We start from the raw sequence: 56,717 nt of genomic DNA on the forward strand, positions 1-56,717 counted from the left end.
CTGCTGCACGAAGAAGGCGGGTTCGGCGTCCGCGCGGGTGGGATGTTCGAGATCCGGCCGGAACGACCGGTACATCGGCTCGCTGTGCAGCATGGGGGTGTCGCAGTTGGTCGGGTGCACGACATTGGCCCGAATACTGCTCGGGGCCAAGTGTGTGGCGATCTCGTGGATATATTGCGACAGAAGGCGTTTGGCGACCATATAGGCGACACCGCCCGGATCCTTGCCCGGCTGGTCGACTTTCGAGAAGTCCATCAGCGCCGCGGTCGAGCCGGTGGCGATGATCGATGCGCCCGCGCCGAGATGCGGCAGCGCCGCCTGTACGGCATTGATGACGCCGAGCAGGTTGGTATCGATGACATCGGTCCAGGCCTGCCACTGCGGCTCGCCCTTCATACCGGCGATGCCTGCCTGTGCCACCACGATGTCGAGATGGCCGAATTCGGCGATACCGCGTTCGATCGCCGCGGTGAGCTGCGCTCGGTCGCGCACGTCGGCCTGTTCGGCGATGATGCGCCGTCCGGTTTTCTCGACGAGACGGGTGGTCTCCTCGAGATCCTCCGGTCGCGACAGCGAGTACTGGATGCTGTCGATATCGCGGCAGATATCCACCGCGATGATGTCGGCACCCTCCTCCGCAAGCTTGACCGCATGACTGCGGCCCTGGCCTCGCGCGGCTCCGGTGACGAAGGCGACCTTGCCCTCCACACGTCCCACGGCTCTTCCTTTCGGTCCTACTTCTGCTGGGCTGCACCGTCCATGCCTGGCACGGACGGGTTCAGGTATTGCGGCCGCCGTTGACGCCGAGGATCTGTCCGGTGATGTAGCCGGCGTCCTCGGAGATCAGGAACGAGCAGGCGGCGGCGATATCGGCGGGGCGGCCGACCCGGCGCACCGGGGTGCGCTGGATGTGCTCCTCGATGGTTCCGCCGAGCAACTGCTTGTCCTCGGACCGGCGCAGCATGGGGGTATCGATGAAGCCCGGCGGCACCGCGTTGACGGTGATCCCGTACGGCCCCAGTTCCAGCGCAAGCGATTTGGTGAGGCCGTTGAGTCCGGACTTGGCCGCCACGTACGCCGCCATGAACGGCTGGCCGGAGTGGGTACTGGAGGAGGAGATATTGACGATGCGTCCCCAGTTCGCGGCTGTCATATCCGGCAGGACCGCTTGGACGGTGTGGAATACGCCGTGCAGGTTGACATCGATGATGCGCTGCCACTCCTCGAAGGTGAGGTTGTGGAAGCGGCGGTACTTCTCGATTCCGGCGGCATTGACCAGCACGGTGATCGGGCCCAGTTTGGTGCGCACGTCGGTCAACGCCTCGGCGATCTCGTCCGGCTTCGTCACGTCGACCTGATAGGCGAAATCGTCCTCGGCGGACGGGTTCAGGTCGAGGGTGGCGACGTGCAGGCCGTCAGCGCGCAGGCGCTCGACGATGCCGAGGCCGATGCCCGAGGCGCCTCCGGTGACCACAGCGGTTTTCACGCAAGAATCTCCCTTCCGAATGATGAGAACCGTACTCTCGCGTCGAGCTTAAACGCAAGACTTCCCGGGTGATGCGGGATATCGACATGCGAACGCCAACTACATCCATGCGCTGACAGGTGTTGCCTATTTCGGAATGTTGCTACAGTCTCGCGATCGGCGAATGTAAGATTCTCCAACAGCGAGAATGAAGTTTCCATGCGCAGTCGAGGAGACCGGATGTCAGTGCAAGAAGAAGTGGCCGCCAGGACGGAGCAGATTCCGACCCGGCGGCTGCTCGTCGACGGACAGTTGATCGAGACCGGGCACACGCTCGCTTCGCTCAATCCCGCGACGGGCGAGGTGTACGGGTACGCACCGGAGGCGGGCCTCACCGAGACCGACGCGGCCATCGCCGCGGCCCGGCGGGCCTTCGACACCACGACCTGGGCCACCGACGCCGCATTCCGCGCGCACTGCCTCGAACAGCTCTACCAGGCCTTTCGCGATAACGTCGAAGAATTGCGGGAGCTGACGATCGCGGAGGTCGGCGCGACCAGGCAGCTCACGCACGGTAACCAGCTCGAGATCCCCTTCGAGATCGTCCGCTTCTACGCCGGACTGCTGTCGAAGTTCTCCTTCACCGAGGACCTCGGCGATATCGAAATCCGCGGTCAGCGCCATCGGCGCTGGGTCGAGAAGGAAGCCGCGGGCGTGGTGTCGGCCATCGCCGCATACAACTATCCGCATCAGCTCGCATTGGCCAAGCTCGCGCCCGCGCTCGCGGGCGGTTGCACGGTGGTGCTCAAGGGCGCACCGGATACGCCGCTGGCCACCCTGGCGCTCGGCGAGATCATCGCGCGCCACACCGACATCCCCGCCGGTGTGGTCAATGTGCTCACCTCCTCGGATGTGGCTGTGGGCGAACGGATGACGACGCATCCCGACGTAGACGTGGTCACCTTCACCGGTTCGACGCCGGTGGGACGCAAGATCATGGCGGCCGCGAGTGAGACGCTCAAGCGGGTATTCCTCGAGCTCGGCGGCAAGTCGGCCGCGATCATGCTCGACGACGCCGACTACCCGACGGCGGCGCAATTCGCGGCGTTCAGCATTGTCAACCACGCCGGCCAGGGTTGTGCACTGACGTCCAGGCTGCTGGTGCCGCGCAAGGATCACGATGCGATCGTCGAGATGGTCGCGCAGAACTTCGCGCATGTCCGCTACGGCGACCCCGGCGATCCGAAAACCTATATGGGCCCATTGATCAGCGAGCGCCAGCGCGACAAGGTCGACGGGTTGGTGCAGCGCGCCGTAGCAGCAGGTGCCCAACTGGTGACCGGTGGCAAGAAGGTCGATCCGGGCTTCTTCTACCTGCCGACACTGCTGGCAGGTGTCGATCCGGACAGCGAAATCGCCCAGGAGGAGGTCTTCGGGCCGGTGCTCGCGGTGATCCCGTACGAGGACGACGACGATGCCGTACGTATCGCGAACAACTCGATCTACGGTCTGTCCGGCGGTGTTTTCAGCGCCGACGAGGAGCGGGCGCTCGCGGTGGCGCGGCGCATCCGCACCGGCACCATGAGCATCAACGGTGGCAACTACTTCGCCGCCGACGCGCCCTTCGGCGGTTATAAACAGTCCGGCATCGGCCGGGAGATGGGAGTCGACGGGTTGACGGAATTCCTGGAGATCAAGACCTTCGCGGCGGCGGTCCGATGAGCGAGCGCAGCGAGCGAACAATCAACACAGCCGGGGGACCACTCGACGGGATCCGCGTCCTCGAGGTCGCGATGTACGGGTTCGTGCCGTCGGCGGGCGCCGTGCTCTCCGACTGGGGTGCGGACGTGATCAAGGTCGAGCACGCGGTCACCGGTGACCCGCAGCGCGGGCTGCGTCAGATCGCCACCTTCAAGGTGGAGGGCGACCCCAATCCCAATGTGGAGCATGCCAATCGGGGCAAGCGCAGCATCGGGGTCGATATGTCGGTGCCGGAGGGCCGGGCGGTGATCCACGACCTGGCCGAGACCGCGGACGTATTCCTGACCAGTTTCCTGCCGCAGCACCGAAGCAAGTTCGGCATCGACGTCGATGACATTCGCGCGGTGAACCCGAAGATCATCTATGCCCGCGGCAGCGGGCTCGGCCCGCGCGGTGCGGAGGCCGATAAGGGCGGCTACGACATGACCGCCTACTGGTGCCGCGGCAGCGTCGCCGCCACTATCACCCCGCCCGATATCGACGGGCTGATCCCTCCACCCGGTCCGGCATTCGGCGACACCATCTCCGGAACCAATTTGGCGGGCGGCATCGCGGCCGCGCTGCTGAAGCGGGAACGCACGGGCGAGCCGTCGATCGTGGATGTGTCGTTGCTGAGCAGCGGGCTGTGGTCGATGGGGCACACCATCGCGCTCTCGGCGTATATGGGGGAGCCGCTGCGGGCGTTCCCGACCGGGTCACACGGTTCGCCGTCGAATCCGCTGTCGGGGTTGTACGCAACCAAGGACGGTCGGTACCTGTCGCTGGTCATGTTGCAGCCCGGCAAATTCTGGGGCGACGTATGCAAACATATCGACCGGCCGGACCTCGCGGAGGATCCGCGATTCGCCGATGCCGCCGCAATCGCGACCAATACCGCTGTGGCCGTGGAGATCCTGCGCGAGGTGTTCGCCACCCGGACGCTCGCCGAGTGGACCGAGCGTTTCGCGACCCTGTCCGGGCCGTGGGCGCCGGTGCAGGACGCGCTCCAGGCGATCGACGATCCGCAGGTGCAGGCGAACGAATATGTCAGCAAAGCCGGTGAGCTGCAACTGGTTTCGAGTCCGGTGCAGTTCGATCTCACCGCGCCCGACCTGCGTCCCGGCCCGGAATTCGCCGCGCAGACCGACGAGGTCCTGCTCGAACTCGGCCTGGACTGGGACCGCATCATCGCGCTCAAAACCGCCGGTGCGATCACGTAATTCGCTGGAGTACCCATGACCTACATCGCTTCGATAGGGACCTACCTGCCGTGCTGGGGCGCCCAGCGCCATCGGGTGCTCGGCGACGACGAGGACGCGATCACCCTGGCCGTGGCGGCCGGTCGCGCCGCGCTGCACGACGCCGGTCCGGTGGAACGGGTGATTGTGGTCAGTCGTGATCTGCCGCTGGTGGGAAGCAGTAATGCCGCGGTCCTGCTGGCGGGGCTGGGGCTGGATCCGGAACTGGAGGTGATCGAGCGGCTCGGCGGCGCGCCCGCCACCCTCGACTCGCTCAGTTCCGCCCGGCCGCGCACCCTGATCATCGGGGTCGATACCGATCCTGCGGGTGCGGCCGCGGCAATGGTGTCCGATCACGGCCTGCAGGTGCGCACCGCCGCCCGGGTGGCGCGCAGCCTGCCGGTGCGCACCCGCAATGCCGTTGGGGCCGTGCACGATTACGGCGATCCGAGACTATTGCACACGCGCGGCTTGTTGGCCTCGCTGGCTGCGGCCTGGCTGGACACGCCGGTAGCGGTGGCCGGCGTCGACGACAAGCAGGCGGCCGCGCTGTGTCTGGGCGGTCCGCCGTCGCTGCCGACGGTGGGCGCCAGCGCCGGGCTGTTCGCCTTGGCGGCCATGGCCGAATGGGGCAGCACGGGTCTGCTGGTGGGGGTGGAGCAGGCCAGCCTGTCCGGCATCACGGTCGCCACCGGTACGGCCGTGCTGCACCGTCGCGAGTCGACGGCCAGAGAGCTGCCCGAAGGCGACCTGTGGCCCGGATCCGAGATTCCGATCTCGCTGGCCGCCTACGAGCGCGCATTCGAGGCGAAAGTGCGCTGGGAGGCCGGAAAACACTCCGGCAGTGCTGAACTGGACTTCCCGCCGCGCTATCGGGTCGCCGCGGACGGCGGTCTGAGCACCGACTACACCCTGGTGCCGCTGCCGCGCACCGGCACCGTGTACACCGAGGCCACCGTCGCGATACCGGTGCCGGGGCTGAGAAGTCCGTACACCCTGGTGATCATCGAACTCGACGGTGTCGGGGTGCGGGCGCTGGCGAAGGTGACCGGCACCGATCCGGGCACCGTGGCGATCGGGGACCGCGGCCGCATGGTGCTGCGCCGGGTCGCGGTGCGCTCGGGGGTGCCCGATTACGGATACGCATTCGAACCGGAGGTCGCGCGGTGCGGGAAGTAGCCATTGTCGGTGCGGGTATGACGCCCTTCGCCGAGCATTTCGCCCTCGGCGTCAAGGATCTGGTGCCGATGGCATTCGCCGAATGCGCCGCCAGCATCGACAAGGGGCTGGCCACCTCCGATCTGCAGGCGGCCTGGTTCGGTGCGATGGGCAATACCGACGGATTCCCGGCCGGGATTGTCGCCGATGCGCTCGGGCTGCCGGATCTGCCGGTGACCCGGGTCGAAAACTCCTGTGCGACAGGCAATGACGCGGTGCGCAATGCCCTGTTCGGCATCGCCTCCGGTGCTTTCGACGTTGCCCTCGTCGTCGGCGCGGACAAGTTGCGCGAGACCGCGCAGAAGGACATGCTGTGGGAATGGGAGGCGATGGCGCGCGATATGGCCTGGGACTACCCACTCGGCCTGATCGCGCCCGTCGGATTCGCGCTGCACGTGGCCCGATATCTGCACGAATCGCCCGCGACCAGAGAGCATTTGGCCATGGTCGCGGTGAAGAACCACCGGCACGGTGTACGTAATCCCAAGGCCCGCTTGCGTTTCGAGATCAGCCTGGAACAGGCGCTGGCAGCGCCGATCGTGGCCGGACCGTTCGGGCTCTACGACTGCGCACCGCAGAGCGACGGTGCGGCGGCGCTGGTGCTCGCCGCGGCGGATGTGGTCGACCGCTACACCGATCGTCCGGTGTGGATCCGCGGCGTCGGCCTCGGGCTGGATTCGGTGATGCATCAGCACAAGCGGGATATGACGACCTTCCCGGCCACCGTGCGAGCCGCGAAGGCGGCTTTCGGGATGGCGGGTCTGACTCCCGCGGATATCGATGTCGCCGAGGTGCACGACTTCTTCACCGGTATCGAACTGATCAGCTACGAGGACCTCGGCTTCGCCGAGCGATTCGGGGCCGCGAAACTGATCGAGAGCGGGGTCACCGAGGTCGGCGGCGCCCTTCCGGTGAATCCGAGTGGCGGCCTGAAGGCCAAGGGACATCCGCCGGGGGCGACCGGAGTGGCCCAGTGCGTCGAGTTGTTCGAGCAGTTGCGCGGTACGGCGGTCAATCAGGTCGACGGTGCGCGGATCGGCTTGGCGCACAACCTCGGTGGGCCGACCGCGGTGTCGGCGGTGACGATCCTGGAAGGACCCGGCGCTTGACCGCAGTGGCCGTCGCGCTGGTTTCGGGCAGCCCGAAGAGTCGCCGTGCCGTATTGGAGCGGGCCGCGCGGTGGGTCGGCGCCACCGGCACCGTGCACGTCGTCTGCGACGGGATCTCGCCGTCGATGCTCTTCGGATCCATCGCACTGAGCGGACTGTTCGTCGACGCCTCCGGGCTCGAGGACGCGGACTTCACCAGCACCGCCCGTATTCTCTCGCGACACGGCTGTGGCTGGAATTGGTGGTGGGGGCCGGTCGGCGCGCACGCCGTCGCGGTGCGGCGGGCCGCGGCGCTCGGCGCGGTCATGGTGCTGCCGACCCGATCGCTGATGTTCCAGGTGCGGGTCGCGGTGCGGCTGCCCGATGCGCACCACGACCTCGCCAAAGGTAAAAGGTCGGGCTAGCTAATCCGGTGCGACTCCGTCTTCGTGCGCCATCCAGTGCACGAAACGGTGCAGCGGGTACATCGCGTCGTGCGGGTTGCCGATCGTGCTCGGTCCGGCTTCGCCGAGGCGGACGATGCGCTGGGCGCCGCCGCTGGCCAGCCGGTCGCGGTAGTCGGCCATCCGGTCGAACGGAAAGAAGCCGACCGTCTGCGTCGCCACATTGACGTACTTCATCGCCGTGTCGAGGCTGTCCACGCGAACGACGTTGGCGGTCTTGTTGATCGGGTGGAAGTCCACCGGTTCGTCGGAACGAATCACCAGGCCCTTGCCGTCGGTCTGTCCCCAGACCTGGAACTCGTCGTCGAGCATCATCAGGGCGTCGATCTGCTCGCGCAAATCGATATCGAGCGGTCGGGTGTCGCCCGATCCCGCGGCCTTGTCGACGATGCGGGCGTGCAGCCGGGCGCAGAAGCGGTCGGCATCGGCCTGATCGGCCTCGACATAGACGAAACGGCTTGCGACGCAGGCCTCCTGGTTGAGCACCATCACATCGGTGGCCGCGAGTTCGGCCGCCCGGTCGAGCGACTCGTCCGAGGCGAAGGCCTCCCGGCCGACCATCGAGATCGACGTCTTGGGGTCGAAGGACACCAGTTGGAAGCCCGGCCCGAGGTATTTGATCACGTTGTCGATCGCATCACCGCCACCCCAGGCGACGATCTTGTCGAAATACTGCGGCCGGTACAGCACCCGTTCCACCGCATCGTCGCCACCGCGCCAGTAGAGCGCGGACATCGACCGCACAATGGCGTGGTCGGGATCGATATCGGCCATGGTCCGCAGGATCGCGACCGTGGTGAACGGATCACTCGACGACATCTTGAACAGATTGACCGCCTTGACCAGCGCGCCGTGGGCAATGGACTTGACCGCGACGCCGGGGGAGTTGCCGGGCAGCACATGGATCAGCCTGGGTGCGAAGGCCCGCACGAAACTCTGGCGACCGGTGAAGTCCCGCTTGGGAATCCACTCGTCCAGCGCCCGCGGGTCCGGAAAATTCTGTTCGACCACGGTCTCGAGCAACCGCTTGTCGAGATAGCCCGCCGCACCGATGACCTGTGCCTGCAGCACGGCGCGCGGCAGCACATGGGTGGACGACATCCGGTCGATGCAGTCGCGCACGAACGGGTTTTCGGGGGCGCGCAGTTGTCTCCCGGTCTCGACCAGGAAATCGATGATCTCCGCGAGCGGAACGTTCAGCAGCGGCGGCACCTGGGTGCGCGGATGCACTGCGCGGTCCATCGGGACGCGCGGTGTCGCGAAGGTTACCCCCAGATCGCGCGAGCGATGCGTGACGTCGTCACCCTCGAGCAATTCGCCGCGCAGGAAGAACGGCGCGGCCGCCACGGTGTCGGCGATGGTCATGACAGGCCCCTGACGTACGCGTCGACCGTGCCGGCGCAGCCGATCTTGTCGTCGCCCTTGGTATCGGCGTATCGCACGATGTCATTGCGGATCGACGGGCCCTTGTTGCCACAGGCGCAGGGGTCGACGTCGAGTGCGATCTTGTCGCCGGTGATGATCCCGCCCCAGCGTCCGTCCAGTGAGAGATCGAAAAATGCGGCGCGGCCTTCGATTTCACCGGATTCGTGCGGCAGCAGGGTCGCACCGTCCTGGTCGAGGATGAACGGCACAATCCATGGTGGTATGTGATAGCGATCGCCCTTGCGGCACTTGGGCATTCCGGAATTGAGTTCTTGCATCGAGTAGTTCTGGAAGTCTCGGTCGGCCGGGATATTGAAGGTCTGGTGGACGAATTGCTGGTAGTCCGGCGGCAATTGGGCGCGCTTGAGCCCGCCGCCGACGTAGAGGCAGTTGTCGGGGTGGAAGTCGGTGGCGGAGTAGCCCATATCCCGGACGATCGCGGCCACCTGGTACAGCGCATTCCACATGCCCGAGATATAGAGCTTGTCGGCGCGGTATCGCACCAGCGCCTCGGCACCAGCGATCATCGCTTTGTCGAGCGCCTCCTGCCGATTCCGAGAGGTGCGGTCGAAATCGGCCAGTTCCTCCGGCCGGGCGGTACCGTCGGCGATCTTCTTGCGCAGCACCACCATTTTGGTCAGCGAGCCGACGGTGATCGGTGGAATAGGCAGGCGGAAACGCTCTTTGGCCGGATCACCGAACGCCGCTTGCTGGGCCGCGGCGATGACCGCGTTCTTCGGCACGGATGCGGTCGCGGCGATCCCGACCATCCGCCGATCCTGTGCGGGCCGCACACCCGAACCCCAGGAGAAGACATTGACCGTATCCTTGCGCGACCATTCCATATCCCGCGCCGAGGCGAGCAGCATGGCCGACTTGCCGGTCGTTCCGCTGGAACAGGAGACGTAATGGCCTGCGGCCTGCAGCCGCCCGATCCAGTCGTCGATATCGGCGATGTCGGAGGTCTCGATCGGGCTGATGGGGTAGGGCGATACGGTGCCGAGCCACTTGCCGAGCCGGTCCCACTTCTCCTCGATCAAAAAGCTTTCCGGATAGCTCTTGTAGACCGAGTGCGGGAACAGCAGCGGCACCATATCCGCGCGGTCGTGGATCTCGGTGATACCGGCTTCCCGCGCGCGGTGGCCGAGCAGCTTGATCCGGTCGTGGTGTTGTCGGAGTTTCTCATCGAGTGCCGCGACCTGGGTTTCCCGAAGGTCGGCGGCGGAGTGGTCGAAGCGATCGGCGGCATCGGCCAGTTGTGTCAGGGTTTCGATGGCTGAGCTCACGGGGGTCCTTCCCGGTGACGTTGCCCGCTAGAAAAATGGCAACTCATGCGTATCATTATTAGCGATCGGAGGCACGATGACGCAAGCGGCAATTTCGTGGAGGCGGCGATGACTGAGGTCGGTCCGCCCATTCGGCGTGCGGCCGGGCGGCCTACCCGGGCTGAGGCCGAGGCGCGGCACGAGGAATTGCTCGACACCGCACTGGATCTGTTCCTGGAGCACGGCTACGAGCTGACGACCATCGAGATGATCGCCGGTCGCGTGAACATGACCAAACGCACCGTCTACGCCCGCTATCCCGACAAGGCATCGCTGTTCCTCGCCGCCGTCCGGCGCGCCATCGAGCGACAGGTCGTACCCGCGGACGTGCTCGCGGGCTTCGACAACGGCGATCTGGCCGAGACGCTGACCGCGGTCGCCCGGCTGCGGATCGACCAGGTGATGACGCCGAACGGGCTACGCCTGCAACGCATTATCAATACCGAAAGCTATCGCTTTCCTGAGATTTTCGTCGCCAACTACGAACTGAGCGCCGGACCGGTGGTCGACTTCGTCGCGGGTGTCCTCGACCGCGCGATCACCGCAGCGACGATCGTGCCGACCAACTCCGGGCAGGCCGCCCGCGCCTTCATGAGCATGGTCGTCGGCGGCCAGGTGCGCTCCATCGTGGCCGGTCGCCCGCCAACTCCCGAACAACTCGACGAGCGGGTCCAATTCACCGTCGGTCTCCTGCTCGACGGCCTGCGGCCCCGCTGAAATGACCGAGAGGCAATGACTTTGACATTCGAGGCAGATCGTCCGGTCGCGGTGGTGACCGGAGCCAGTTCCGGCATCGGCGCATCGACCGCCGAAAAGCTGGTGGCACGCGGCTGGCAGGTGATCGGTGTCGGACGCGATCGACAGCGTTGTGCGGCCGCGCGAACGCGGATCACGGCCGCCGCGCGCGACGGCGGCGGCTTCGACATGGTGCGCGCCGACTTCACCCTGATGACGGAGGTGGCGTATGTGGCTGCCGAGATCGCGAGCCGCACAACGCGTCTGGATGTGCTGATCAACAATGCGGGTGGCGTGCGGGATCGGCAGATCATCACCTCCGAAGGCGCCGAGGCGACCTTCGCGGTCAACCACCTCGCCCCGTTCCTACTCACCAGAGAACTGACGCCGCTGCTGCGGAAGAGTGCGGCGGGCCTGCCATCGGGATCGGTGCGTGTACTCGCCGTATCGTCGAGCGCGCACCGTGCGACCGAGGGCTTCGATTGGGCGGATCCGCAGAGCCTGAACGACTTTCACCCGACAGCGGCCTACTGCCGTGCGAAACTCGCCAATATTCTGTTCACCCGCGAACTGGCGCGACGTGCGGCACCTGACCGCATCGTCGCGCAGGCCATGCATCCGGGTGTCGTCGCCAGTAACTTCGCCACACACGGCGATGCGGCGATGCGAGCACATATGGCCGCGGCCGATACGGTGGCGCCGGATGAACCGGCCGACACTCTGGTGTGGCTGGCCACCGATCCCGAGGGCGGTCGCGACGGTGGGCGTTACTTCTACCGGAAGACAGTGGAAACACCGGCCCCCGTCGCCCTCGACGATGCCGCCGCCACCCGCCTCTGGGCCGAAAGCGAGCGGCTGCTCGCCGATCTCGGGTTCTGAGGACATGCGAATCGCGGTCCGTTGCGTGCGGGGTTCGGGTGGAGACATGCTGCACGATCAGGGTTGCCTCGCGGCTGCGGGTCAGATCGGCTCCCAGATCGTCATCCGCGTATTGGCCGGATCGATCGATGGGCTGAGCCGCATCCGGCCGTCCTTGGACCGGGCCATCAGTTCCTTGATCACGGTGTCGATATCACCGTCGATGTCGTAGACCGCCAGATATTCGGCGGGCTGGTCCTCGGTGGTCCGAAGACGATGGCGCGTACAGGATTTCACGCCATCGATGGCGAGCATCTCGGGTACGTGGACTTCGCTGTACCAGGTGTTGTATTCCTCGTCCCGGCCGGGCTGCGGGCGGGAGAAGACCATCAACTGCATATCGTCATCCCTCGATCAGTGTGCTTGCTGGGCATAGGCTTCGGCGTATTGCCGCCGCGTCGTCGTGGAGGTGTCCCAGCCCGCGGCCTTCGCGCGCAGCGCGCCGACGGTGGCCTGCTCCTTCGGGGTGTGCTCGAACGGATCGAAATTCAGGAAACGGCAGGCGTTCTGCCAGGTGATCTTGTTGATATCGGTGTCGTCGGCGTGGGCGGCGTTCAGTTCCTTCAGCACGAATTCGGGTGCGTCGGGCCACAGCGAGTCCGAGTGCGGGTAGTCGCATTCCCACGCGATGATGTCCATCCCGACCGCGTCCCGATAAGTGAGTGCGGTCGGGTCGGTGACGTAGCAGGCGATCACGTGCTCGCGGAAGACCTCGCTCGGCAGCTTGCCGCCGAAGTCGCGCCGCAGCCACCTCTGGTTGGTGTAGTGGCGATCGGAGCGATCCAGGAAGAACGGGATCCAGCCGATGCCGCCCTCCGACAGCGCCACCTTGAGATTGGGGTAGTTGCGAAATGCCGGGCCCCAGAGCAGATCCTGGACGGTGATCTGGGAGACCGTCGGCGCCAGGCACATCAGATTGTCGATCGGCGCGTCCGGCGCCAGCTTGAGCGCCCCGAATCCGGTGCCGATATGCAGGTTCATGACCAGACCGGTTTCGTTCAGCGCCCCGAAGACCGGTCCCCAGAAGTCCTCGTCGAAATAGCTGGGGCTGCCCTGCAGGTGCGGCAGTTCCGCCATCGTGACGCCGCGGAAGCCCTTCGCGGCGACGCGGTGGATCTCGGCGACGGCCAGCTGCGGATCCCACAGCGGCAGAATGGCGTTCGGGATGAACCGGCCCGGGTAGACGTCGCACCAGCCCTCGAGATGCCAGTCGTTGTATGCCTGGATCATCGCGACGGTGATCTCGTCCTTGAAGTGACTCAGGTGGCCGGCGCTGAATCCGGCGAAGGTGGGGAAGCACATCGAGGCCAGGATGCCGTTGGCGTTCATATCCCGTATGCGGGCGTGGATGTCGTAGACACCGGGGCGCATTTCCGCGTAACCGGCCGGGTCGTACCCCCACTCCTCCGGCGGCCAGGAAACGACCGCGTTGAGCCCGGTGACACCTGTCGGTTTGCCACGGTAGACCCACCGGTCGACGCCCTTTTCGTCCACGATCACCTTCGGCGCCAGATCGGCCCACTTCTTCGGCACCCGGCCGTCGAACATATCGAGCGGCTCGACGACGTGGTCGTCGATGCTCACCAGGATCATGTCGTCGATGTTCACGTGACTCCTCGCTGTTCGTGCGACGCCGGGGGTGTGCGTCACCCCGATCTGGACAAGCGGAGAGATGGTCAATCTTCATTTGGGAGAATGCCACTCTCGCAGTGAGATCGACCATACACCCTGCGCGCGGGCGCGGTCGACAAATTCCCACGGGATATCGACGACGAGCTGTCGCAGCCGCGGGCTATCCCGACCCGGATGCTGAACTAGCGCTCAAACTCGGACTGAGCGCGTGCCAGATCACGAATCCGCGGCCTCGATCTCGGTGCGTTCGGATGCGCTCGCCTCGAACCTGTCCAGGTACTGCTCGACGAATGCGACCAGATCGCCGTGGCCGAGCGTGACGCCCACGGCATTCTCGGTCGCGATGACGCCGGACACGCTGGCGATGAGCAGTGAAATCACCACCGGCGGCAGCTCGGTGAGGTCGAGGCCGCCGGCCCGGGCGATGAAGGTCAGCGCGGTCACCTGGATATCGCGGAAACGTTCGATATAGGCGGCGATTTCGGTACGGATGGCCGGGCGCTGGTTGGCCAGCGCCATGAATTCCTGCTGTAGCCGGGTACCGTACGGTTCCCGGCTGAGCTGCCAGAGCGCATGCAGCGGCTGCTCGGAGAACATGGCTTGGCGCTGCCGCTCCAGATTGGCCTCCGCGCCGCGGCGGAATACCGCCAGGAAAAGGTCGTCCATGGTCGGGAAGTAGTAGTGCACCAGCGCGGGTTTGACCCCGGCCAGCGCGGCGACCCGCCGTGACGTCGCCGCGGCATGTCCCTGCTCGAGCATGATCTGCGCGGTCGCATCGAGGATGGCGAGCCGGGTGGTCGAATCCTGCGCGCCGATCCGGCGGACCCGGGCCGTGCCGCGCGTGGTCGCCGACTCGTTCGTGCTCGCCCGGCCGCTTGACCTGTCATCCGTCACGGTGTTAAGCATATGCACATATCAAGTTTGGGCACTAGTTCAGCACTTGCAGGGCATCGACCCGCATGCTGCCGTACCGAAGAGGCGCATCATGACCGTCACCGCCATCCCCGTGACCCACCACATCGGACTGGAAATCACCGGCCTGTCCGGCAGGCAACTCGCCGATCGGCGAGTTGCCGACGACCTGCGCGCGGCGCTCGACCGCTACGGGGTGGTGATCTACCGCGACGCCCACATCGATGACGATGCGCTCGTTGCGCTGAGTCGCCTGCTCGGTGAGGTCGTGGTCGCGCCGTTCGGCGGCGAGAAGACGCATCCGGAGGTATCGGCCATCACCCGTGATCCGGCCAAGAGCGTGCTGGCCGCCTATCGAGAGGGCACCTTCTTCTGGCATATCGATGGCGCGACCGACGCGGTCCCGCAGCAGGCCACCCTGCTGACCGCGCTCGAGGTGGCCGCCGACGGCGGTGGCACCGAATTCGCCAACACCTTCGCCGCCCACGCGGCGCTGTCGGATGCCGAGCGGGCCGAACTCGAAACCCTGCGCGTGGTGCACAGTTTCGCGCACGCGCAGTCGCTGGCCAATCCGGATCCGACGGATCGGGAGCGGGCCGCCTGGGCGAAGGTGCCGACCCGGGTGCATCCGCTGGTGTGGACGCGCAAGAACGGCCGCAAGTCGCTGCTGATCGGTGCGACCGCGGCACAGGTCGTCGGCATGTCGGCGGACGAGAGCCGGGCGCTGCTGGATCGGTTGCTCGACTGGTCGACCCAGCCGCGGTTCGCCCTGCAGCATCAATGGCGGCCCGGCGATCTGGTGGTATGGGACAACACCGGCATGCTGCATCGCGCCCAGCACTACGAGGTGAGCTCGCGCCGATTGATGCACCGCACCACCCTCGTCGGAGAGGAAGCCGTCGCCTGATATCGAATGGGTGGGCCTGCTTTTCTTGTTCGCCTGGCAGAATGTCATTATCCTATGACGAGAACAATATTTCCCACCTCGGTGGCGCAAGCAATGACGCGGGAGTCCCCATGATCGACAACACCAGCGAAACCGTCGCCGCGCCGACCTGTCCGACCTGGGAGCTGACCCACGCCTGCGATCTGTCCTGCATCCACTGCTCGGCCGGCCCTCGCGGCCGCGATCCGCGCGAGCTGAGCACCGCCGAATGCAAGGCCCTGATCGACGAATTCGAGCGGATGCGGATCAGCCGCGTCGATATCGGCGGCGGCGAGCCGACCGTGCGCCCGGACTTCTGGGAACTGGTCGACTACGCCACCGCCAAGCACATCGGAGTGAAGTTCTCCACCAATGGAATTCGGATAACTCCCCATGCCGCGCGGCGGATCGCCGGCAACGGCGACATCGTTGTGCGGATCTGCCTCGACGGCGCGACCGAGGCGGTCAACGACGCGGTGCGCGGCACCGGGGCATACCGGGCGGCGGTGCGCGCGATGGAGTTGCTCGCCTCGTCGGGCGTATACGGATTCGAGCTTTCCGTCACCGTGACCAGCCGAAATATCGGCCAGCTCGATGCTTTGCAGGCGATTGCCGATATGTTCGGTGCACAGCTTCGGCTGACCCGGCCATCGGGCCGAGTCTCGGACGAACCGCACCTGATGGCGGATCAGCGGCGGATGCTCGATGACTGGCTGCGCGAGCACGACGCGAATGTCCTGACCGGAGCGCAACTGTCCCGCTACGGCGAATCGCTGCAAGGATCGAATTCGGGCCGGGTGATGTGTGTGATCGACCCGGTCGGCGATGTGTACGCGTTCGCTGACCACGACCGGTTGCACACCGGAAACATCCGTGCCCAAGGCGGATTCGAATCCATCTGGCTCAACTCGCGACTGTTCACCGAGCGGCGCAGCCCGCGGAGCGGCTGGGCTCATACGGAATGCCCAGGCGGACAAGGTAATTCGGCGCCGGCCGGGATCGACCGGATGGACGCGTCGAAGCAGTCGCAGGACTATTCGCATCGGCGTCGACCGGTCGCCGAGTATCCGGCGGTTCGGAGGTCGGCGTGACTTCGCGTTCGGAGCATCGGCGGGTCGCGCTGGTCACCGGTGCCGCACGGGGAATCGGCGCGGCGACGGTACTGGAACTGGCGTCTCGCGGCTGGTCGGTGCTCGCGGTGGATCTGGCGACCGATGATCCCGCACTGCCCTATCCGATGGGCAGCAAACGGGAACTCGTCGCGGTGGCGACCGAGGCGAGCAGCCGGGTGCACCGGGTCGGTGCCGTGCGACCGTTCATCGCCGACGTGCGCGACCCGGCGGCGCTGGAAGCCGCGGTGGCCGAGGCGGTCGCTACTTGGGGTGGGCTGGATGCGGTGGTCGCGGCGGCCGGGGTCATCGCCGGTGGAGTTCCGTTGTGGGAGATGCCGATCGAGCAGGAGCGCGCGGTCCTGGATGTCTGCCTGGGTGGAGTCGTGAATCTGGCGCGGGCGGCCGTTCCGGCGCTGCTGGCCCGGCCAGCACCGCGATCGGGGCGGTTCCTGGCCATCGCCTCGGCCGCCGCGACGAAGGGCCTGCCCCAGTTGGCGGCCTACTGTGCGGCGAAAGCCGGTGTGACAGGGCTGATTCGGGCACTCGGCGCCGAACTCGGCGGCACCGGGGTAACCGCGAACGCGGTGAGTCCCGGCTCCGCCGATACCGCGCTGCTGGCCGAGATCGCGCGCCTCTACCGAATGCCCGATCCGACAGGTTTCGCCGGCCAGCAGCCGATCGGCCGATTGCTCGACCCGGGTGAGATCGCCGGCGTCCTGGCGTTTCTGGCCGGGCCCGACAGCAGCGCGATGACCGGTGCGACGGTCGCCGTCGATGGTGGCCTCGCGCTGTGAACAATCCGGTGCCCGAGTGGTTTCTATTCTTGCCGCAGATCAAATTACGCGTCGACGACATCGTGGAACGGGCCCGCGTGGCCGAGGCCGGCGGGTTCGACGGCATCGCGTTCATCGATCATCTGGTCGCGCCCGGCGCCGAGCAACTACCGCTGTGGGAGGCGATGACGATGGCGGCATGGGTGGCCGCGCGCACCGAGCGGCTGCGGATCGGCCATCTGGTGTTGTGCGACTCGTTCCGACATCCGGCGATTCTCGCCAAGGAGGCGGTGACGCTGCAGGAGGCATCGGGCGGCAGATTCGAACTCGGCCTCGGCGCCGGCTCGGTACCGCACGAGCTGGTGGGATTCGACATCACCCGGGACCGGGCGGCCGCGCGCCGCGCTCGGCTGCGGCGCAGTCTGGAACTGCTGCACCAGTATTGGGGCGCACCGAATGCCGAGGGACCGGTGCAGGTGCCGGCGCCGAGTACACCGATTCCGATCGTCATCGGCGGCACCGGCGCACCCCTGCTCGAATTGGTGCGTGACTACGCGACCTGGTGGAATCTGCCTGCGCCGCAACTGAATCGGCTGACCGAACTGCGATCCGAGATCGGGTCGGCGCGGGTATCCGTCCAACAGATGGTCGGCTTCGTCGGCCATGGCCGGGATGCCGCGCAGGTACACGCGCGCAGCACTCGGCGATTCGGTCAGCTGGGTGCGGGCCTTGTCGTCGGCGACGGCGCGCAACTCGTCGCGCACTTCGGCGACCTCGTCGAGCGCGGCGTCGAGCGGTTCTATGTGTGGTTCACCGATTTCGCCGCACCGGAGACGTTGGCCGAATTCGGAGCGAAGGTGATCGAGAACCTGCGGTAGGCCTACCGCAGCTGATCCTTCATCACCTTCCCGGTGGCATTCAACGGAAGCGCTTCCCGGAACTCCGCGAAACGCGGGACCTTGTAACCCGCCATGCGGGTCTTGGCCCAGCCGATCAGTTCTTGTTCGGAAATCGGTCCGGCGGCTACCACGAACGCCTTGCCGACTTGCCCGAGCCGCTCGTCGGGAACGCCGACCACCGCTACCTGCGCAACGGCCGGATGCTCGAGGAGAACGCCTTCGATCTCGGCCGGATAGGCATTGAAGCCGCCGACGATGAACATGTCCTTCTTACGGCCGATGAGCCGCAGCCGTCCGTCGGAATCCAGGCTGCCGAGGTCGCCGGTGTGCAGCCAGCCCTCGGGGTCGACGGCCGCGGCGGTCGCCTCGGGATCGTCGAGGTAGCTCTGCATGACGGAATACCCGCGGACGAGCACCTCGCCGTCATCGGCGATGCGCACTTCGATGCCGTCGCAGGCGGTTCCGACGGTGGTCGCGATCTGCTCGAAGGTGTCGCCGGGGCGCGACGCCGTCGCGGTGCCCGCCTCGGTGAGCCCGTATCCGGTCATGATCGATCGGAACGGCAACTCCTGGTGCACCCGGCGGATCAGTTCGACCGGAATATCGGCGGCCCCGGTGACCGCCGTCCGCAGCGATGACAGGTCGTAACGGTCCTTGGCCTCCAGCAGCGAGTGATAGAGGGTCGGCGGACCGGGCAGCATCGTCACCCGCTCGCGCTCGACCAACTCGAGCACCCGATCGACGTCGAAGACCGGGACCGGCAGGATCGTCGCGCCGCGGATGAGCGACGCGATGATCCCGGCCTTGTACCCGAAGGTGTGGAAGAACGGATTGACGATCAGATAGCGATCGCCCTCCCGCAGATCGGCCAGCTCGCACCATTCCGAATACAGCCGCAGGGTCTGCAGATGATTCATCATGGCGCCCTTGGGCTTTCCGGTTGTGCCCGAGGTATAGATGATGTCGGCGATATCCGTGCCACGCACCTGCCGTTCGAACGGCGCACCGCTGGACAGGAAGTCCGACTTCAGGTCGATCACCGGCACGCCGTGCGGACCCGCGTAGTCCACGCCGAGGAAGCCCTGCTGCACCAGCAGCAGTTTCGCCCCGCTGCGGCGCACGATATCGTCGGCCTCCTCGGTCTTGAACCGGGTGTTGACCGGGACGAGCACCCCGCCCGCGCTCAGCGATCCGAACGCCGCGATGATCCACTCGGCCGAATTGGGCGCCCAGATCGCCACTCGGTCACCGGATTCGACTCCGGCGTTCGCGAAGGCGCCCGCGGCTCGGCGGACCCGTTGAGCAAGTTCGGTAAAGCTGATCCGCAATGGTCCGTCGACGACCGCTTCGGCGGCGCCGAAGCGGTCGGCCGCACTCATGACCATCTGCGGGATGGTCTCCCAGTTCATACGTTGTGCCTACTCGGCGTATGAGCGGTGGTCACGCTTCGCCGTCGCCTCCGGGCCCGACCACTCATACGCCGAGCAGACCGGCCAGGTTGCCGCCCATGATCTTTGCCTGGTCCTCGACCGGCAGATGGGTGAGCATGTCGGCGAAGTGGGTGGGCTGGGCCAGGCCCTCTGGGTGCGGGTAGTCGGACCCGAACAGCACTCGATCCACGCCGATGAGATCGATCAGGTCGCTCACGCCCTCCTCGTAGAAGGGGCTGACGAAGATCTGGTTTTTGATGGTCTCGATCGGGTTCTGCATGCCGAAGCCTTCGGGCGCCTTCTTGAAGGTTTCGGACAGTTTGTTCATGAGCGGGCCCAGCCAGGCGGCGCCGCTTTCGATGATGGCGACCTTCAGCTCCGGATGCCGCAGCAGCGCACCGTGGCACAGCAGCGAGGTCACGGCGTCCTCCACCGGTCGCCATTCGTTGACCATGCTGAAGGCATTGGTGACGAAGGGCAGCATCTCGGCGTTGGCGCCGTCCCATTCCTGGGTGTAGCGGGCGTAGCCGCTGTCGGAGGTGTGCATGGTCACGGCGACGCCGAGCTCGACCACCCGCTTCCAGAACGGATCGAATTCCGGCAGCGCGAACGAGCGCGGGCCGCGGAAGCCCGGCACCGGAGCAGGGCGGATCAGGATCGCCTTGGCGCCGTGCTCGACGACCCACTCCAGCTCCTTGATCGCCTCCTCGACGATCGGCAGGGTGATGACCGGAACCGCGAAGATCCGGTCCTTGTAGTTGAACGACCAGGTCTCGAGCATCCACTGGTTCAGCGAATGGACGATGGCGTGGATGGCTTCCGGATCATCGCGCAGGCGCTCCTCCACCAGGCTGGCCAGGGTGGGGAACATCAAGCTCCGGTCGACCTTCAGCTCGTCCATGAGCGCCAGGCGCGGCCCGGGCTCGCGGAAGGCGTCGATGGCCTTCATCGGTTCGCCGAAGATCTCGCGGCGGCTCTTGCCCTCCGGGTTGCCGTTCTTGAAGTAATCCTCCATGGCGCCCGGGCGCGCGACCACCGAGAAGGTGGGATTGGGGATGTACTGGCTGATCTGCCCCCGCACCGCGATCTTGGTCCGGCCGTTGACCTCGACGTACTGGATGATGCCCTCGTACCGCTTGGGCAGGTGGCGAGTCAGTGCCTCCTTGGTCTCGTACATGTGGTTGTCCGCGTCGAACAGCGGATACGGCAAGGTTTGGGCCGGCATGAGATCCTCCTTCACTATTTGTGAGAATCCTATTCTCATTCCTGTCTGGTGGCAATCGCGTGCTGGCGGCTTACTGCGCGGTGGGCTTGGTCGAGCTGTCGCCGAAGTTCGATGTAGACCACATTTCCCAAATCGACCTTACTGATTCTCCTGATATGGAAAGCTGCTTTCCCAACGGCGAGAGCACCAGATCCGGTAGGGGGCGCCGCTCGATGAAGAACAGGGACGCGGGCCTCGACCGATCGTGGCGGCGTCCCATAGAGGAGGAAACGTGAAATCGCAGCGAATACTCGTTGCTCTGCTGGCAGCCGCGCTGCTGGCGGCCGGCTGTAGTCGTGGTGGTGAGGAAGTCGAGGGCACCAACACCACCAGCTCGACTGCGTCGGGCGACTTCGGTGATCTGAAGAATGTCTGCCAGGCCGGTAAGCCGTCGAGTTCGTCCGCGCAGGGTGTCACCGCGGGCGAGATCAAGGTCGGGGTCTTCAGTGACGTCGGTTTCACCAAGAACACCGAATTCGTCGATGCGGCAAATGTTTTCACCTCCTGGTGCAATGCGGCCGGCGGTGTCGGCGGGCGCAAGCTGGTGGCCACCGTGCGCGATGCGAAGCTCATGCAAGTCCGCCAGCGCATGATCGAGGCCTGCCGCGAGGACTTCGCGCTGGTCGGTGGCGGCGCCGCGCTGGATTCGCTCGGCGTCGAGGATCGGTTGAAGTGCTTGCTGCCGGAGTTTCCGGCGCAGGTCGTCGATGTGAAGAACTCCGGATCCGACCTGCAGGTCGGCGGCGGCGCGTCGGCCTCTCGCCCCTACGACATATACACCGGATATCACCAGTGGCTGCTCACGACCTACCCTGCCTCGGCCGGTGCGGTCGGCATCATCACCGGCGACTCGCCGGTGACCAAGGCGATGGTGCCCAAATTCCAGGAATCGCTGAGCGCGATGAACGCCTCGGTGGTGTACAACGAGCTCTATCCGGCCACCGGCGTCGCGGACTGGACACCGTATGCGCAGTCGATCAAGAGCAAGGGCGTCAAGGGGCTGATCTTCCTCGGCGATTTCCGCAGCCTGGCCAAGCTCGAGGATGTGCTGACCGGGATGGATTACAAGCTGGACTGGATCGACGCCAACAGCAACGCTTACAACTCGCAGTTCCTGGAGCTGGCGGGCAAATCCCTTGCGGCGCAGAACAATTTCGCCGATCTGAGTGGCATCGCGCCGCTCGAGGCGTCCGCGACGGTGCCGGATGTCAAGCTGGTGAAGGACCTGTTCGCCAAGTACGCGCCCGGTAAGGATGTCACCTATCCGGCGCTGCGTGCTTTCTCCGAGTGGCTGCTTTTCGCCAAATCGGCTGCCAGTTGCGGTGATCAGTTGACTCGCAAATGCGTGTACGACGCCGCCAGCAAGGAGACGGCGTGGACCGCGGGCGGCCTACAGGCACCGGTGGATCTGCGGCCGACCGGAGCCCTGCCGAAGTGCTACAACATCGTGCAGGCAACCCCGCAGGGCTGGCAGCAGGCCACCGGTTTCAAACCCGACACCGGTCCATACCGCTGCGATATGGACGCCTACGTGTACAAGAACGACTACGGCAAGGCCATGACCCTCGCCGATGTCGGGCTCAGCACCAGCGACTTGAAGTAGCGGAGTCGTTCGGCAATGGAGCAATTCCTCGCCTTCGGCATCGTCGGGCTGAGCACCGCGGCCATCTACGCGATCATCGGTAGCGGCCTGGTGCTCACCTACACCACCACCGGCGTATTCAATTTCGCGCACGGGGCGGCAGGCATGATGTCGGCATTCGTGTACTGGCAGTTGCACATCGGCTGGGACGTGCCCGCGCCGTTGGCGATCGCCGCGGTGCTGCTGGTATTCGCGCCGCTGTTCGGCTTGTTCTTCGCGTGGGCGCTGGCGCCTACTCAAGGCCTCGGCGATGCGGAGAAGTTGGTGATGACCATTGCCCTGCTGAGTGGTCTGATCCTGCTCGCCCAATGGGTGTGGGACCCCAACACGGCCCGTACCCTGCCGAAGTTCTTCGCCGAACAGCGGCCGTTGCACTTCGGCGTCATCACCATCACCTGGCATCAGGCATTGACGATGGTGGTCGCGATCGCGGTTGCCGTGGGCCTGCGGATCCTGCTGTACCGCAGCAGGACCGGTGCGGAAATGCGGGCCACGGTCGACGATCGCGCGCTGGTGGGTCTGACCGGCGCCGACCCGCGGCGGGCGAACCGAGTCGCGTGGATTCTGGGCATCGAGTTGGCGGCGATCGGCGGCATCCTGGTGGCGCCCACGGTCGCGCTGGATGCGCCGCAGTTGTCGCTGCTGATCGTCAGTGCCTACACCGCGGCGATCTTCGGCCGGTTGCGCAGCCTGCCGATGACCTTCCTCGGCGCGATCGTGGTCGGCTGTCTGGAGAGTTACCTCACCGGCTATCTGCCGCAGAACGAATATCTGCCGGGTCTGCGCTTGGCCGCACCCGCGCTGCTGTTGTTCATCGCGCTGCTGGTGTTCCCGCACGGACGGCTGCGCGGTCGGGATCGGCGCCTGAGTCCGGTGCCGCTGCCCACGGTTTCGGGATCGGCCGCCTTCGCGGGAGTGGTCGTGGCGATGGGTGTCGTACTGGCCACGGTCCTCGGCGAGGCCGATCTGATCACCTACGGGCAGATCTTCGCCTTCGGCGTCATCGGGTTGTCGTTCGTGCCGTTGGCCGGATACGCGGGGCAGATCTCGCTGTGTCAGCTCAGCATCGCCGGAGTCGGGGCGGTCGTCTATGCCCAGTACGGCGCGGACGGGCAGTGGTGGGCACTGCTGCTGGCAATGGCGGTCGCGGGTGCGGTGGGTGCGGTGATCGCATTGCCCGCGCTCCGGCTGTCCGGGGTCTATCTGGCCCTGGCGACGGTGGCGTTCTCGGTCGTGCTCGACCGGTGGGTATTCACCTTGCCGACCGTGCACATATTCGGCATGAAGATCAACTTCTTCGAACAGGGCTCGGTGAGTCTGGTCGGGCCGCACCTGTTCGGCCTGCATCTCGACAGCACCGCCCAGGTGACCGTATTCGCGGCGGTATGCCTGGCGGCGGCGGGCTTCGCGATAGCTATGCTGCGGCGCAGCCGGTTCGGGCGGCGATTGATCGCGATGCGCGACAGCGAGGCCGCGTACGCGACCCTCGGCGGCAATCTGCTGATGGCGAAGGTGCTGGTGTTCGCCCTCTCGGCGGCGATCGCCGGACTCGGCGGTGCGCTGTACGGCATGCAATTGCGGGCTGTCACCTCCGATCACTTCAACCTGGTTTCGGGCTTGCCGATCTTCCTGATCGTGGTGATCGCAGGACTCGGCGCGGTCGGCAGCGGCTTCTTCACCGGCGCGGCCTACGCCGGGCCGCTGCTGGTGATTCCGGTCCTCTGGCCGTCGCTGTTGAACCTGTCCCAGGTGCTGCCTTCGCTGGGCGGTATCGCCTTCGCCGGTGGCATGCTCGGTCAGGGTGCGATTGCCACCATGCGGGAGGAATGGCTGCCGATGTTCCGCGATCGTGTGGTGATGCCGGTGGTGCTGGTCGTCTCGGTGCTGCTGTGGGTGCTTCGACTGGCTGATGTGATCACCGGCTGGCATTTGTTCTTCGGACTGGTGCTGGTCGTCATCGGTGCCCGCGTCTGGATCGCGCGGCAGCGCGTGCCGGCCGAACCCGAACCACCGGTCGAATGGTGGGGGATTCGGCGGCCATGGCGTACCCAGGACGAGGAGGTGTTGAGCCGTGCCACCGCTGCTGCAAGTTGAGGATGTGAGCGTCGTCTTCGGCGGCCACCGCGCGCTCGACGGCGCGGGGTTGGTGGCCGAAGCCGGTCATGTCACCGGATTGATCGGTCCGAACGGTGCGGGCAAGAGCACGTTCTTCGACGTGATCTGCGGTCTGCGCAAACCGGCATCGGGGCGCGTGCTGATCAACGGGCGCGATGTGACCCGGCTCGGTACGGGCCGCCGCGCCCGGCTCGGGATGGCTCGCACCTTCCAGCGGCTGGAACTGTTCGGACGCTTGAGCGTTCGTGACAATCTGCTGGTGGCCGCGGAACTCGGGCCACAGCGTCGGCATGCCGCCCGGGTGGTCGACGAGATCATCGAACGGTTGGACCTGCGCGAAGTCGCCGACAGCAGTGCCGATGCGCTACCGACGGGGACCGGCCGATTGATCGAGGTGGGCCGGGCACTGGCCGCTCGACCAGAGCTCATCCTGCTCGATGAACCCGCGGCCGGTCAGGACCACAGTGAGACCGAGCGATTCGCGGCGCTGCTGCGTTCGCTGGCCGCCGACGGGACGGCGGTGCTGCTGGTCGAACACGATATGGGGTTGGTCATGAATGTCTGTGACGAGGTCTATGTACTCGACCTCGGCAAGGTCATCGCCTCGGGCCCACCCGAGCTGATCCGGCGCGACGAAACCGTGCTCGCGGCCTATCTGGGGGCGGCATGACCGTGGAAAGTATCGAAACAGTCACACCGACAACTGATCTCGTCGCCGGCCCGCTATTGGAACTGCGCGAGGTGCGCGCGGCCTATGACGCGATCACGGTGCTGCACGGCATCGATCTGAGTGTCGTCGGCGGTCAGGTGGTCGCGTTGCTCGGGCCGAACGGCGCGGGCAAGACCACCACACTGCAGGTCGCCGCCGGCGTGCATCCGGTCGCGTCGGGCCAACTGCGGTTGGGCGGACGCGATATGACCGGTGCCGACCCACGCGACTTGGCCAGGGCCGGGGTTTGCCTGATCCCGGAGGGGCGCGGCATTTTCCCCAATCTGTCGGTCCGCGACAACCTGCTGATGATGACCTTCACGGGTCGCTCCCGCGAGGAGATTCAGGAGATCGCCTTCACCCGCTTCCCGATCCTCGGGAAGCGGGCCGATCAGACGGCAGGCACCATGTCCGGCGGCGAACAGCAGATGCTCGCCCTGGCCCGCGGCCTGGCCACCGATCCGGCGGTCCTCATGCTCGACGAACTGTCCATGGGGTTGGCGCCGCTGGTGGTCGGTCAGCTCTACGAGCAGGTCGCCGAAATCGCCCGCCAGGGCGTGGCCGTCCTGGTCGTCGAGCAGTTCGCCGCGGCGGTACTGGATATCGCCGACCACGCGGCCGTGCTCGTGCGCGGTCGCATCGAAAAACAAGGCCACCCCGACAGCATCCGCGACGAACTGGCGGCCCTCTACTTAGGAAGCTCCGAATGACCGAAACACGCGCGGACCGCTTCGTCCGCGAACTCAACGAAGCCAAGATTCCCGATCCCGCGGCCGGCCGGGCCGTGCTGTGGCTGCGCACCGGAGTGACCCTCATGGTGCTGGGCCTATTGGTGGCCGTGGTCTCGTACTTCATGTCGCACGGCACCAAAGACCCACTGGCACAACGTGATGCGATAACCCTCGCTCTCGGCGCGGTGGCCGCGAGCGTGGTGGGATCGGCGCTGTTCCTGCGCTATTCGCTGACCGGATTCCTGCGCTTCTGGCTGGCCAGGCAGTCCTACGATCTCGCGCAGCTGGGTGACCAGTTGAACGAAAAGGCGGTCACCCACGACGGTGCCGCCGTCCCATAGCGCGGGCGGCGGTCCGCAGTGCGGCAGCGGCGGGCGATAATGTAATTCTCATGAATGAGAGCCAGTTCGAGCCGTTACCCACCGAAGAACACCACGAAGGTGGGTTTCGGCCGGCACGGTCTCCGTCGCTGGATCGCACGCCCGACATCTCCCGTGGCGGTCCGCACTACGGGGAGTTCATCGAACAGATTCGCGGCCTGATGGACCGTGTGCGACTGGCCAGCCCCTCCGATGACGTGGCGCTCGAGACGATCACCACGCTGAAGGAACTCAACGGCCTGTTGGACACGGTCCTGGTCGACGAGTGGTCGGTGCCCACATGGGTTCGATCCGACCTGCCCGCGAACGGCAATATCACCCTGCCGCCGTTAGTCGTCGACCGCTCCGACCGCGACGGCGTGTCGGCTCGTATTACCTTTCGCCGCTTCCATCTCGGCGGCAATACGGCGGTGCACGGCGGCCATGTCGCGCTCGCCTTCGATACCGTGCTCGGCATGAGCGGGGTCGCCTATTCGGGGGCGGCGATCCGCACTGCTTCACTGACCGTCGACTACCGGTCCATCACACCGCTCGACACAGAGCTGACCATCCGCGCCAGGGTCGAGCGGCAGGAGGGGCGCAAGATCTTCTTGGTCGCGACCCTGCACGATGGCGACCGGCTGTGCGCCGACGCGCACGCGCTATTCCTCACCTTGCTGCCCGGGCAGCAGTAGTCGCCAAATATTCGCAAAAGCACCTCTAACTGCCCGCATCCCTTGTAAGAATGACATTCTCTCAATGGAGAGAGAGATTCGCGTAGGGAAGAAGTCAGTTATCGTGAAGATGCGGAACCGCACCGCGGCGGCCGTTCGCCAGAAGAAGACCGCTGAGGACAGCGGCTCTGAACCGTCGCAGACACGCGTGTCAACCGTCGGTGCCTCCGCGGTGCACAGCCATGCCGTTCTTGCATGTGGGCATGATGCCTTTCTATTTCTCGGCTGCGCCCTTACGGGTATCAGCATTCTCGTTCTATGAGATCGTGATTCTCGCTTTTCTTCAGCTCCAATATCAGTGAGGCAGCAACATGCATCAGATACCCAAGGCGGCCGGATGGGCGGCCGTTGCGATCGTGGCCAGCACGATTTGTGCCGGAACCGCGACGGCCGAGGCGGATCAGGCCGTGACCGCGTCCTCGGTCGCGGTCGATAGTTCCCAGCAGCAGCCCGGTGCGGGGCCCGCAGATCCTGGGCAGGAATACCTGAACGCCTTCACCTCGATCACTGGCGCCTTCGCCAACGATTCCACGGCAGGCCGAGTGGTCGGGACGACGATCGGTGTGGTCGTCGGGTGCCCGTTGGGTGCGGTGACCGGCGGTGCCCTCACGCTCCCGACGGCCGTGTTGACACCGGTAGGGATCGTCGGCGGCTGCATCATCGGTGCGAGCACCCTCGGCTTCCTGGGTGGGACCGTCGGCAGCATCGTGACCGGCTCACCCGCGATGAGCAATGCCTTTGGCCAGCAATACAACTCGCTGCATTCCAAGGGGCTGATCGCCGAAGAGGTCCCGAACCCCGATTCGGCCCGATAGCTCACCCGACCCAGGAGATAGATAACAATGAACCTCAAGACTCGTGGCATGGCCGTCACCACCTTGACTGCGGCAGCGGTCGCGATCGCCGCCGGTACCGCGCGCGCCGACGCGGATACCGGGGTGGCCGTCGATGCCAAGCAGAATCAATCCGTCACCACCGACGTTGCGCCCGGCGTGCATTTCAGCGACGACCTCGCCGTCGGAAAGTCGGTGCTCAGCACGCCTTTCGGCACCGTAGTCATGCAGCAGGGCCAATTCGACGTCCGTGATGCTACGGGCCGGACGGTTGCCGGATCTCCGATCCAGGACGAGGCCGACTCGGCACCGGCTGCCTCCGACTCGCCCAGCACAGCTGCGGCGCTTCCGATCACCGCAGCCGCGGCCCCGGTGGCGGGTGATCCTATGTCGAACTTCAATCAGGCTGTCGAGGCTGCGAACCCGCATATGGGTGCTGCCTTCGCGGTGGGTTCCGCGGTGGGTTCGGTGCTCGGCGCGGTAGTGGGCTGTCCGTTCGGCATGGCAACGGGCGGCACGCTGATGACGCTCATCTCGGCGGGCACGCTGACGGTCCCCGCGCTCGCGGCGACCTGCCTGATCGGTGCGGTCGCGGTGGGCGGCTTCGGAGCTACGGTCGGCGGTCTCGCCCTGGCTATCCCGGTCGGTCTCGCTGCCGGAACACAGAAGTACAACCAGTTGCAGGCTCAGCACGGCACCGATGCGCCTGCGGCTCCGGCCCACTCCTAACCCTCACGCAGTTGCCCCGGTGGGGCGATCACCGGCTGTGCTCCGGTGATCGCCCCGCTGGTTCCGTAGCGCAGCCGGTCCGGCCGCCGGGTCGGCTGCGCAGTGGACACCCGCGAAAGAGCCCGCATGACAAAGACTCTCGGGATCATCGGTGGCGGGAAGATCGGCAGCGCGGTCACCCGGCTGGCCATCGCGGCCAGCCTGGACATGGTGCCGCGGTCCGCGGGTCGGCCGGTGAGGCGAATCCGGTCTTCGATCGGACTGACCCGTTTTCAGGGAAGTGCGCTGAGGTCGGGCCGGTTGATCTGCCGGGCCATCCTCGGTGCGGGCCGCCGCGAGCACCGCGCCGAGCGCGCACTAAGTGAGCAGTGGCAGCGCCGAGAAGACGTGTTCGCGCCACAGACCGCGCGAGGTTTCCTCGGGGTAGGCGACGACCGAGGGGTTCGCATCGAGGATATGAGTCAGGCGCTGCTCCGAATCGTAAGCGGCCCAGCCCGGTTCGCCGGTCCTGACGAACTCGCTCCAGCGTGCACGCATATACGCCGACAGTTCCCGGGCTTCGGCCGACGGTTCGGGACCGAGGAGCAGCGGGCCGAGCTGGGCGCCGAAGGCGGCGAACAACAGTGGTCCGTCGAGGCCGTGGCAGGCGCCGAGGACGCCGCCGTTGCCGGGTGCCGGCCAGGTCAGCTCGTACAGATGGGCGCGGCCACCGCCTGCGGCCTGGGCTTCGGCCAGGTGCAGTGCGGGCATCCGGAACAGCCAATCCGTCTGAACCAGTTCGAACAGCTCTTCCGGTCCGGCGGACGGGAATGCCGTGCGGTATGCGTGCGCACCGTCGGACCCCGGGCCGAACATCCGCAGCGCGTGCGAGGCCTGTGTGTCGTCGATCGTGCCGAGTTGTCCGCCGAGGGCGAGGAAGAGCCGGAATTCGTCCCGGTTGTGCCCGACGACCACCGTGACATCGCGGGCGGAGCCATCCGCGAGCGCTTGCCACGGTGTCTTCGGCAGTACGTCACCGTCGACCACGGGCGAGAACGCGGTAATGGTGTTGGCTACCGCGCCCCATCGCTCGTACTGCCGCATCGATGCGCCGACCTGGGCTCCCGCGTCGGTCAACTGCCATGGATCCACACCTGACAGGTCCGTCACCGTCGGCCGCAGATCGATTTGTGCGGCGATGGCGGTCGCGATATCGGTGGCGAGCTCGTCGGAGAAAAACGTGCCCGGCATGCTCTGCAGGATCGCTCGCCGGAACAGCCCCGCCGCGCTCGGCATGGCCAGCAGCGCCGCGATGGACCCGGCACCGGCGGATTCCCCGCAGACGGTGACCTGATCGGGATCCCCGCCGAACGCGGCGATGTTCTCGCGCACCCACTCGAGGCCGGCGACCTGGTCGAGCAGGCCACGGTTGGCCGGTGCGCCGTCGATGCGCGCGAAACCCTCGATGCCGAGCCGGTAGTTGAGCGTGACGACCACGAGGTCGCCGTCGTGCGCGATATGTTGCGCGTCGTAGCCGGGACTGCCGGAGAAACCGAGCTTGTAGGCGCCGCCGTAGATCCACACCAGCACCGGCCGACGGACAGCCGGGTCGGGATCGGGTGTCCAGACGTTCACGGTGAGCCAGTCGTCGCCTTTCGGCAGGACGACACCGCCGGAGCGGTTGCCGAACGAGGTCTCCTGCGGCGGTGGCGGTCCGAACTCGAAGGCATCGCGCACGCCGTCCCACGCGATGACCGGCTGCGGTGCCGCGAAGCGTGCGGCACCGATCGGTGGTCGCGCGAACGGAATCCCGCGGAATACGACCAAGCCGTTCTCCCGTCGCCCACGGACCGCACCCGCGGTGGTGCGCAGCGCGGGCTCGCGTTGTTCGGATGGCCGTGCCGTAACTTCGGTCATGCACAGTCCTTGTCGCTCGGGGCCAGGTAAGTAAGAGAATGGTTCTCTTATTTCAGAGAATGCTATTTCAGCTGGACCCGGCCCGCCAGGGCCGATCCCGGCAAACGGAAGTAGACCGCGGCTCATTCGTAGGTGACGACCACTTTTTCCGCCGCGCCAGGGGTGAGGGCCAATTCGAACGCCTTCTGCACATCGGCGAACGGAACCTGGTGACTGATGAGCCGGGCGAAGCGGTCGGCGTGCTCGGCGATCTCGGGGGTGACCTCGAAAATCTCGGTGGGGTAGCCCTGAGATCCGATGATGGTCATCTCATTGCGCAGGATGGCGCCGAGGTCGATCGGTTCGGGCCTCTTGTGCACGGCGACGGTGACCAGCTTGGCGCCCCACTTGCCGTTGGCGAGGGCGGTATTGACGACCGCGGCTACTCCGGCCGCATCGATGTAGATGTCGGTGTCGGGGCGCGGTGCGCCGAGGGCGTTGCTCCCGTAACCGTGCAGTTCACCGAGACGGGCGGCGACATCCTCGGTTGTGGAGTCGATGACCGCGTCCGCGCCCACCGCGAGGGCGGTGTCGAGCCGCGAGGCGATCACATCGGCGACGACAACATGCTCGACGCCGCGCAGCTTCAGCCAGATCACCGCACCGAGCCCGATCGGGCCCGCACCGAAGACGATCGCCTTATCACCCGGCTTCGCCTCGGAGCGGTTCACCGCATGCCGCGATACGGCCATCGGCTCGTTGAGCGCGGCCACGGCGAAGGGCACCGAATCCGGCACGATGGCGACGCTGGAGCCGACCACGGCATTCTCGATGAGCAGATATTCGCTCATACCGCCCAGGGGTCCGCCGCAACCGATGATGCCCGTCGGGGCGGCCTGCGGATTGACCACAACGTGATCACCGACGCGCAGACCGGTGACATCGGCGCCGGCCTCGACGATCTCGCCTGCCGGTTCGTGGCCGAGCACCACCGGACGCATCTGGTCCGGTGTCAGGGCCTCGGCCTTGACCTGCGGCCCGAGTACCTTCGGCATACCGCCCATGTGCACGAAGGTCGCGTCGGTGCCACAGATTCCGCACGCCCGGACCCGCACCAGCACATCGGCCGGACCTGGCATCGGGCGCTGCTCCTCGACCACTGTGATCGCGCCGGGTGTGCTGGTCTGAACCGACTTCATCGTTGCCATGCTGGCTGTCCTCTCCGGGGTCACCGTCGGCTCGGGGCGGGGCCGACGACTTCGTTGGCATCAACGATGCCCTCGCCGGAGGGGCGAGCCCAGGGAGTGAGGTCCCGAAACGATGGTGTACCTGGGTACACCACCCGATCAATGGGGACCGGTGGTATCGAGAGCGAACTGAGCGAGTGTGGTGGAGACGATCTCGGGTTGCCGGATCTGACGAACTCGCTCAGCGGCCGATGAAACCTGGTGTGCGCTTGGCTTTGAACGCCGCGATGCCCTCGGCGACATCAGCGGTCTCGAAGAGGGCGGACTGACCTTCGCGTTCCAGGTCGAGCGCCTGATCGAGCTGAGCGAGGGCCATCGCGTTGAACGCGCGCTTGGTGCGGGTGTACGCCGCCGTCGGCCCGTTGGCGAGCTTGGTTGCCAGCCTTGCGATTTCGGCATCGTAGTCGGTATCGGGCACCACCTGGCCGATCAAGCCCCACTCGGCAGCCAGCGGTGCGGGAATGCGTTCGGCCAGCATCGCCATGCGGGCGGCGCGGGCATACCCGATCAGAGTCGGGACCATGGCGGTGGCACCGCCATCGGGCATCAGACCGATATTGGCGAAGGCGAGCAGGAAGTAGGCGGATTCGCGGGCGACCGTGATGTCAGCGGCCAAGGCCAGCGAACATCCGACGCCGACCGCGGGACCGTTGATCGCCGCGAGCACCGGTTGGGGTGCGGCGCGCAGGGCACGGATCAACCGGTTCGCCGCGTCGAGCGTCGCGACCTGTGGACCATTGCTGGCCGAGTTGGAAAGGTCCGCCCCCGAGCTGAATGCCCGCCCGTTGCCGGTTACGACGAATACCCGAACGGTCGGATCGTCGCCGAATTTCTCGACGACCGCCGCGGCCTCGTTCATCATGTCGCCCGTCAGCGCGTTGAGCCGGTCGGGGCGGTTGAGGGTCAGCCGCACGATCGTGTCGGTGCGTTCCACGAGGACATCGGGCTGATCGGTCATTGTGGGCCTTCCGGGTCGAGAATCGTACTGTGAGCTACTCTAACCAGATTAGGTATACTCTTTCCGGTCGGTTCCGGCCATGAACGACCGGAGCGTCGATGCAGTTGGTCCCTCTCGCCGACGCGGTTAGTTTTTAGTTATGCCGGATTCGGGGATCGATTTGTTCGACGAGTTCGCGGTGGAGCTCACCGCGGACGGAACCCCGGCAACCCCGATGGTGGTGGTCCCGCTGGACGCATTCGGCACGGAAACGCCGGACCAGGTCGCCCGGACCGCCGAACGGATGAACCAGGCGCTGCCGCTCGTCGTCGGGGTGCTGCGTGGGCCTGCGACACCCGGTCTGGCGCCACTGCTCGAGGCGGCGACGCTCACCCTCACCACGGACGCCGCGGCGAACTCGTTGCCGCAGGCCGTTGTGGTGGACGATGTCGATGCCGCGCTCGATCTGCTGGGGGCGGCGGTGCGGCATTCGCCCCGCGCGGCCGTCGCGTGTGGACAGTTGCTGCGCCAGACGGTGCGGTTGCCGACCGTGCCCGCGTTGGCGGCGGAGGCGGCGGTGTACTCGATGCTCCTCGGCGGCACCGAATTCGAGCGATGGCTGGCCGAGCGTGGCGCGCCGCGCACGGTCGCACCGCCGGAGCATGCATTGGTTCGGACACACCGCGATGACGATCGCCTGACGATCACGCTGAATCACCCGCAGCGACGCAATGCCCTCAGCATGCGGCTGCGTGAGGAACTGCTGGAGGCGGTGCGCTTGGCCGACCTCGATTCCACGCTCACCACCGTCGAAATCAACGGGACGGGACCAGTTTTCAGCAGTGGTGGCGATCTGGACGAATTCGGGACGGCGACCGATCTGGTGGCCGCGTATCTGGTTCGGCTGGATCGGGCGCCGTGGCGGATCATCGACCGCATCCGGGACCGGGTCACGGTGCGCGCCCACGGAGCATGCATCGGCGCGGGCGCGGAGGTGGCCGCGTTCGCGGGCACGGTGATCGCCGCCCCCGATACCTATTTCGCATTCCCGGAACTGCGGATGGGCCTGGTGCCCGGAGCGGGCGGTACGGTCAGCGTGCCGCGGCGGATCGGCCGCTGGCGCGCCGCCTGGTTGATGCTGACCGAACAGCGATTGACCGTGGCGGCCGCACTGGAGTGGGGCCTGGTCGACGCGGTGGAAGAGACGAGGAGCTGATTGCACACGAATACCTCGGCTACCGCAGCGGTGCTGCGGGATTGGGTGCAGTCACTGTGCCCGTCCGATGTCCTGTCGCGCCCGGTCGAAACACAGCCGGAGTGCGCAGTGCTCGCTTGGGCAGCGTCCGGCGCCATGGATCTGACCGGACGCTCCGACGGCGCTCCCGTTGTCTCGCCCGCAGCGGCATACGGACTGCTCCTCGAAACCGCTGAGGCGCTGGCGCGAATCACCGCACAGATCGGCTCCGAGGTCCGAGCCGATCCAGGGCTGCTACTGGCCGGTCGAGCCGGATTGCTGAACCTACGACGCGGCGGTCAGCAGACGGCGGGCGGAGCCGGTCGATTGCTGCGCACCTCGGACGGCTGGTGCGCGATCAACTTGAGCCGCCAAGACGATATCGACTCAGTGCCCGCGATCCTGGGGTTGGATTCGGTGGGCGACGATCCGTGGGAGACGCTCACCGCGGCCGCCCGTGAGTGGACCGCAACCGACCTCGCCGACCGAGCACAGTTACTCGGCGTACCGGCCGCCGCGCTGCCACCCGCCGCGTACCCTGCCGCCGCGCTGCCTGGCGCCGAGCGCCCTTCCGACGCGCTGCCTGCCGACGCGCGCTCTGCTGACGCGCGCTCTGCCGACGCGCGCTCTGCTGACGCGCGCTCTGCTGACGCGCGCCCTTCCGACGCGCGCTCTGCCGACGCGCGCTCTACTGACGCGCGCTCTGCTGACGCGCGCCCTTCCGACGCGCGCTCTGCCGACGTAGTGCCTGCTGCTGCAGACTCTGCCGCCGCGCTGGCCGCCGACGTGCACCGCGAAGCCGCGCTGCCCGCTGCCGCACATCCCGCCGACGTGCTGCCTGCCGCCGCGCGCCCTGCCACAGGGTTGGCCGACGATGCGGCACGCCCTGTCGACAGGCCATCAGCCGCACCATCCGCGACGCCGGATCACCAATGCCCGTGGCAGACAATGCGGATTGCCGATCCGGTGGTCGGAGCACGGCTGGATGGGTTGGTGGTCGTCGATCTGTCCTCGATGTGGGCCGGCCCGCTGTGTGCCCATCTGCTCGGGCGCGCAGGCGCGCGGGTGATCAAGGTGGAGAGCACGCGACGCCCGGATGGCGCGCGCCGCGGTGATCCCCGCTTCTTCGACTGGCTCCACGGCGGGCACGAACAGACCGCCGTCGACTTCCACACACCCGCGGGGCGGGAAACGCTGCGCGAGTTGGTGTCCACCGCGGACGTGGTGATCGAGGCATCCCGGCCGCGGGCGATGGCCCAACTCGGGCTGGCTCCCGGGGAACGTGTGCATCGCGACGGACAGGTCTGGCTGAGCCTGACCGGGTATGGACGTGCCGAGCCGATGCGCGTGGCATTCGGCGACGATGCGGCGGTGGCGGGCGGCCTGGTCGGCTGGGACGCGGGCGAGCCGGTGTTCTGCGGTGATGCCATCGCCGATCCACTCACCGGAATCTGTGCGGCACTGGCGGTATGCTGCGCCGTTCTCGGTGGCGGGGGACAGCTGATCGACCTGTCCATGCGCGCCACTGCCGCCGCCTTCGCCTCGGCCCCCGCGCTCACCCATGGACCGCATCGAGTGCTTGTCGATGGTGCGGATTGGGTTGTCGAATGCCCGCACCACGGTCGTTCGCAACGGGTGCTGCAACCGCGGGTACCGCAACTGGACGGAATGAAATGAATTGTGCCCCATGTTGATTCGTGACGCGGAGGTGTTCGGTTCGGGCCGGATGGACGTGCGCACCCAGGGCGGTGTCATTACCGAATGCGCGACCGGTTTGGTTCGCCTGCCGGGTGAGGACGAGATCTACGCGGGCGGTGGCTGGTTGCTGCCCGGACTGCACGACCACCACATCCATCTGCGTTCACTCGCGGCGACCTACGAATCGGTTCCACTGGGCCCGCCGCAGGTGCGCACCGCAACCGAGTTGGCGGCGCGATTGCAAGAGGAGGATCGAAAGCTGCTGCCCGGCAGGTGGATTCGTGGCACCGGATACCACGAGTCGGTAGCCGGACCCCTCGATCGCGCGGTGCTGGACCGGATGCTCCCGCACCGTCCCGTGCGCGTGCAGCATCGCACGGGTGTGTTGTGGCAGCTCAACTCGATGGCATGTGAGCTGGTCGGCCTGGACAGCAATGACACGCCGAGTGTGGAACGCGACGAGACCGGACGGCCGACCGGGCGGCTGCGCCGTCTCGACTCCTGGCTGGGGGAGCGAATCGACTCGCGGACAACGGATCTTGCCGCGGTCAGCGCCGCCGCCGCGACGATGGGCATAACCGGATTCACCGACGCGACCCCGGGACTCGCACAGACCGATATCGACCAACTGGCCGAGACGATCGAAACCGGGCGGATGGTCCAGCGGGTGCACTGCATGGCTCCGCCCGAAGTGTTGGAGCCCAGTGGCACACGATTCACGTTGGGCCCCACCAAGATCGTGCTCGACGATTTCGATCTGCCCCCCTTCGACGAATTCGCCGACCGGCTGCGCGCGATTCATGCGGCGGGCCGGGCTGTCGCGGTGCACTGCGTTACGCGGGTGCAGTTCATCTTGACCATGGCCGCGCTGGACCTGGCCGGTGTGCGAGCGGGGGATCGGATCGAACACGGTGCGGTGATCCCGCGCGAATCGCTGGATTGGCTGCGCGGACAGCGAGTTACGGTCGTCACCCAGCCGCATTTCGTGGTCGAACGAGCCGAGCAGTACCGCGACGAGGTGCCTGCGGAGGATCTGCCCGATCTGTGGCGGCTGCGTTCACTCCTCGATGCCGGGGTCGGTGTCGCAGCCGGGTCCGACGCACCGTTCGGCGCACCCGATCCGTGGTCGGTAGTGCGTGCCGCGGTACATCGGCCGACGGAATTCCATGCCGCGGAGGCGGTTTCGGTCGCCGAAGCGCTGTCACTGTTCTTCGGCGCACCCGAGCGCCCGGCGATGCCGCGCCGGATCACCCCCGGCGCGGTTGCCGACCTGACACTGCTGTCGGTACCGCCGGACGAGGCTGCCCATCACCTCGATGCCGAGATCGTCGCGGTGACCATCGTGGCGGGTGAGCTGGTGTATTCGGGTCAGTAGACGCCGCACATACCGTCCATCGAGACCTCTTCCACCAGCCCGTCAGCGATCACCAGGTCGGACTCGTGCACAACGCCCTGTGCACGCATCGGGTGCTCCTGACCGATGAATTTAGTCAGCTGATGACAAATATTGGACGATATCGAGCGCCCGGCGATGGCGGCTGTCGGATCCCGGTGAGCGGAACGATCTCGAGTACGCCTGCAGATCGCGTCCGCAACGGCTTTTCGCCAATCCCCGGCACTGGCTCGGCAACCCACCGGAGCTCGGCTTTCCCGACTATGATCGGCAGGTCGGGGTCGGCAGGTTTGCCTCGAGAGGTGATCGTATGGTCGGACATTGCGGCTTCGGGGGTTCGCGCGGATCGACGCCGGTCGATTAGCCGATTCGCCATGTCCGACTACGAGAACGAACACACCCAGCGCGATATCCGGTTCGGGATCGCCGCGGAACTGACCGCCGCCGGATTCGAGGATGCCGAGGAGATCGGCCGCGGAGGTTTCGGCGTCGTCTATCGGTGTCTGGAGCCCTCGCTCGATCGCACCGTGGCGGTCAAGGTGCTGACCTCGGAGATCAGCGGCGACGAACGCGAGCGATTTGTCCGGGAACAGCACGCGCTCGGCCGACTCTCGGGCCATCCCAATATCGTTGCGGTGCATCAGGCCGATGTGACCGCCGACGGCCGTCCGTTCATCGTCATGCCCTTCCATTCGCGCGGGTCGCTGGATGCGCGGTTGCGCGCGACGGGGCCGCTGCCGTGGCAGGAGTTGCTGTCGATCGGGGTGAAGATCGCCGGGGCGCTCGCCGCGGCGCATGCGACGGGCACACTGCACCGGGATGTGAAGCCCGCGAACATTCTGGTGACCGATTACGGGGAGCCGCAGCTGGCGGACTTCGGCATCGCGCATATCGGCGGGGGATTCGAGACCTCCGCCGGACGCATCACCGGCACACCGGCATTCATCGCACCCGAGGTGCTGCGCGGTGCGCCGCCGAGCGCGGTTTCGGACGTTTACAGCCTCGGTGCCACCATGTTCTGCCTGCTGACCGGGCACGCGGCCGTCGAACGCCAGTCCGGTGAGGCCGTGCTCGCGCATTTCGTTCGAGTCACCTCGGCATCCGGTCCCGACCTGGGTGAAGTCGACGTCCCCGCCGAACTCCGCGCCGCGATCGAGGCCGCGATGGCCACCGATCCGGACCGAAGACCGCGTACGGCAGTCGAATTCGGCTATCTGCTGCGCGATGTTCAGCGAAATTGCGGGCTCGATGTGGACGCCATGGCGGTGCCCGCGGATGCGCACGAACCGCGGTCCGGGCCGATAATGGCGCCCGCACAGCGCGGGACCGGCCCGCGGACCACCGTGCCACCGCCGGTCGCGTCGACCAAATATCGTCCGCCGACCTCGGGCCGCCCCCTGGTGGACCGGCCGCGGCTGCTGCGCAAACTGCAGGAGGGCGGCAATCGCCGCCTGCTGCTCATCCACGCGCCGCCCGGCTTCGGCAAGAGCACACTGGCCGCGCAGTGGCGCGATGTTCTTACCGCACAGGGGATGTCGGTCGCGTGGTTGACGATCGACCACGACGACAACAATGTCGTCTGGTTCCTCGCCCACCTGGTCGAGGCGATTCGCCGGGCTCGCCAGGATCTGGCCGGCGGGCTCGTGACGATGCTGGAGGAGCGTTCCAACGATGCCACCCGATATGTGCTGGCATCGCTCATCGATGAAGTGCACGACAGCGGTGCGCCGCTCGCCGTCGTCATCGACGACTGGCACCTGGTCACCGATGCCGGTACCCGCGCCGCCATGGAATTCCTGCTGGACAACGGATGCCATCACCTGCAGGTGATCGTCACCGGCCGAACGCGCGCTGGATTGCCGCTCAGCCGGATGCGGGTCGGCGACGAACTGGTCGAAATAGATTCCGACGATTTGCGATTCGATGATGCCGAATCGACGGCGTTCCTGCTCGACATCAATCGCCTCACACTGGGCAGATCGCAGGTAGCCGAACTGCTCGACTCGACCGAGGGCTGGGTCGCGGCGCTGCAACTCGCTTCACTGTCGCTGCGCGGCAGCAGTGATCCCGCCGAGTTCATCGATCAGCTGTCGGGCCGGCACGAGGCGATCGGCGAGTACCTCGTCGAGAACGTGCTCGACACGCTCGATCCGGACCTGCTGGACTTTCTGCTGGCGACCTCGATCACCGAGAAGATCTGCGCCGGACTGGCCGAAGCGTTGTCGGGCCCCGCGGCCCCAAAGTTGTTGCAGCAGGTCAAGGCCCGAGATCTGTTCCTGCGCAATGTCGATTTGCGCGACAATGCCGGCGACCACTTCGAGTGGTTCCGCTATCACCGCATGTTCGGCGATTTCCTGCGCCGCAGGCTGGCCGAACAGGATCCCGACAGATGCAGTCGGCTGCACCGCACCGCGGCCGACTGGTTCGCCGACCACGCGATGTTGAACGAAGCGGTGGATCACGCACTGGCCGCCGGTGATTCGGGCGGTGCGCTGCGCCTGATCGAGGAGCGCGCGACGGAACTGTTGGAGAGTGCCCGGACGGCCACCCTGCTCGGGCTGGTCGCCAAACTGCCGACCGCGGTCGCGGTATCGAGTGCGCGCCTGCAACTGTTCGTGGCTTGGGGCAATATCTCGCTACAGCGGCCGGTGGCCGCCGAGGCGGCCCTGGATCGGGTCGACGCGGTGCTCGGCGCCGATCGGCCGGATGCGGACGACACCGCCGGACTCCACCTCGAGGCCATGCTCGCGCGTGCCGCGTGCCGGCTCACCGCCGACCGATTCGCGGAATTGCCGGAGTACGTCGCGCATCGGCTCGAGTCGGAGGTCGACCCGTTCATCGCGACCATCGCGGCGGGTGTCGGATCGGCAGCCGCTCTCTATCGGTTCGACTTCGACGAGGTGTACCGATGGCAGCGGTGGGTGGCGCCGCATCGGGCCCGGGTCAAGGGGCCGACCGGCTTACTGCACAGCTACGGCTTGACCGGTGTGGCCGCCTTCGAGCAACTCGATATCGCGGCCGCGCAGGCGCATCTGGAAACTGCTCGGTCGATGGCACTGGAAACCGGCCGCCATTCCTACATCACGCGTATGACGGGCGCACTGCTCGGTGCGATGTGCTATTGGCGGGGTGAACTCGACGAAGCGGAGGCGCTGCTCGACGAGAGCGTCAAGGCGGGGCCTGAGGGCGGAGCGGTCGAATTCGTGTCGGCGACATATGGAATCGGCGCGCGGATCGCGGCGCTGCGGGGCGACCTCGGGGCGGCGGGGGAGCGACTGGTCGAGGGCGCGAAGATGGCCCGCAATCTCGCACTGCCCCGGTTGGCCGCCCGCATCGTCAACGAGCGAATCCGCCTCGGCCTGCCCATCGCCGCGGACGAGGCCGCGGCACTCGAGCGGCTCGAGCCCTACCGCGCCGAAGGCGACGGAATCACCATCCTCACCTCGGAAATCCAGTGGGATTCGGCAATACGGCTGCTCTTGGCGGATCACTCGGCCGAGGCCGCCGACACCGCCACCGTCTTGGCCGAGCGGTTGGTGCGCGGCCTCGAGCGCCAGCGCCGCCCACGGGCATTATTAGAGGCGCGACTGCTATCGGCATGCTGCCTGGCAACCGCAGACCGCTTGGCAGAGGCCATCGCCGTGCTGGATCCGGTATTGACGCAGTGCGCCGAACTCGGCCTGCCACGGTTGGCGGCCGATGCCGGAGCCGCCATCGAGCCCGCCGTCGTCGCGCTCATCGGTACCGATCCGGCGCTGCGCCGGACGCCGCTGTCATTTCTGACGCGATTACTGCCCGCCGGTACCGCCCGGTAGTAGCCCTCGAAAACATTTGTGGCGTGGATCACACTCGCCTGTTTAGGGCGCCCTAGTAGGGTTTATATTGAGTGCACTGAATCTGGCTGTCGCTCATTCGCCTGGCATCCCGGTGCGAGGAGCGGACACATCGATGTGTTGCACGGCGAGGACACGACAATGGCTCGACACGGTTCACCGACGGCGATCAAGTACCAGCCCGACTGGCACCCGATATCGCTACGTCGGTCTCGCCCGTGCGGTGACGAGTGTCGTATCCTGGTGCGTTTTCAAGGGCATCCGACGCTGCAGTATCGTGCTGCACGGGCTGCTGCCGAATGTTTCGCGGCGGCCGTGCGGGGATTGGGCGTTGACGTCGACATCGATACCGAGCTCGACGACGGCCTGCTTCCGCTGCCCTGTGCGCGGCTGTGGACGTCGTAGCCAGATCTCGACAATGAGGAGTCTCTTTTCGCATGACAACTATCGATGCCGCGATCCTGGTGCTCCGGCTCGTGGTCGGCCTGACCATGGCCGCACACGGCTATAACCACCTGTTCGGCGCGGGTGGTGTGGCCGGCACGGCGGGCTGGTTCGCCTCGATGGGGCTGCGGCCGCCCCGGGTCCATGCGACATTGAGCGGTGCGGGGGAGTTGGCGGCCGGAATCGCCCTCGCGGCCGGACTGCTCACCGCGCCCGCGGCGGCGTTCATCGTCGGCAGCATGGCGGTGGCCGCGGTCATCGCGCATCGGAAGAACGGCTTCTTCGTATTCAAGGACGGCTACGAATATGTGCTGATGCTGGCCGTGGTGGCCGCCTGTATCGCGGCTATCGGGCCTGGTAAGGCGTCGTTGGATCGTGCGCTCGGCATCGACGCGACCTTCGGCGGTGGTCTCGGACTGGCCATCGCGGTGATCGGTGGAGTCGGCGGCGCGGCGGTTTTGCTTGCCGTGAGTTGGCGGCCGAAAGCGCAGGCAGAATAAGAGAATTCGGCGGCCCCGCACCGATGGTGGGGCGGGGCTGTTCGTTGTTTCAGAACCACGCGCCCCGCTCGCCCATGGCGACCAGTTCGCCCAGCGCCTCGCTGGGCAACGCGATCCGTGGTGTGGCTGGTACGTGCCGTGGCCGTTCCGGCTGCGGCGCGCCGCCGAACAGCTTCTCCGATATCGCGTGCGCGGTATTCGCGACCAGCGGCGCCAGTCGTTCGAGTGCGGCCTGGGCGTCGCAGACGATGGATATCGCGCCGATCGGCCCGTCCGGCCCGCGCACCGCGGCACCGACACAGGCGATATGCGAATAACATTCGCCGCGCTCGAAGGCGAGGCCGTTGCGCGCCCGGATCCGGCTCAATTCCTGGTGCAGGATCCCGATATCGCTGATGCTTCGGGTGGTTCGCTTCTGGATCGCGCTCTTGAAATGTTTGTCGACTCGCTCGGGTGACAACCACGCGAGCATGCTTTTGCCGATGGCCGTGCAGTGGGCGGGGGCGCGGCCACCGACTCGCGACGGAATTTCCACTGCGGCCCGGCCGCCGAATTTGTCCAGGTAGTAGACATCGGTGCCGTCCAATACGGCCAGGTGCACGACCATCTCGGTGCGCACCGCCAGCGCGTGCAGCAGTGGGAATGCCGCGGCGCGCAATGCGTTGTGGCCGTCTTCTCGCCCGCCGAGACCCAATGCCAGGGATCCGAGGCCGTACTCCCGGCCGTCGCGCTCCAGCCAGTGCAGCTGAACGAGATGTTTCAGAATGCGGTGGGTCGAGGACCGGGGTATGTTGGTCCGACCGCTGACCTCCTCGAGCGTGAGGCGCGTCTGCGCGCCCCCGAACGATTCCATGATCAATGTCATGCGTTCTACCAGCGAGGGGGATAACGCAGACTGCTCTGCGGCGTCGGCAGCTTCACTGATCCTCAACATCGAGGTCATTTCAGCGCCTCCTTACTTCGGAGACTCGAACTTCAGCGGCCAGTGTAACCACGCGAAGACCCCCGGTCGGCGGAAATCGCCGAAATTTATACAGGTCGGTACAGAGAATATTTTCGCGGGAAAAAGGATACCGATCTGTGTCCCGGCTGTTATTTGCCGCCGGGCGCTCCTGGGATCGGCCGGAAACCGTTCGCTCCCAGCCGACCCTCAGGCTACTGAATATTGCTCGTGCTCAAGCAATCTCGGTCGTCGCGCCGCCTGTCACGCGGCGGCGCCCGCGAGGTCGAGCGCCGCGAGATACGAGAAGACCAGGGAGGAGCCGACCGGTGTCCCCGCGCCCGGGTACACCCGGCCGGACATGGCGGCCATCGTGTTACCGCTGGCATACAGGCCCGCGATCGGCTCGCCGTCCGCGCGCAGTACGCGGGCGTTCTCGTCGGTCTTCAGGCCGCCCTTGGTGCCGATGTCGGCAAGCGCGATGGTGGCGGTGTAGTAGGGCGGCGTGTCGATCGGCGCCACCAGGGGGTTCGGGTAGCCGTTGTCGAGTGGATTCACATAGTTCATCACGGGGCCGGCGGGGAATCCGACGATGTACTGGGCCATCTGGTCCCAGACGGTCTCGCCCCGGTGGAACTTCTCGTCGACCCCCTTGTCGGCATAGGAGTTGAACTCCTCGATCGACTTGCGGAGGTTCTCCGCGGGCACGGCGATGAGGTCGGCCAATTCCTCGATGGTGTCGGCCTTGCGCAGCGCACCCGATGCGAACCACTCGGGGCGGGGCGGCACGGCCGGGTCGCCGCCGAAGCTGTCCCGGTCGATGTGGCGCTGATCGAAGATCCAGTGGCACGGAATGTGTGCGACGCCGGTCTCCTTGTGCTGCCGCAGCATCTCGCGCCCGGCCCGGTCGTAGGGCAGCAGTTCGTTCATGAAGCGCTCACCCGCGCTGTTGACCCAGATGCCGCTGCGGGTACCGGTGTGGAAGACCGGTCGTCCGCCTGGCTGTACGACACCGGGGACGTACCACGCCTGGTCCAGCAACTCGGTAGCGGCTCCGATCGCGACCGCCGCCTGCAGCGCGTCGCCGGTGTTTCCCGGAGCGCCGTCGGACCAGTCGCCGTGGTATGGGGCGACCTTGTGCTTCTCGCGCAGCTCGCGATTGCGCTCGAATCCGCCGGCGGCGAGGATGACGCCGCGGGTAGCGCGAATCCGCACGCGCTCGCCCTTGCTGAGCGCCTCCACGCCGACCACTCGGTCGCCCTCGACGATCAGGCTCTCGAGCGCGGTCTCGAGCCTGTAGAAGCCGTTCCCGGTCTCCAGGAACGCCTTCAGTGCTCGCACGATGAGGGCGCGACCGCCGGTGAGCACGGATCCCGGCTGCGCGCCCGACAGCTCATTGGGGAGCAGATCGCGGATCAGCGGGGCGAGGTCAGCGACCTCGGCGGCCTCGATTTCGGCCGGGAAGATGGTGTTGCCCGCGGCCGTCGCGCCCGGCTTCTCCGCGAAGTAATCGGGTACGGGCTGGTAGGTGAAGGAACCGAACCACGGGTTCTGCTCGATTTCGTCGATCAGCTGCGGCCCGGTGCGCAGGTAGGCATCCTGCATGACTTCGCGGGATGGATCGTCGACGATCTCCCGGAGGTAGCCGCGCACCGTTTCGGCATCGTTCTCGACGCCCGCGCGCCGCAGCGGGGCACTGCCCGGAAACCACAGTCCCGCACCGGAATAGGCGGTCGTGCCGCCGAAGCGATCGGTCTTCTCGATGACGAGTGTGCGCAGGCCACGAGACGCGGCGGCATAGGCGCCGACCAGCCCTCCTCCGGACCCGACGACCACGACGTCGTAGGTTTCCTCGTCAGCGGGCATATCCATCTCCTTGCTTCCGGACCGCGAATCTCCTGCCATCGCCGGCCAGTGACCTGGGTCACCCGGGGCGTGGACCTCCCGAGTGTGGGGGCTGCGGCTGTCGGGCCGGGATCGGTTCCCGCTGTGCGGAAGCAGTGCCTCCTCCGGCCACCGCGACCGCGCGGCTTCCGGTGGGCGGAAATTCTCCTGGTGGCGCACGCCACACGAATTAGCGTTCCTGGCCGTCAATCGATTTCAAGGAGAGCTCGCATGACTCTTTCCCACGACTACGATCCCGGCCCTCAGATCGCGCACGCGGGTGGCATCAATCTCGGCACGACGGACCTGGAGCGTTCGCTGGGGTTCTTCCGCGACCTGCTCGGCATGGAGGTCGTCGCGCAGACCGACGACGGCGTGGCCTACCTGCGCGGCTACCAGGAGCTCACCCACCACTCGCTCGTGCTGACCCAGCAGGACGAGGCCACGGTGAACACCTACAGCTTCCGAGTCCAGCGCCCGCAGGATGTCGAGCTGTTCTACGAGCAGCTCCAGCGGCAGGAGATCGAGACGATAGAGCTGCCCGCCGGGCACGAGGTGGGCCGAGGCACCGCGATCCGGTTCCTGGTGCCGGGCAGTGAGCACCCGTTCGAGCTCTACTACGACATCGAAAAGCCACTCGCGCCAGCGGAGTTGCGCTCGAAGCTGCCGAGTAACAGCTCGCGCCGCCGCGGTTTCGGCGTGCGCCGCCTCGACCATCTGAACGTGCAGACCAGCGCGAGCACGGTGAACCAATCCGAACAGTGGCTGCAGGACGCGCTGGGCTTCAAGCGCCGCGAGTTCGCGATGATCCCGCAGTTCCCGGAGACCATCATGGCGTCCTGGCTGTCGGTGACCCCGCAGGTGCACGACATCGCGATCGGCGTGAACGGGGAGGACCAGAAGGCGCGGTTCCACCACATCGCCTTCAATATCGAGAACTACCACGACATTCTGCGGGCCGCGGACGAGATCCGCGATCTCGAGATCGACTACGGGCACGGTCCGGGCAAGCACGGCATCGGCCAGGCGATGTATCTCTACATCCACGATCCCGGCTCCGGTCACCGCGTCGAGCTCTACTCCGGCGGGTACCTGATCATGGATCCGGACTGGCAGGCGCTCGAGTGGAAGGTGCCCGAGCTGCAGTACGGCCAGACCTGGTACGGCGACGTCCTCGACGTCGGCCCGGGCGCCGGATTCCTCAGCACCTCGCCGTCCGCGGGTCTGAAATGACGCAGCGCAGCGCTGATGTCGACGGGCTCACCGTCAACTACCACGAGGTCGGTGCGGGTGAGCCGCTGATTCTGTTGCACGGTTCGGGTCCCGGTGTCAGCGCCTGGTCGAACTTTCAGCACAATCTGCCGGTCTTCGGCGAGCAGTACCGGGTGATCGCACCCGATCTGCCGGGCTTCGGCGGTAGCGCGCTGCCCGAACTCGACGAGATCTACCCGGTGGTCGCCGCGAAGTGGATCGCGCGGCTGATGGATCACCTCGGCATCGATTCCGCGGTGTTCATCGGCAACTCCATGGGCGGCGCGGTGGTCGCGGAATTGGCCGCCCTGCATCCTGAGCGGGTGCGCCGGATGGCCATCATGGGCTCGGGCGGACTTTCGGTCGGTATCTTCCAGGCCGACCCCAGCGAGGGCTTTCAGCGACTGTTCGAATTCCTAGGCGATCCCACCCGCGATCGGATGATCGCCTGGATCAAGGCGATGGTGTTCAACCCCGCGCTGATCACCGACGAACTCGTCGACGAACGCATGCGCAATGCCACCGCCGAGGGTGTGCTCGATCGGATGAAGGCGATCTTCGGTTCGATGTTCGATCCGAAGCTGCGCCAGACGTATACGCCGCTGTGGACCAAGGCAGCCACCATCACGACCCCGACGCTGATGCTGTGGGGTCGCGACGACCGGATGCTGCCCTACGACCAGGCGCACTTCGCGAACCGGTGGCTGCCCGATGTCGAACTGCACACCTTCGCCCGCTGCGGGCACTGGGTGCAGATCGAGCGCAAGTCCGACTTCGAGCGGGTGGCGATCGAATTCCTCACCCGTAAACCAACCGCCGCATAGTCCGCCCGACGCCTACGCACCATGCGTCTTTCCAGTGAGCGGAAAGTCCATGGTGACCGAATGGACCAAGGAATCACAATGAGCCAATCCCCTCGCCAGATCGGCACTTTCGGTGGCCGTCGCGGCGGCACCTGTAGTTTCCCAGTAAGTAGGAGGTGTGCGTCGTGGCACACGAAGTAGTCCAACGTGTCGAGGAGCTGGGGCCGGAACTGGCCGCACTCGCCGAGGAGAACGAGAAGCTCGGCAAGCTGAGCGATAAGACCGCGGAACTGCTGCGTTCGGCGGGGGTGATGCGGCTGCTGCAGCCCAAGGAGTTCAGTGGCTACCAAGCGCACCCGCGCGATTTCGCCGAAGCGGTGATGGCGGTCGCGCAGAACGACCCCGCCGCGGGCTGGGTGTGCGGCGTCGTCGGCGTTCATCCGTGGGAGATGGCACAGATGGACCCCCGTCTGCCGCAAGAGGTTTGGGGTGAGAACCCGGACACCTGGATCGCCTCCCCCTATATGCCGATGGGCGTCGCCGATCCGGTCGAGGGTGGCTACCGGCTGACCGGCCGCTGGCCGTTCTCCTCGGGCACCGACCACTGCGAGTGGGTCTTCCTCGGCGCACTGCTCGGTGACGGCACCGGCAAGCCGGCCGGGCCGCCGACCGTGCTGCATGTGGTCGTTCCCCGCGCGGACTACAAGATCATCGACGATTCCTGGGACGTGGTCGGCCTGTCGGGTACCGGCAGTAAGGACGTGGTGATCGAGGGGGCGTTCCTGCCCGACTACCGCGTCATCGTCCAGGACGAGATCATGCAGGGTGCGGCGGCAGAAAAGCGCGGCCTTACCGACGCGGTGTACAAGTTGCCCTTCACGACCATGTTCCCGCTCGGGTTGACTGCCGCGGTAATCGGGATCTGCGAGGGCGGATTGCGTGTGCATCTGGACCAGCAGCGCGAGCGCGTCGCGGTGACCGGTGTTCAGGTGCGTGACGATCCGTACACGCTCTACGCCGCGGGTGAGGCGGCTTCGGAGATCGAGGCCTCGCGGATTCAGCTGATCAACGGCGTCAGTCGGCTGTATGACCAGCTGGAGTCCGGGCAGCCGATCACGTTGGAAGACCGGTTGGATATCCGGCGCAATCAGGTTCGCTGTGCCTGGCGGGCGGTTTCGGCATTGGACGAGATCTTCGCGCGCTCCGGTGGAAACGCCGGTCGCCGGAGTAACCCGATCCAGCGGTACTGGCGTGACGCGCATATGGCACTGCAGCACATGGTCCACGTTCCCGGTACCGCCTATCACGCGAATGCACTGGTCAAGATGGGGCTCGAGCTGCCGCCGTCGATGGTCGTGATGGTCTGACACGAGGGGATAGGGATATGAGCGAGATCCGATCAACGCAGGAGACGGTGGTGGCGATCAATACGCGCCACTTCCGGAATGTGCTCGGCCATTTCCCCACGAGCGTGGTCGCGATCACCACCCTCGACGATGATCAGCGCCCGCACGGGTTCATCGTGGGGACGTTCACCTCCGTCTCGCTCGACCCGCCCCTGGTGTCGTTCCTGGTGGACACGTCGTCGACCACCTTGCAACGCATCCGCGAGACCGGACGGTTCTGCGCAAATGCGTTGGCGGGCAACCAGGAACACGTGTCGCGGCGGATGGCGTCCAGGGGCGGCGACCGGTTCGAGGGCGTGACGTGGCAGTCGTCCGCATTGGGCAATCCGGTATTGGACGGTGTGGTCGCGTGGGTGGACTGCACCGTTGCCGAGATCGTCGAGATCGGTGACCACGTTCTGGTCGTCGGGCAGGTGCACGAACTGCGGGTGGAGTCGGTGCGTACTCCGCTGCTGTTCTTCCGCGGTGGGTACGGCGACTACCTCGCCAGCGCGTCGCTCGTCATGGACCAGCTCGTCGGCTGGTAATCACCTGAACCCGATGTAGCAGTGCGCAATTCGACGACCCCAATGGCAGGGCAGGCCATTGGGGTCGTCGGCTGTTCAGACCAGCATGTCGTCGACGTACAACCCGAACGAGCCGCGGCCGCACAGCGCCAGCGACGATTCGACATCGTTACCGGCGTGGATGCTGCCCGTATGCGCATCCCGCCAGGCCCGTTCGATCGGATTGCCGCGGCGTCGTGACATGCCGCCCGCGGCCTGGAAAACCAGATCGATCGCGGTGATCGCGCGCTCGGTGCCGCATACCTGATCCCGGCGGCCGCGCAGCCGCAGCTCCATCGGGATGTCCTCGCGCCGGCGCGCACGTTCGTACAGATCCTGCAGGTTCCGGTGCAATTGCAGGACGGCCGCGTCGACATCCGATTCGGCCCGCGCCACTGCGATCTGCACGGATCGGTCGGTGCTGAGGCTGCCGCCACCGAAACTCGGTCGGTTGAGATTGCGCATGCGCGTGAGAAATTTTTCCAGGCAGCCCTCGGCCAAACCGATCATCGGCGCGGTGACCGAATAGCTGTACATCGTTCCGAAGGGCATGCGATACAGCGGACCGGTATTCAGCTTCTGGCCCGGACCACGCCGGTGGGTGACGTCGTAGTTGCGCGTCGTCCGGTATTCCGGGACGAAGATGCGATCGATGTGCAGGTCGTGGCTGCCGGTGCCGCGCAGGCCCACAGAGTCCCACACCTTGTCGATACGGTAATCCGCGCGCGGTACCAGCGCGGACACGATATCCACCGGATCACCGTTCTCGGCGTAGACCGTACCGCCGAGTACCGCCCATGACGCGTGTGCGCAGCCGGATGCGAAGCGCCAACGCCCGCTGAGTTCGTAGCCCCCTTCGACCGGCGTCAACCGGCCGACCGGCGCATAGGACGGACAGATCAGCGCATTCGGGTGAGCTGGGCTTACCCGCCCCGCCGACTGCCATCCCCCCGCCCACACCTCGCGTTGTGCGCGCTCGTCGAAAAGCGCCACATGCCAGGGAACTACCCCGAGCACCGAGGCCACCCACCCGGTGGAGCCGCAGGTACCCGCGATCATCCGGACCACGTCGTAGAACTGATTCGGATCGGCCTCCAAGCCGCCGCTCCACTTCGGTTGCAGCAGCCGAAAGACGCCGGCGGCGACCAGGTCGGTCATCGTCTGTTCCGGTATTTCGCCGGTCACGTCGACCTGCGCCGCGCGTTCGGCCAGTTCCGGCAGCAGCCCGCGCACCGCCTCGGCTACATCGTTGTCCATGCCGTAATCCTGCGCCCTGAGCACCGCGTACTCCAGCCGGAACACGACCGGCTCGCACGCGGCTGCCGCTGAACGGGAATACGCGGAGCCGGCGATGGGGCGGCTGTGCGGCCGTCCCGCTCTGCGGAAGTTCGCCGACGGTCGAGTGTGCGGGTCATCACACTAGGGGAGCTTTCGTCCTCGGGACGGAATTGCTGGCGATGAGTGCAGAGATCGAAGGAGATCCGTTGAAAAAATCAATCTATTTCAGATTACAGCGCTGGTCGGCGTGGAGCGGATTCCTGGTTCTCGTACTGATGCTGACCGCCTACGGTGTCGGCGACTTGCTATCGCCCATGAGTCCGACGATGTCCGCGAATGAGATTCGCGACTTCCTGGTCGAGCATCAGCACGGGATTCTGCTGTGTGTGGCCATCATGGTACTGACCGTGCCATTCGAATATCCATACGTCGTCGCGACCAGCATGCAGATGAAGCGAGTCGAGGGCGGCTGGGGCTGGCTGTCGATGGTTCAGCTGACCACCGGCGTCGTCGCGCCGACCGGTTTCTTCTACCCTTTGGCGATTCTGGCCGCCGCCGCATATCGGCCGGAAAGCCATTCCCCTGATGTCCTGTCCGCGATGACCGACATCTTCTGGCTGATGTATGTGGGCAACGCCTGTATTTTCGTCCTGCAGGTCTGGTCGATCGGGTTCACTTCCTACTTCGACCAGCGCGACAAGCCGATTTTCCCGCGCTGGTACGCGCACCTGAGCATGCTCCTGGGTGTCCTGCTCATCTCGGGCGCCTTCGTCTTCCTGAACAAGACCGGCCCGTTCGCGTGGAATGGCATTCTGGCCCAGGGCATTCCGGCGATCGCCTACCTCGTCTGGAAGGTCGCGACGCCGCTGGTACTGCTGAAGGCGATCAAGGGCGAGGAAGCCGAACTCGCCGCGAAGGAAGCTGTCGAGGCGGAGCCTGCGACCGCATAACTCCGGAGGCTGCCGGTTTCGTGCGGGTTGCACGAAACCGGCAGCGCTCTACGGGTAGGTACCGTTCATCTCGACCGATGACGAGTGCGCCTGCACCGGAAGCTGCGCGCGGCCGGGTATCGCAATTCCCATCGCGATACCCGGCCTCAGTTGTTGTGCGCGGGAGAGTTCGGCGCGGCGTCAGACCGAGAGTGCGAAACCGCCTGTCACACGTAGTGTTTCGCCGGTGACGAAGGACGCCTTCGATGAGACCAGGTAGAGCAGCGCCTCGACGATGTCGCGCTCCTCGCCCTCGCGCTGCAGAATCTGCTGACCCATGACGCGTTCGGCCTCGTCGCGAGCGAGTTCGGCGCGAATGGTCTCGGTGAAGATCAGGCCCGGTGCGATCGCGTTGACACGGATGCCGTCGGGGGCGAATTCGCGGGCGAAGGACATGGTCAGGCCGCGCACGGCGAGTTTGGAGACGCCGTAGACGGTTCGGTTGGCGTAGGCCGCCGACGACGAGATATTGACGATCGACGCGCCCTCGCGCCCGGTCATCGCCTTGTGCGCCGCCAGCGTGCAGTTGACCACGCCCATGACATTGACATCGAACACCCGCCGGACCTTGGCCAGGCCGAGTTCGGTGAACGGCCTGTTGTACGCGGCGTGCAGGCCCGCATTGTTGACCAGGATGTCGATACCGCCGTGGCGTTCGGCGACCGCCTCGATCATCGCGGCGACGCCGTCCTCGTCGGCGACATCGCAGGCCACGCCGGTCGCATCGCGGCCCTGCGCGATGAGTTCCGCGGCTGCGGATGCGGCGACCTCGCCGTCGATATCGGCGAGCACGACGTGCGCGCCCAGTTCCGACAATGCGGTGCCGAATGCCTTACCGAAGCCGCGGCCGCCTCCGGTGATGATCGCGATTTTGCCCTCATGTTCGGACATCGCGTCCCTCCTTCGAACAGGGCACCGTAATGCGATGCCCGACTTGAACTTTCGCGTTCGAAAACCGCGACTACTTCGGAGCGAACCGCTGGCCCGCATCGAGACGCAGGCACTGGCCGTTCAGCATCGGGTTGTCGATGATGGCGAGGGCGAGTTTGGCGTACTCCTCGGGACGGCCGAGCCGTTTGGGGAAGGCGGCGTCCTTGACCAACTGCGCCCGCGCCTCGTCCGGGATTTTGGCCGTTATACCGGTTTCGAACAGGCTGGGCGCGATGGCGAGTACCCGAATGCCGAGGGAGCCGAGGTCACGGGCCATGGTCAGGCACATGCCCGCGATGGCGGCTTTGGCGGCGGTGTAGGCGACCTGACCGATCTGACCCTCGAAGGCCGCGATCGAGGAGGTGTTGATGATGACGCCGCGTTCGCCGGTTTCCTCGGGATCCTCCGGTTCGTTGCGGCTCATATGCGCCGCCGCGAGCCTGCTGATATTGAAGGTCGCGACGGCATTGAGGTCCAGCACCTGACGGAAGGTCTCGAGGTCGTGCGGACCTTCCTTGCCGAGCGTGCGCTTGGCCTTGCCGCCGCCCGCCGTGGTGATCGAGACATGCAGTCCGCCAAGGGAATCCACGGCTTCGGCGAGTGCCTGCTCGGTCGCCGCGAAGTCGGTGATGTCGACGGGGTGGAAGCCGGCGCCGACTGCGGCGGCGACCTCGGCCCCCGCCGTACCCGGACGGTCCAGCACGGCGACATCGGCGCCACGCGCCGCGAGCAGTTCGGCACTGGCCCGGCCCATACCGGAGGCGCCGCCGAATACCACGACCTTCTTACCCTTGATTTCCATGGAATTCCTTCTCGTTCAGACGGATGCGGGGGACTGTTGCAGCAGGGTGCACAGCCGGTCCCGATGGACGGTGACGCCGCCGTAGAGGACGGCGTCGGTCTCGGCTCGGCGCAGGTAGAGATGCAGGTCGTGCTCCCAGGTGAAGCCGATGCCACCGTGTAATTGCAGGGCGCGGGCCGTTACCTCCCCAGCGGCGGACGAGGTATAGGAGGCCGCGACGCAGGCCGCGCGCGTGGCATCGTCGGCCTCGGCGGCCATCGCCGCGTAGTAGGTGGCGGCGCGCGCGCCGTGCACGAAGATCGCCATATCGGCGCAGGCGTGCTTGACGGCCTGGAAGGTGCCGATCGGCCGCCCGAACTGCACGCGGGCCTCGGTGTATTCGACGGTGAGTTCGAGCATGCGTGCCATGACCCCGAGGGCATCGGCACATCGCAGCACCGAGGCGTAGTCGAGCAGCCATTGCACCTCGGCGGCCCCGACCTCGAGGCGGCGCTCGACCGGGACGCGCACCTGCTCGAGCCGGACCTCGTAGAACGCGCGCGTCAGATCCAGGACCTGCTGACGCCGCACGGTGACCCCGGCACTGTCCCGGTCGACGAGAAATGATGCCGGAACGCCTTCGTGCCGTGCGGTCACCAGCAGCCAGCGTGCGCCGCCCGCATCCTGCACCGCGGTCTTGACCCCATCGAGAATGAACTCGTCCCCGTCGCTGCGGGCCTCGGTGTGCACCCCGTCCAGGGTCCACGGTGCCCGCGGTTCCGCGAAAGCCCAAGTGGCCCAACCGGATCCCTCGGCAAGGGCGGGCAGCACCTCGGCCCGCAGTGCGGGTGGACCCGCAGCGGCGATCGCGGCACCGACGACGGCGGTCGAGATGAACGGGCCGCGTGCGAGCCCGCGCCCGATCTCCTCGGCGACCAGTGTCAGCTCGACCAGCCCCTGGCCCGCACCGCCGTACTCCTCGGGTAGCGCCAGGCCGGGCCAACCGAGGTCGGCGGTGAGCCGCCACAGCTGGGGGTCGACGTCTTCGTCGCGCTCCATCCAGCTCCGTAACGCCTCGATCGGCGCCCGGTCCGACAATAGGTCGCGCGAGGCAGCGCACAGCATCGTCTGCTCGTCGCTGAGCTCGAAGTTCATCAGTCACCACCTGATGCCGAAGACATAAACGTCATTGCGAAGGTATCCTTTTTTACATCTCGAGTCGAGATTCACCACGCTTTTCGCCTCGCATCTTTCAGGCAGCGCGGTAATAGAGTACAACGAATTACATGACTGATGCCGTTTTGCTCTCCGCCTGCCGTACCGCCATCGGCACCGCCCGCAAGGGCACCCTGCGCGACACCAGCGCCTTCGATCTCGCCACCGTCGTTGTCCGGGAGGCGGCGCAACGCAGCGGTGTGCCGCCGGAGCTGATCGATGACGTCGTGCTCGGCGAATCGGTGGCCGGTGGCGGCGATATCGCCCGGTATGCCGCGATCGAAGCCGGGCTCACGCATGTTCCCGGCTTGGCGCACAACCGGCACTGCGCCTCCGGATTGGCGAGTATCGCGACCGCCGCCGGGAGCGTGCTGGCCGGGATGGATCGCGCGGTGATCGCCGGTGGGACCCAGTCGTTCTCGACCGCTCCCGTTTCGCGGCGGCGGATTCCCGGTACCGACGACTGGCAAGACCCGTGGAGCTCGCCGTCACACGTGTCGACGCCCGAGGCGCCGAGCAACGATATGGCGATGCTCGTCGGTTGGAATACGGCGCGGCTGGCCGGGGTGTCCCGGGAGGAGATGGACGCCTGGGCCCTCGGGTCGCACGAGCGGGCCGTCGCGGCCATCGACGCCGGCCGGTTCCGCGACGAGATCGTCCCGGTCAAGGTCACTGATCGGGACGGCGGGGTGTCGGTCTTCGATATCGACGAACATCCGCGCCGAGGCTCCAGCATGGCGAAACTCGCGGGGCTCGAGCCGCTGCATCCGGAGATCGAGGGCTTCTCGATCACCGCCGGTAACTCCAGCGGTTTGAACGACGGTGCGGCCGCGGTGGTCGTCGCCAGTTCCGAACTTGCCGCCGAACACGGGCTCACACCATTGGCCACGGTGCGGTCGTGGGCGAGCGTCGGCGTCGATCCGGTGCGCACCGGCCTCGCGCCGATCGAGGCGATCCGAAAGGCGTTGGACCGGGCCGGGATCGGCATCGGCGAGGTCGATCTGTTCGAGATCAACGAGGCCTTCGCATCGGTGACCGTGGCCGCCGTGCGGGGATTGGGCCTGGATCCCGAGCGGGTCAACCCGTTCGGCAGCGGTTGCAGCCTCGGCCATCCGATCGCGACCACCGGCACCCGGATGGTGGTGACCCTGGCCCATGAATTGCGCCGTCGCGGCGGCGGTACCGCGGTCGCGGCGATGTGCGCGGGCGGCGGCATGGGGTCGGCACTGGTCCTGACGGTCTGAACGGCCATGATCGAGAGGCCGGACGAAGGACTTGGCGCTGCGGGGTCGGACGCTCACGGGCCGGGCGCTGCGGGGCGGAATGCTGCGGAGCCGGGCGTCGAAGCGCCGAACGCCCCTGGGGTAGGTGCCGGTGGGCTGGATGGTAGTGGGTCGGGCGCCGGTCGGTTGGACACTGGTGGGTTGGGTGTTGGTGGGTTGGACGCTGGTGGGTTGGGTGTTGGTGGGTTGGGTGTTGGTGGGTTGGGTGCTGGTGGGTTGGGTGTTGGTGGGTTGGACGCTGGTGGGTCGGGTGCTGGTGGGCTGAACGCCGAGGAGTTGAGTACAGAGGGATTGGACTGCCGCTGGGTGGACGGCGTGCTGTGGGTGACCCTGGACCGGCCGCGGGTGCGCAACGCCATGACGATCACAATGCGCCGGGGGTTGATTGCGGCGATGCGCGCCGCCGATGCCGATGTGGCGACCCGGTTGGTCGTGCTCACGGGAACCGATCCGGCATTCTCCGCGGGCATCGACCTGAAGGAGGCGCTGGGCAATGGCGCCGGATCACCGCGCGGGGCGCGCACCGATCCGGCGGCGGTGGTTCGGGCGGCCCGTACACCGGTACTCGGCGTTATCAACGGGTTGTGCTACACGGGCGCACTGGAATTGGCGCTGTCGTGTTCATTCCTGATCGCCTCGGAACATGCGAGTTTCGCCGACACGCACGCCGCGATCGGATTGCCGTCGGGGTGGGGGATGAGCGCACTGCTGCCCCGCGCGGTGGGTGTGCGGCTGGCGCGTCAGATGATGCTGACGGGGGAGCGGATCGATGCGGCACGGGCGTTGGCCGCGGGACTGGTGAACGAGGTCGTCCCACACGATCGGTTGCTCGACCGAGCTTGGGAGCTAGCGGATTTGATTCGCCTCGCCCACCCGGATGCCGTCGCGGGGACACTCGAACTGCTTGCCGACGGTGAAGGCACCAGCCTGGCCCATGCCCTGGCGTTGGAGGCGCGGGCGAAGTTGCGCTGGCGCTCGGATGTGGTGGACGTGGCGCGCCGATTCGCGGCTCGGACCAATCGAAAGTAACTGTGCGACAAACCTTCCACTGTGATCGAGCGCCGCTGACATCAAGAGCCCCGTACCTCGTCTTGCGAGGTACGGGGCTCTTGTCTACGCCGATCGCACTGATCGGTGTTCATCGATCAGGCGAGCACTATGGTTGTGGCGGCCAGAGTGCTCGCCGTAGCGATGCGGGCGTCCCTGTCAGGTCTTCGGCGATTCGGTTACTTCGGGGCGGGCATCGGGGAGTTGATCGTGGTGAAGTACTGGATTGCCGCCATGATCGCGACCGGCGCGGTTACCAGGAGCTGTCCGGCCAGGGTGCCCAGCGCACCGATGGCCACGATCCCGCCGATACAGCCGATGGCCGCGGCGGGTATGAACGCGCCGAACAAACCGACGATCGTCGCCGAGGCGACGGTGGCGCTGGCGATTCCGCCCAGGACACAGCCGATGGCCCCGCCCGCGATGCCACCGACCATGGTGCCGATCGTGGAACCCGCAGTGATGGTGCTGATCATCCGGCCGAACGCGGCCTGTTCCCGGTCGTACTGGGTCTTCCAGGGGGCCTGGTCCTCATAGGGTAGGGCGACCGGCTTGTACACCGCGTGTTCAACGTCGAACTGCGGGGTAAGTGTGGCGGTGCGATCGGTGATCTCCGCGGCGATGGGGAAGACGAAATCGTCCACCCGGAAAGCCAATTCGGCGCCGCCGAGGGTTACCCCATTGGCGGCCTTGATCTTGAATACCCCGTCTTCCACGGCCATCGAACCAGCGTCGGTGGTGATGATCGTGGATTTGTCGGTAACCTTCGTCGCGTATTTGACGCCCGGG

53 protein-coding genes (2 of these 53 running past the window's edge) are annotated in these 56,717 nt (G+C 66.4%); 32 read left to right on the forward strand and 21 right to left on the reverse strand.

Features of this window, described 5'->3' with window-relative positions; all coding sequences use genetic code 11:
- Together ACQPYR_RS13465 and ACQPYR_RS13470 are read right to left on the reverse strand one after the other, a co-directional pair.
- Window positions 1–717, reverse strand: the 5' portion of a protein-coding gene (locus ACQPYR_RS13465; RefSeq protein WP_433631867.1) for a mycofactocin-coupled SDR family oxidoreductase. 144 nt of this gene lie to the left of the window's left edge; the window shows 717 of its 861 coding nt (coding positions 1–717); it begins with the start codon at window positions 715–717; its stop codon lies off the left edge, out of view.
- A 61-nt stretch (window positions 718–778) separates the two neighbouring features.
- Window positions 779–1,486 (reverse strand): SDR family NAD(P)-dependent oxidoreductase, encoded by a 708-nt coding sequence (locus ACQPYR_RS13470; protein ID WP_433631870.1) that lies wholly within the window; start codon window positions 1,484–1,486, stop codon window positions 779–781.
- A 219-nt stretch (window positions 1,487–1,705) separates the two neighbouring features.
- Between ACQPYR_RS13470 and ACQPYR_RS13475 the strand changes: the two genes are divergently transcribed.
- The 5 genes from ACQPYR_RS13475 to ACQPYR_RS13495 are packed head-to-tail and all read left to right on the forward strand — an operon-like array spanning window position 1,706 to window position 7,174.
- Window positions 1,706–3,187, forward strand: coding sequence for an aldehyde dehydrogenase family protein (locus ACQPYR_RS13475; protein ID WP_433631872.1), 1,482 nt, complete (start codon window positions 1,706–1,708; stop codon window positions 3,185–3,187).
- Window positions 3,184–4,425, forward strand: a complete 1,242-nt coding sequence (locus tag ACQPYR_RS13480) for a CaiB/BaiF CoA transferase family protein (protein WP_433631875.1) — start codon at window positions 3,184–3,186, stop codon at window positions 4,423–4,425. Before ACQPYR_RS13475 ends, ACQPYR_RS13480 begins: the two co-directional genes overlap by 4 nt.
- A gap of 15 nt (window positions 4,426–4,440) precedes the next feature.
- Window positions 4,441–5,622: an OB-fold domain-containing protein gene (locus ACQPYR_RS13485; protein WP_433631878.1), complete on the forward strand. Its 1,182-nt coding sequence runs from the start codon at window positions 4,441–4,443 to the stop codon at window positions 5,620–5,622.
- On the forward strand, window positions 5,610–6,770 hold the full coding sequence (locus ACQPYR_RS13490; protein WP_433631881.1) for a thiolase C-terminal domain-containing protein: 1,161 nt from the start codon (window positions 5,610–5,612) through the stop codon (window positions 6,768–6,770). Before ACQPYR_RS13485 ends, ACQPYR_RS13490 begins: the two co-directional genes overlap by 13 nt.
- A complete protein-coding gene (locus ACQPYR_RS13495) occupies window positions 6,767–7,174 on the forward strand; it encodes a hypothetical protein (RefSeq protein ID WP_433631883.1) in 408 nt (135 codons plus the stop codon). The genes ACQPYR_RS13490 and ACQPYR_RS13495 overlap by 4 nt, the downstream gene beginning before the upstream one ends.
- On the opposite strand, the gene ACQPYR_RS13500 is transcribed toward ACQPYR_RS13495, so the two are convergent.
- Window positions 7,175–8,578, reverse strand: coding sequence for an acyl-CoA reductase (locus ACQPYR_RS13500; RefSeq protein ID WP_433631886.1), 1,404 nt, complete (start codon window positions 8,576–8,578; stop codon window positions 7,175–7,177). It lies immediately after the preceding gene.
- Window positions 8,575–9,924, reverse strand: a complete 1,350-nt coding sequence (locus tag ACQPYR_RS13505) for a hypothetical protein (RefSeq protein WP_433631888.1) — start codon at window positions 9,922–9,924, stop codon at window positions 8,575–8,577. The genes ACQPYR_RS13500 and ACQPYR_RS13505 overlap by 4 nt, the downstream gene beginning before the upstream one ends.
- A gap of 108 nt (window positions 9,925–10,032) precedes the next feature.
- Here ACQPYR_RS13505 and ACQPYR_RS13510 point away from each other — a divergent pair, with 108 nt between their 5' ends.
- Window positions 10,033–10,680 (forward strand): TetR/AcrR family transcriptional regulator, encoded by a 648-nt coding sequence (locus ACQPYR_RS13510; RefSeq protein ID WP_433631891.1) that lies wholly within the window; start codon window positions 10,033–10,035, stop codon window positions 10,678–10,680.
- 15 nt (window positions 10,681–10,695) lie between these two features.
- Window positions 10,696–11,577, forward strand: a complete 882-nt coding sequence (locus ACQPYR_RS13515; RefSeq protein WP_433631894.1) for an SDR family NAD(P)-dependent oxidoreductase — start codon at window positions 10,696–10,698, stop codon at window positions 11,575–11,577.
- Between the two features lie 81 nt (window positions 11,578–11,658).
- On the opposite strand, the gene ACQPYR_RS13520 is transcribed toward ACQPYR_RS13515, so the two are convergent.
- The 3 genes from ACQPYR_RS13520 to ACQPYR_RS13530 all read right to left on the reverse strand — a co-directional run bounded on the left by ACQPYR_RS13520 (window position 11,659) and on the right by ACQPYR_RS13530 (window position 14,064).
- The gene (locus ACQPYR_RS13520; RefSeq protein ID WP_433631896.1) at window positions 11,659–11,955 is read right to left on the reverse strand and encodes a hypothetical protein; all 297 of its coding nucleotides are present in this window, start codon (window positions 11,953–11,955) and stop codon (window positions 11,659–11,661) included.
- Window positions 11,956–11,970: 15 nt separating this feature from the next.
- Window positions 11,971–13,224 carry an amidohydrolase family protein gene (locus ACQPYR_RS13525; protein ID WP_433631899.1) on the reverse strand — a complete coding sequence of 418 codons (1,254 nt, stop codon included), beginning with the start codon at window positions 13,222–13,224 and terminating at the stop codon, window positions 11,971–11,973.
- Window positions 13,225–13,464: 240 nt separating this feature from the next.
- Window positions 13,465–14,064, reverse strand: a complete 600-nt coding sequence (locus ACQPYR_RS13530; RefSeq protein ID WP_433635122.1) for a TetR/AcrR family transcriptional regulator — start codon at window positions 14,062–14,064, stop codon at window positions 13,465–13,467.
- Between the two features lie 169 nt (window positions 14,065–14,233).
- Between ACQPYR_RS13530 and ACQPYR_RS13535 the strand changes: the two genes are divergently transcribed.
- Genes ACQPYR_RS13535 through ACQPYR_RS13550 form a run of 4 tightly spaced genes read left to right on the forward strand, consistent with a single transcriptional unit; the run spans window position 14,234 to window position 17,848 of the window.
- Window positions 14,234–15,067: a TauD/TfdA dioxygenase family protein gene (locus ACQPYR_RS13535; protein WP_433631901.1), complete on the forward strand. Its 834-nt coding sequence runs from the start codon at window positions 14,234–14,236 to the stop codon at window positions 15,065–15,067.
- A gap of 41 nt (window positions 15,068–15,108) precedes the next feature.
- Complete coding sequence (gene mftC / locus ACQPYR_RS13540; RefSeq protein WP_433631904.1) at window positions 15,109–16,176, forward strand: mycofactocin radical SAM maturase; 1,068 nt, start codon at window positions 15,109–15,111, stop codon at window positions 16,174–16,176.
- On the forward strand, window positions 16,173–16,991 hold the full coding sequence (locus ACQPYR_RS13545; RefSeq protein ID WP_433631906.1) for a mycofactocin-coupled SDR family oxidoreductase: 819 nt from the start codon (window positions 16,173–16,175) through the stop codon (window positions 16,989–16,991). Before mftC ends, ACQPYR_RS13545 begins: the two co-directional genes overlap by 4 nt.
- A gap of 8 nt (window positions 16,992–16,999) precedes the next feature.
- A complete protein-coding gene (locus ACQPYR_RS13550) occupies window positions 17,000–17,848 on the forward strand; it encodes an LLM class flavin-dependent oxidoreductase (RefSeq protein ID WP_433635123.1) in 849 nt (282 codons plus the stop codon).
- 2 nt (window positions 17,849–17,850) lie between these two features.
- Here ACQPYR_RS13550 and ACQPYR_RS13555 read toward each other — a convergent pair whose 3' ends face one another.
- On the reverse strand, window positions 17,851–19,278 hold the full coding sequence (locus tag ACQPYR_RS13555) for a FadD3 family acyl-CoA ligase (protein ID WP_433631909.1): 1,428 nt from the start codon (window positions 19,276–19,278) through the stop codon (window positions 17,851–17,853).
- 64 nt (window positions 19,279–19,342) lie between these two features.
- Window positions 19,343–20,524, reverse strand: a complete 1,182-nt coding sequence (locus tag ACQPYR_RS13560; protein ID WP_433631911.1) for an amidohydrolase family protein — start codon at window positions 20,522–20,524, stop codon at window positions 19,343–19,345.
- 271 nt (window positions 20,525–20,795) lie between these two features.
- Between ACQPYR_RS13560 and ACQPYR_RS13565 the strand changes: the two genes are divergently transcribed.
- From ACQPYR_RS13565 to ACQPYR_RS13600, 8 genes are all read left to right on the forward strand, one after another.
- Complete coding sequence (locus tag ACQPYR_RS13565) at window positions 20,796–22,166, forward strand: ABC transporter substrate-binding protein (protein WP_433631914.1); 1,371 nt, start codon at window positions 20,796–20,798, stop codon at window positions 22,164–22,166.
- A gap of 15 nt (window positions 22,167–22,181) precedes the next feature.
- On the forward strand, window positions 22,182–24,299 hold the full coding sequence (locus tag ACQPYR_RS13570) for an ABC transporter permease subunit (protein ID WP_433631917.1): 2,118 nt from the start codon (window positions 22,182–22,184) through the stop codon (window positions 24,297–24,299).
- Window positions 24,277–24,990 (forward strand): ABC transporter ATP-binding protein, encoded by a 714-nt coding sequence (locus ACQPYR_RS13575; RefSeq protein ID WP_433631920.1) that lies wholly within the window; start codon window positions 24,277–24,279, stop codon window positions 24,988–24,990. Before ACQPYR_RS13570 ends, ACQPYR_RS13575 begins: the two co-directional genes overlap by 23 nt.
- Entirely contained in the window at window positions 24,987–25,739 is a 753-nt protein-coding gene (locus ACQPYR_RS13580) for an ABC transporter ATP-binding protein (protein WP_433631923.1), read from the forward strand. Before ACQPYR_RS13575 ends, ACQPYR_RS13580 begins: the two co-directional genes overlap by 4 nt.
- Window positions 25,736–26,101, forward strand: coding sequence for a hypothetical protein (locus tag ACQPYR_RS13585; RefSeq protein ID WP_433631926.1), 366 nt, complete (start codon window positions 25,736–25,738; stop codon window positions 26,099–26,101). Before ACQPYR_RS13580 ends, ACQPYR_RS13585 begins: the two co-directional genes overlap by 4 nt.
- 50 nt (window positions 26,102–26,151) lie before the next feature.
- Entirely contained in the window at window positions 26,152–26,814 is a 663-nt protein-coding gene (locus tag ACQPYR_RS13590; RefSeq protein WP_433631929.1) for a PaaI family thioesterase, read from the forward strand.
- 350 nt (window positions 26,815–27,164) lie between these two features.
- The gene (locus ACQPYR_RS13595; protein ID WP_433631931.1) at window positions 27,165–27,668 is read left to right on the forward strand and encodes a hypothetical protein; all 504 of its coding nucleotides are present in this window, start codon (window positions 27,165–27,167) and stop codon (window positions 27,666–27,668) included.
- Window positions 27,669–27,695: 27 nt separating this feature from the next.
- Window positions 27,696–28,415 carry a hypothetical protein gene (locus tag ACQPYR_RS13600; RefSeq protein WP_433631933.1) on the forward strand — a complete coding sequence of 240 codons (720 nt, stop codon included), beginning with the start codon at window positions 27,696–27,698 and terminating at the stop codon, window positions 28,413–28,415.
- On the opposite strand, the gene ACQPYR_RS13605 is transcribed toward ACQPYR_RS13600, so the two are convergent.
- The 4 genes from ACQPYR_RS13605 to ACQPYR_RS13620 form a co-directional block, all read right to left on the reverse strand.
- Window positions 28,412–28,624 carry a hypothetical protein gene (locus ACQPYR_RS13605; protein WP_433631935.1) on the reverse strand — a complete coding sequence of 71 codons (213 nt, stop codon included), beginning with the start codon at window positions 28,622–28,624 and terminating at the stop codon, window positions 28,412–28,414. The two genes, ACQPYR_RS13600 and ACQPYR_RS13605, sit on opposite strands and share 4 nt — an antisense overlap.
- 148 nt (window positions 28,625–28,772) lie before the next feature.
- Window positions 28,773–30,311: a carboxylesterase/lipase family protein gene (locus tag ACQPYR_RS13610; protein WP_433631937.1), complete on the reverse strand. Its 1,539-nt coding sequence runs from the start codon at window positions 30,309–30,311 to the stop codon at window positions 28,773–28,775.
- 122 nt (window positions 30,312–30,433) lie between these two features.
- The gene (locus ACQPYR_RS13615; RefSeq protein WP_433635124.1) at window positions 30,434–31,489 is read right to left on the reverse strand and encodes a zinc-dependent alcohol dehydrogenase; all 1,056 of its coding nucleotides are present in this window, start codon (window positions 31,487–31,489) and stop codon (window positions 30,434–30,436) included.
- Window positions 31,490–31,718: 229 nt separating this feature from the next.
- On the reverse strand, window positions 31,719–32,495 hold the full coding sequence (locus ACQPYR_RS13620) for an enoyl-CoA hydratase (protein ID WP_433631940.1): 777 nt from the start codon (window positions 32,493–32,495) through the stop codon (window positions 31,719–31,721).
- A 139-nt stretch (window positions 32,496–32,634) separates the two neighbouring features.
- On the opposite strand from ACQPYR_RS13620, the gene ACQPYR_RS13625 reads away from it, so the two are divergent.
- Genes ACQPYR_RS13625 through ACQPYR_RS13635 form a run of 3 tightly spaced genes read left to right on the forward strand, consistent with a single transcriptional unit; the run spans window position 32,635 to window position 36,781 of the window.
- Entirely contained in the window at window positions 32,635–33,690 is a 1,056-nt protein-coding gene (locus ACQPYR_RS13625; RefSeq protein WP_433631943.1) for an enoyl-CoA hydratase/isomerase family protein, read from the forward strand.
- Window positions 33,691–35,385, forward strand: coding sequence for a CoA transferase (locus tag ACQPYR_RS13630; RefSeq protein WP_433631946.1), 1,695 nt, complete (start codon window positions 33,691–33,693; stop codon window positions 35,383–35,385).
- Window positions 35,386–35,395: 10 nt separating this feature from the next.
- The gene (locus ACQPYR_RS13635; RefSeq protein ID WP_433631949.1) at window positions 35,396–36,781 is read left to right on the forward strand and encodes an amidohydrolase family protein; all 1,386 of its coding nucleotides are present in this window, start codon (window positions 35,396–35,398) and stop codon (window positions 36,779–36,781) included.
- Here ACQPYR_RS13635 and mftA read toward each other — a convergent pair.
- Window positions 36,775–36,870 (reverse strand): mycofactocin precursor MftA, encoded by a 96-nt coding sequence (mftA, locus tag ACQPYR_RS13640; protein ID WP_433631952.1) that lies wholly within the window; start codon window positions 36,868–36,870, stop codon window positions 36,775–36,777. The genes ACQPYR_RS13635 and mftA overlap by 7 nt on opposite strands.
- Window positions 36,871–37,173: 303 nt before the next feature.
- Here mftA and ACQPYR_RS13645 point away from each other — a divergent pair, with 303 nt between their 5' ends.
- Together ACQPYR_RS13645 and ACQPYR_RS13650 are read left to right on the forward strand one after the other, a co-directional pair.
- Window positions 37,174–40,614, forward strand: coding sequence for a protein kinase domain-containing protein (locus ACQPYR_RS13645; RefSeq protein ID WP_433631955.1), 3,441 nt, complete (start codon window positions 37,174–37,176; stop codon window positions 40,612–40,614).
- Window positions 40,615–41,069: 455 nt separating this feature from the next.
- Complete coding sequence (locus ACQPYR_RS13650) at window positions 41,070–41,576, forward strand: DoxX family protein (RefSeq protein ID WP_433631958.1); 507 nt, start codon at window positions 41,070–41,072, stop codon at window positions 41,574–41,576.
- Between the two features lie 49 nt (window positions 41,577–41,625).
- On the opposite strand, the gene ACQPYR_RS13655 is transcribed toward ACQPYR_RS13650, so the two are convergent.
- Together ACQPYR_RS13655 and ACQPYR_RS13660 are read right to left on the reverse strand one after the other, a co-directional pair.
- A complete protein-coding gene (locus tag ACQPYR_RS13655; protein ID WP_433631959.1) occupies window positions 41,626–42,519 on the reverse strand; it encodes an IclR family transcriptional regulator in 894 nt (297 codons plus the stop codon).
- Window positions 42,520–42,780: 261 nt separating this feature from the next.
- Window positions 42,781–44,382 carry an FAD-dependent oxidoreductase gene (locus ACQPYR_RS13660; protein ID WP_433631962.1) on the reverse strand — a complete coding sequence of 534 codons (1,602 nt, stop codon included), beginning with the start codon at window positions 44,380–44,382 and terminating at the stop codon, window positions 42,781–42,783.
- 249 nt (window positions 44,383–44,631) lie between these two features.
- On the opposite strand from ACQPYR_RS13660, the gene ACQPYR_RS13665 reads away from it, so the two are divergent.
- The 4 genes from ACQPYR_RS13665 (at window position 44,632) to ACQPYR_RS13680 (ending at window position 48,387) form a co-directional block, all read left to right on the forward strand.
- Entirely contained in the window at window positions 44,632–45,633 is a 1,002-nt protein-coding gene (locus ACQPYR_RS13665; protein WP_433631965.1) for a VOC family protein, read from the forward strand.
- Window positions 45,630–46,475: an alpha/beta fold hydrolase gene (locus ACQPYR_RS13670; protein ID WP_433631967.1), complete on the forward strand. Its 846-nt coding sequence runs from the start codon at window positions 45,630–45,632 to the stop codon at window positions 46,473–46,475. The genes ACQPYR_RS13665 and ACQPYR_RS13670 overlap by 4 nt, the downstream gene beginning before the upstream one ends.
- Window positions 46,476–46,639: 164 nt before the next feature.
- Window positions 46,640–47,821, forward strand: coding sequence for a hydroxylase (locus tag ACQPYR_RS13675; protein WP_433631970.1), 1,182 nt, complete (start codon window positions 46,640–46,642; stop codon window positions 47,819–47,821).
- 17 nt (window positions 47,822–47,838) lie between these two features.
- Entirely contained in the window at window positions 47,839–48,387 is a 549-nt protein-coding gene (locus ACQPYR_RS13680) for a flavin reductase family protein (protein WP_433631973.1), read from the forward strand.
- Window positions 48,388–48,462: 75 nt separating this feature from the next.
- On the opposite strand, the gene hsaA is transcribed toward ACQPYR_RS13680, so the two are convergent.
- Window positions 48,463–49,662: a 3-hydroxy-9,10-secoandrosta-1,3,5(10)-triene-9,17-dione monooxygenase oxygenase subunit gene (gene hsaA, locus ACQPYR_RS13685; protein ID WP_433631975.1), complete on the reverse strand. Its 1,200-nt coding sequence runs from the start codon at window positions 49,660–49,662 to the stop codon at window positions 48,463–48,465.
- 227 nt (window positions 49,663–49,889) lie between these two features.
- On the opposite strand from hsaA, the gene ACQPYR_RS13690 reads away from it, so the two are divergent.
- Window positions 49,890–50,633 (forward strand): hypothetical protein, encoded by a 744-nt coding sequence (locus ACQPYR_RS13690; RefSeq protein WP_433631978.1) that lies wholly within the window; start codon window positions 49,890–49,892, stop codon window positions 50,631–50,633.
- A 180-nt stretch (window positions 50,634–50,813) separates the two neighbouring features.
- On the opposite strand, the gene ACQPYR_RS13695 is transcribed toward ACQPYR_RS13690, so the two are convergent.
- From ACQPYR_RS13695 to ACQPYR_RS13705, 3 genes are all read right to left on the reverse strand, one after another.
- Window positions 50,814–51,563 carry an SDR family NAD(P)-dependent oxidoreductase gene (locus ACQPYR_RS13695; RefSeq protein WP_433631981.1) on the reverse strand — a complete coding sequence of 250 codons (750 nt, stop codon included), beginning with the start codon at window positions 51,561–51,563 and terminating at the stop codon, window positions 50,814–50,816.
- A 70-nt stretch (window positions 51,564–51,633) separates the two neighbouring features.
- Window positions 51,634–52,404 carry an SDR family NAD(P)-dependent oxidoreductase gene (locus ACQPYR_RS13700; RefSeq protein ID WP_433631984.1) on the reverse strand — a complete coding sequence of 257 codons (771 nt, stop codon included), beginning with the start codon at window positions 52,402–52,404 and terminating at the stop codon, window positions 51,634–51,636.
- A gap of 15 nt (window positions 52,405–52,419) precedes the next feature.
- Window positions 52,420–53,538 carry an acyl-CoA dehydrogenase family protein gene (locus ACQPYR_RS13705; RefSeq protein WP_433631986.1) on the reverse strand — a complete coding sequence of 373 codons (1,119 nt, stop codon included), beginning with the start codon at window positions 53,536–53,538 and terminating at the stop codon, window positions 52,420–52,422.
- A 131-nt stretch (window positions 53,539–53,669) separates the two neighbouring features.
- Here ACQPYR_RS13705 and ACQPYR_RS13710 point away from each other — a divergent pair, with 131 nt between their 5' ends.
- The 3 genes from ACQPYR_RS13710 to ACQPYR_RS13720 all read left to right on the forward strand — a co-directional run bounded on the left by ACQPYR_RS13710 (window position 53,670) and on the right by ACQPYR_RS13720 (window position 55,910).
- The gene (locus ACQPYR_RS13710) at window positions 53,670–54,842 is read left to right on the forward strand and encodes a thiolase family protein (RefSeq protein ID WP_433631988.1); all 1,173 of its coding nucleotides are present in this window, start codon (window positions 53,670–53,672) and stop codon (window positions 54,840–54,842) included.
- A gap of 139 nt (window positions 54,843–54,981) precedes the next feature.
- A complete protein-coding gene (locus ACQPYR_RS13715; RefSeq protein WP_433631991.1) occupies window positions 54,982–55,146 on the forward strand; it encodes a hypothetical protein in 165 nt (54 codons plus the stop codon).
- 11 nt (window positions 55,147–55,157) lie between these two features.
- A complete protein-coding gene (locus ACQPYR_RS13720; protein WP_433631993.1) occupies window positions 55,158–55,910 on the forward strand; it encodes an enoyl-CoA hydratase-related protein in 753 nt (250 codons plus the stop codon).
- Window positions 55,911–56,107: 197 nt separating this feature from the next.
- On the opposite strand, the gene ACQPYR_RS13725 is transcribed toward ACQPYR_RS13720, so the two are convergent.
- A protein-coding gene (locus ACQPYR_RS13725) for a hypothetical protein (protein WP_433631996.1) crosses the window boundary here: on the reverse strand, window positions 56,108–56,717 show its 3' portion. Its footprint extends 89 nt past the window's final position; the window shows 610 of its 699 coding nt (coding positions 90–699); its start codon lies beyond the right edge, outside the window; the stop codon is at window positions 56,108–56,110.

This window comes from Nocardia sp. CA-120079 (genome assembly GCF_050955745.1).
Lineage (GTDB): Bacteria > Actinomycetota > Actinomycetes > Mycobacteriales > Mycobacteriaceae > Nocardia.

What these genes read in the sequence shown, in the direction of transcription:
- ACQPYR_RS13485 (WP_433631878.1), top strand. Translation starts at nt 4,441, where the DNA reads ATGACCTACATCGCTTCGATAGGGACCTACCTGCCGTGCTGGGGCGCC.
- ACQPYR_RS13620 (WP_433631940.1), bottom strand. Translation starts at nt 32,495, where the DNA reads ATGACCGATCAGCCCGATGTCCTCGTGGAACGCACCGACACGATCGTG.
- ACQPYR_RS13535 (WP_433631901.1), top strand. Translation starts at nt 14,234, where the DNA reads ATGACCGTCACCGCCATCCCCGTGACCCACCACATCGGACTGGAAATC.
- ACQPYR_RS13635 (WP_433631949.1), top strand. Translation starts at nt 35,396, where the DNA reads ATGTTGATTCGTGACGCGGAGGTGTTCGGTTCGGGCCGGATGGACGTG.
- mftC (WP_433631904.1), top strand. Translation starts at nt 15,109, where the DNA reads ATGTCATTATCCTATGACGAGAACAATATTTCCCACCTCGGTGGCGCA.
- ACQPYR_RS13700 (WP_433631984.1), bottom strand. Translation starts at nt 52,404, where the DNA reads ATGGAAATCAAGGGTAAGAAGGTCGTGGTATTCGGCGGCGCCTCCGGT.
- ACQPYR_RS13475 (WP_433631872.1), top strand. Translation starts at nt 1,706, where the DNA reads ATGTCAGTGCAAGAAGAAGTGGCCGCCAGGACGGAGCAGATTCCGACC.
- ACQPYR_RS13605 (WP_433631935.1), bottom strand. Translation starts at nt 28,624, where the DNA reads ATGTCCAGGCTGGCCGCGATGGCCAGCCGGGTGACCGCGCTGCCGATC.
- ACQPYR_RS13705 (WP_433631986.1), bottom strand. Translation starts at nt 53,538, where the DNA reads ATGAACTTCGAGCTCAGCGACGAGCAGACGATGCTGTGCGCTGCCTCG.
- ACQPYR_RS13570 (WP_433631917.1), top strand. Translation starts at nt 22,182, where the DNA reads ATGGAGCAATTCCTCGCCTTCGGCATCGTCGGGCTGAGCACCGCGGCC.
- ACQPYR_RS13515 (WP_433631894.1), top strand. Translation starts at nt 10,696, where the DNA reads ATGACTTTGACATTCGAGGCAGATCGTCCGGTCGCGGTGGTGACCGGA.
- ACQPYR_RS13645 (WP_433631955.1), top strand. Translation starts at nt 37,174, where the DNA reads ATGTCCGACTACGAGAACGAACACACCCAGCGCGATATCCGGTTCGGG.
- ACQPYR_RS13680 (WP_433631973.1), top strand. Translation starts at nt 47,839, where the DNA reads ATGAGCGAGATCCGATCAACGCAGGAGACGGTGGTGGCGATCAATACG.
- ACQPYR_RS13480 (WP_433631875.1), top strand. Translation starts at nt 3,184, where the DNA reads ATGAGCGAGCGCAGCGAGCGAACAATCAACACAGCCGGGGGACCACTC.
- ACQPYR_RS13710 (WP_433631988.1), top strand. Translation starts at nt 53,670, where the DNA reads ATGACTGATGCCGTTTTGCTCTCCGCCTGCCGTACCGCCATCGGCACC.
- ACQPYR_RS13560 (WP_433631911.1), bottom strand. Translation starts at nt 20,524, where the DNA reads ATGCCGGCCCAAACCTTGCCGTATCCGCTGTTCGACGCGGACAACCAC.
- ACQPYR_RS13580 (WP_433631923.1), top strand. Translation starts at nt 24,987, where the DNA reads ATGACCGTGGAAAGTATCGAAACAGTCACACCGACAACTGATCTCGTC.
- ACQPYR_RS13695 (WP_433631981.1), bottom strand. Translation starts at nt 51,563, where the DNA reads ATGTCCGAACATGAGGGCAAAATCGCGATCATCACCGGAGGCGGCCGC.
- ACQPYR_RS13555 (WP_433631909.1), bottom strand. Translation starts at nt 19,278, where the DNA reads ATGAACTGGGAGACCATCCCGCAGATGGTCATGAGTGCGGCCGACCGC.
- ACQPYR_RS13590 (WP_433631929.1), top strand. Translation starts at nt 26,152, where the DNA reads ATGAATGAGAGCCAGTTCGAGCCGTTACCCACCGAAGAACACCACGAA.
- ACQPYR_RS13585 (WP_433631926.1), top strand. Translation starts at nt 25,736, where the DNA reads ATGACCGAAACACGCGCGGACCGCTTCGTCCGCGAACTCAACGAAGCC.
- ACQPYR_RS13595 (WP_433631931.1), top strand. Translation starts at nt 27,165, where the DNA reads ATGCATCAGATACCCAAGGCGGCCGGATGGGCGGCCGTTGCGATCGTG.
- ACQPYR_RS13650 (WP_433631958.1), top strand. Translation starts at nt 41,070, where the DNA reads ATGACAACTATCGATGCCGCGATCCTGGTGCTCCGGCTCGTGGTCGGC.
- ACQPYR_RS13610 (WP_433631937.1), bottom strand. Translation starts at nt 30,311, where the DNA reads ATGACCGAAGTTACGGCACGGCCATCCGAACAACGCGAGCCCGCGCTG.
- mftA (WP_433631952.1), bottom strand. Translation starts at nt 36,870, where the DNA reads ATGCGTGCACAGGGCGTTGTGCACGAGTCCGACCTGGTGATCGCTGAC.
- ACQPYR_RS13625 (WP_433631943.1), top strand. Translation starts at nt 32,635, where the DNA reads ATGCCGGATTCGGGGATCGATTTGTTCGACGAGTTCGCGGTGGAGCTC.
- hsaA (WP_433631975.1), bottom strand. Translation starts at nt 49,662, where the DNA reads ATGGACAACGATGTAGCCGAGGCGGTGCGCGGGCTGCTGCCGGAACTG.
- ACQPYR_RS13615 (WP_433635124.1), bottom strand. Translation starts at nt 31,489, where the DNA reads ATGAAGTCGGTTCAGACCAGCACACCCGGCGCGATCACAGTGGTCGAG.
- ACQPYR_RS13510 (WP_433631891.1), top strand. Translation starts at nt 10,033, where the DNA reads ATGACTGAGGTCGGTCCGCCCATTCGGCGTGCGGCCGGGCGGCCTACC.
- ACQPYR_RS13600 (WP_433631933.1), top strand. Translation starts at nt 27,696, where the DNA reads ATGAACCTCAAGACTCGTGGCATGGCCGTCACCACCTTGACTGCGGCA.
- ACQPYR_RS13500 (WP_433631886.1), bottom strand. Translation starts at nt 8,578, where the DNA reads ATGACCATCGCCGACACCGTGGCGGCCGCGCCGTTCTTCCTGCGCGGC.
- ACQPYR_RS13670 (WP_433631967.1), top strand. Translation starts at nt 45,630, where the DNA reads ATGACGCAGCGCAGCGCTGATGTCGACGGGCTCACCGTCAACTACCAC.
- ACQPYR_RS13665 (WP_433631965.1), top strand. Translation starts at nt 44,632, where the DNA reads ATGACTCTTTCCCACGACTACGATCCCGGCCCTCAGATCGCGCACGCG.
- ACQPYR_RS13660 (WP_433631962.1), bottom strand. Translation starts at nt 44,382, where the DNA reads ATGCCCGCTGACGAGGAAACCTACGACGTCGTGGTCGTCGGGTCCGGA.
- ACQPYR_RS13520 (WP_433631896.1), bottom strand. Translation starts at nt 11,955, where the DNA reads ATGCAGTTGATGGTCTTCTCCCGCCCGCAGCCCGGCCGGGACGAGGAA.
- ACQPYR_RS13655 (WP_433631959.1), bottom strand. Translation starts at nt 42,519, where the DNA reads ATGACCTCGATGTTGAGGATCAGTGAAGCTGCCGACGCCGCAGAGCAG.
- ACQPYR_RS13715 (WP_433631991.1), top strand. Translation starts at nt 54,982, where the DNA reads ATGGTAGTGGGTCGGGCGCCGGTCGGTTGGACACTGGTGGGTTGGGTG.